Annotated in this window: 49 protein-coding genes, 4 tRNA genes and 1 pseudogene (2 of these 54 cut by a window edge); 26 read left to right on the top strand and 28 right to left on the bottom strand. The window is 75.0% G+C overall.

The features are described from left to right. The 5 genes from MUK52_RS20420 to MUK52_RS20400 all read left to right on the top strand — a co-directional run. Positions 1–543: the 3' portion of a siderophore-interacting protein gene (locus MUK52_RS20420; RefSeq protein ID WP_284578911.1), read on the top strand. It extends 369 nt beyond the left edge of the window; 543 of the gene's 912 nt are visible here — the last part of the coding sequence; the start codon falls outside the window, past its left edge; its stop codon occupies positions 541–543. A 258-nt stretch (positions 544–801) separates the two neighbouring features. Next, entirely contained in the window at positions 802–2,283 is a 1,482-nt protein-coding gene (locus MUK52_RS20415; protein ID WP_284578909.1) for a pyridoxal phosphate-dependent decarboxylase family protein, read from the top strand. Next, entirely contained in the window at positions 2,267–3,586 is a 1,320-nt protein-coding gene (locus MUK52_RS20410) for a lysine N(6)-hydroxylase/L-ornithine N(5)-oxygenase family protein (RefSeq protein WP_114057655.1), read from the top strand. Before MUK52_RS20415 ends, MUK52_RS20410 begins: the two co-directional genes overlap by 17 nt. Continuing rightward, the gene (locus tag MUK52_RS20405; protein ID WP_114057656.1) at positions 3,583–4,173 is read left to right on the top strand and encodes a GNAT family N-acetyltransferase; all 591 of its coding nucleotides are present in this window, start codon (positions 3,583–3,585) and stop codon (positions 4,171–4,173) included. The genes MUK52_RS20410 and MUK52_RS20405 overlap by 4 nt, the downstream gene beginning before the upstream one ends. After that, positions 4,170–5,954 carry an IucA/IucC family protein gene (locus MUK52_RS20400; RefSeq protein WP_284578905.1) on the top strand — a complete coding sequence of 595 codons (1,785 nt, stop codon included), beginning with the start codon at positions 4,170–4,172 and terminating at the stop codon, positions 5,952–5,954. The genes MUK52_RS20405 and MUK52_RS20400 overlap by 4 nt, the downstream gene beginning before the upstream one ends. Before the next feature lie 69 nt (positions 5,955–6,023). Here MUK52_RS20400 and MUK52_RS20395 read toward each other — a convergent pair whose 3' ends face one another. Then, positions 6,024–7,625, bottom strand: coding sequence for a beta-N-acetylhexosaminidase (locus tag MUK52_RS20395; protein ID WP_284578903.1), 1,602 nt, complete (start codon positions 7,623–7,625; stop codon positions 6,024–6,026). Between the two features lie 51 nt (positions 7,626–7,676). On the opposite strand from MUK52_RS20395, the gene MUK52_RS20390 reads away from it, so the two are divergent. The 3 genes from MUK52_RS20390 to glmS all read left to right on the top strand — a co-directional run bounded on the left by MUK52_RS20390 (position 7,677) and on the right by glmS (position 10,831). Then, entirely contained in the window at positions 7,677–8,570 is an 894-nt protein-coding gene (locus tag MUK52_RS20390; RefSeq protein ID WP_114057659.1) for a DUF4429 domain-containing protein, read from the top strand. Between the two features lie 108 nt (positions 8,571–8,678). Next, the gene (locus tag MUK52_RS20385; RefSeq protein WP_114057660.1) at positions 8,679–8,954 is read left to right on the top strand and encodes a hypothetical protein; all 276 of its coding nucleotides are present in this window, start codon (positions 8,679–8,681) and stop codon (positions 8,952–8,954) included. A gap of 59 nt (positions 8,955–9,013) precedes the next feature. Further along, positions 9,014–10,831 carry a glutamine--fructose-6-phosphate transaminase (isomerizing) gene (gene glmS, locus MUK52_RS20380; RefSeq protein WP_114057661.1) on the top strand — a complete coding sequence of 606 codons (1,818 nt, stop codon included), beginning with the start codon at positions 9,014–9,016 and terminating at the stop codon, positions 10,829–10,831. A 137-nt stretch (positions 10,832–10,968) separates the two neighbouring features. On the opposite strand, the gene MUK52_RS20375 is transcribed toward glmS, so the two are convergent. Further along, on the bottom strand, positions 10,969–11,541 hold the full coding sequence (locus tag MUK52_RS20375; RefSeq protein WP_284578899.1) for a GPR1/FUN34/YaaH family transporter: 573 nt from the start codon (positions 11,539–11,541) through the stop codon (positions 10,969–10,971). A gap of 96 nt (positions 11,542–11,637) precedes the next feature. Beyond that, entirely contained in the window at positions 11,638–12,168 is a 531-nt protein-coding gene (locus tag MUK52_RS20370) for a universal stress protein (protein WP_114057663.1), read from the bottom strand. A gap of 340 nt (positions 12,169–12,508) precedes the next feature. Between MUK52_RS20370 and MUK52_RS20365 the strand changes: the two genes are divergently transcribed. The 4 genes from MUK52_RS20365 (at position 12,509) to MUK52_RS20350 (ending at position 15,434) form a co-directional block, all read left to right on the top strand. Beyond that, a complete protein-coding gene (locus MUK52_RS20365) occupies positions 12,509–12,958 on the top strand; it encodes a hypothetical protein (RefSeq protein ID WP_428985459.1) in 450 nt (149 codons plus the stop codon). 373 nt (positions 12,959–13,331) lie between these two features. Then, positions 13,332–14,501: a helix-turn-helix domain-containing protein gene (locus MUK52_RS20360; RefSeq protein WP_114057664.1), complete on the top strand. Its 1,170-nt coding sequence runs from the start codon at positions 13,332–13,334 to the stop codon at positions 14,499–14,501. A 153-nt stretch (positions 14,502–14,654) separates the two neighbouring features. Continuing rightward, the gene (gene orn / locus MUK52_RS20355; protein WP_114057665.1) at positions 14,655–15,257 is read left to right on the top strand and encodes an oligoribonuclease; all 603 of its coding nucleotides are present in this window, start codon (positions 14,655–14,657) and stop codon (positions 15,255–15,257) included. Between the two features lie 104 nt (positions 15,258–15,361). Next, positions 15,362–15,434, top strand: a tRNA-His gene (locus MUK52_RS20350). Positions 15,435–15,550: 116 nt separating this feature from the next. On the opposite strand, the gene MUK52_RS20345 is transcribed toward MUK52_RS20350, so the two are convergent. The 4 genes from MUK52_RS20345 to MUK52_RS20330 all read right to left on the bottom strand — a co-directional run bounded on the left by MUK52_RS20345 (position 15,551) and on the right by MUK52_RS20330 (position 18,543). After that, entirely contained in the window at positions 15,551–16,192 is a 642-nt protein-coding gene (locus MUK52_RS20345) for a disulfide bond formation protein B (protein ID WP_174250462.1), read from the bottom strand. An 11-nt stretch (positions 16,193–16,203) separates the two neighbouring features. After that, positions 16,204–16,368, bottom strand: a complete 165-nt coding sequence (locus tag MUK52_RS20340) for a DUF5993 family protein (protein WP_185902606.1) — start codon at positions 16,366–16,368, stop codon at positions 16,204–16,206. A gap of 62 nt (positions 16,369–16,430) precedes the next feature. After that, positions 16,431–17,831, bottom strand: a complete 1,401-nt coding sequence (locus tag MUK52_RS20335) for a sensor histidine kinase (RefSeq protein WP_284578894.1) — start codon at positions 17,829–17,831, stop codon at positions 16,431–16,433. Positions 17,832–17,853: 22 nt separating this feature from the next. Continuing rightward, complete coding sequence (locus tag MUK52_RS20330) at positions 17,854–18,543, bottom strand: response regulator transcription factor (RefSeq protein ID WP_114057667.1); 690 nt, start codon at positions 18,541–18,543, stop codon at positions 17,854–17,856. A gap of 79 nt (positions 18,544–18,622) precedes the next feature. On the opposite strand from MUK52_RS20330, the gene MUK52_RS20325 reads away from it, so the two are divergent. Next, positions 18,623–19,180 carry a hypothetical protein gene (locus MUK52_RS20325; protein WP_284578891.1) on the top strand — a complete coding sequence of 186 codons (558 nt, stop codon included), beginning with the start codon at positions 18,623–18,625 and terminating at the stop codon, positions 19,178–19,180. Positions 19,181–19,231: 51 nt separating this feature from the next. Here the strand turns inward: MUK52_RS20325 and MUK52_RS20320 are convergent, their stop codons facing one another. Both MUK52_RS20320 and MUK52_RS20315 read right to left on the bottom strand, forming a co-directional pair. Then, positions 19,232–20,176, bottom strand: coding sequence for a spermidine synthase (locus MUK52_RS20320; RefSeq protein ID WP_284578889.1), 945 nt, complete (start codon positions 20,174–20,176; stop codon positions 19,232–19,234). A gap of 43 nt (positions 20,177–20,219) precedes the next feature. After that, complete coding sequence (locus MUK52_RS20315; protein ID WP_284578887.1) at positions 20,220–20,684, bottom strand: hypothetical protein; 465 nt, start codon at positions 20,682–20,684, stop codon at positions 20,220–20,222. A 279-nt stretch (positions 20,685–20,963) separates the two neighbouring features. Here MUK52_RS20315 and MUK52_RS20310 point away from each other — a divergent pair, with 279 nt between their 5' ends. Then, positions 20,964–22,265, top strand: coding sequence for an NsdA family TPR-like regulatory protein (locus MUK52_RS20310; protein ID WP_284578885.1), 1,302 nt, complete (start codon positions 20,964–20,966; stop codon positions 22,263–22,265). Positions 22,266–22,303: 38 nt separating this feature from the next. On the opposite strand, the gene MUK52_RS20305 is transcribed toward MUK52_RS20310, so the two are convergent. Beyond that, positions 22,304–22,900 carry a histidine phosphatase family protein gene (locus tag MUK52_RS20305; protein ID WP_114057670.1) on the bottom strand — a complete coding sequence of 199 codons (597 nt, stop codon included), beginning with the start codon at positions 22,898–22,900 and terminating at the stop codon, positions 22,304–22,306. Positions 22,901–23,018: 118 nt separating this feature from the next. Between MUK52_RS20305 and MUK52_RS20300 the strand changes: the two genes are divergently transcribed. The 7 genes and pseudogenes from MUK52_RS20300 (at position 23,019) to MUK52_RS20270 (ending at position 29,311) form a co-directional block, all read left to right on the top strand. Next, on the top strand, positions 23,019–23,855 hold the full coding sequence (locus MUK52_RS20300; protein ID WP_114057671.1) for a phosphatase PAP2 family protein: 837 nt from the start codon (positions 23,019–23,021) through the stop codon (positions 23,853–23,855). Then, complete coding sequence (locus MUK52_RS20295) at positions 23,794–24,990, top strand: hypothetical protein (protein ID WP_114057672.1); 1,197 nt, start codon at positions 23,794–23,796, stop codon at positions 24,988–24,990. The genes MUK52_RS20300 and MUK52_RS20295 overlap by 62 nt, the downstream gene beginning before the upstream one ends. Continuing rightward, a complete protein-coding gene (locus tag MUK52_RS20290; protein ID WP_284578881.1) occupies positions 24,978–26,552 on the top strand; it encodes a hypothetical protein in 1,575 nt (524 codons plus the stop codon). Before MUK52_RS20295 ends, MUK52_RS20290 begins: the two co-directional genes overlap by 13 nt. Positions 26,553–26,599: 47 nt before the next feature. Continuing rightward, positions 26,600–27,934, top strand: coding sequence for an AAA domain-containing protein (locus MUK52_RS20285; protein WP_114058928.1), 1,335 nt, complete (start codon positions 26,600–26,602; stop codon positions 27,932–27,934). A 233-nt stretch (positions 27,935–28,167) separates the two neighbouring features. After that, positions 28,168–28,515: a DUF8844 domain-containing protein gene (locus MUK52_RS20280; protein WP_114057674.1), complete on the top strand. Its 348-nt coding sequence runs from the start codon at positions 28,168–28,170 to the stop codon at positions 28,513–28,515. A gap of 146 nt (positions 28,516–28,661) precedes the next feature. Further along, positions 28,662–29,247: pseudogene (locus MUK52_RS20275) on the top strand (bifunctional DNA primase/polymerase). After that, a tRNA-Lys gene (locus MUK52_RS20270) sits at positions 29,238–29,311 on the top strand. Before MUK52_RS20275 ends, MUK52_RS20270 begins: the two are co-directional and overlap by 10 nt. A 73-nt stretch (positions 29,312–29,384) precedes the next feature. Here MUK52_RS20270 and MUK52_RS20265 read toward each other — a convergent pair. After that, a complete protein-coding gene (locus MUK52_RS20265; RefSeq protein WP_114057675.1) occupies positions 29,385–30,620 on the bottom strand; it encodes a M6 family metalloprotease domain-containing protein in 1,236 nt (411 codons plus the stop codon). Positions 30,621–30,965: 345 nt separating this feature from the next. On the opposite strand from MUK52_RS20265, the gene MUK52_RS20260 reads away from it, so the two are divergent. Continuing rightward, on the top strand, positions 30,966–32,810 hold the full coding sequence (locus MUK52_RS20260; protein WP_114057676.1) for a putative bifunctional diguanylate cyclase/phosphodiesterase: 1,845 nt from the start codon (positions 30,966–30,968) through the stop codon (positions 32,808–32,810). 49 nt (positions 32,811–32,859) lie between these two features. On the opposite strand, the gene MUK52_RS20255 is transcribed toward MUK52_RS20260, so the two are convergent. The 4 genes from MUK52_RS20255 to MUK52_RS20240 all read right to left on the bottom strand — a co-directional run bounded on the left by MUK52_RS20255 (position 32,860) and on the right by MUK52_RS20240 (position 38,131). Then, positions 32,860–33,696, bottom strand: a complete 837-nt coding sequence (locus MUK52_RS20255; protein ID WP_246042696.1) for a helix-turn-helix domain-containing protein — start codon at positions 33,694–33,696, stop codon at positions 32,860–32,862. Then, on the bottom strand, positions 33,693–34,532 hold the full coding sequence (locus MUK52_RS20250) for a helix-turn-helix domain-containing protein (protein ID WP_114057678.1): 840 nt from the start codon (positions 34,530–34,532) through the stop codon (positions 33,693–33,695). The genes MUK52_RS20255 and MUK52_RS20250 overlap by 4 nt, the downstream gene beginning before the upstream one ends. Before the next feature lie 497 nt (positions 34,533–35,029). Continuing rightward, the gene (locus tag MUK52_RS20245) at positions 35,030–36,718 is read right to left on the bottom strand and encodes a glycosyl hydrolase family 18 protein (RefSeq protein ID WP_114057679.1); all 1,689 of its coding nucleotides are present in this window, start codon (positions 36,716–36,718) and stop codon (positions 35,030–35,032) included. 255 nt (positions 36,719–36,973) lie between these two features. Continuing rightward, on the bottom strand, positions 36,974–38,131 hold the full coding sequence (locus MUK52_RS20240; RefSeq protein WP_114058929.1) for an LLM class flavin-dependent oxidoreductase: 1,158 nt from the start codon (positions 38,129–38,131) through the stop codon (positions 36,974–36,976). A 239-nt stretch (positions 38,132–38,370) separates the two neighbouring features. On the opposite strand from MUK52_RS20240, the gene MUK52_RS20235 reads away from it, so the two are divergent. Continuing rightward, positions 38,371–39,129 (top strand): IclR family transcriptional regulator, encoded by a 759-nt coding sequence (locus MUK52_RS20235; RefSeq protein ID WP_114057680.1) that lies wholly within the window; start codon positions 38,371–38,373, stop codon positions 39,127–39,129. 115 nt (positions 39,130–39,244) lie between these two features. Here the strand turns inward: MUK52_RS20235 and MUK52_RS20230 are convergent. The 4 genes from MUK52_RS20230 to MUK52_RS20215 all read right to left on the bottom strand — a co-directional run bounded on the left by MUK52_RS20230 (position 39,245) and on the right by MUK52_RS20215 (position 44,558). Then, positions 39,245–39,318: transfer RNA gene (locus MUK52_RS20230), tRNA-Lys, on the bottom strand. An 84-nt stretch (positions 39,319–39,402) separates the two neighbouring features. Beyond that, the gene (locus MUK52_RS20225) at positions 39,403–40,038 is read right to left on the bottom strand and encodes a lytic polysaccharide monooxygenase auxiliary activity family 9 protein (protein ID WP_114057681.1); all 636 of its coding nucleotides are present in this window, start codon (positions 40,036–40,038) and stop codon (positions 39,403–39,405) included. Between the two features lie 378 nt (positions 40,039–40,416). After that, positions 40,417–42,276: an SPFH domain-containing protein gene (locus MUK52_RS20220; RefSeq protein WP_284578875.1), complete on the bottom strand. Its 1,860-nt coding sequence runs from the start codon at positions 42,274–42,276 to the stop codon at positions 40,417–40,419. Positions 42,277–43,109: 833 nt separating this feature from the next. After that, on the bottom strand, positions 43,110–44,558 hold the full coding sequence (locus tag MUK52_RS20215) for a peptidoglycan-binding protein (RefSeq protein ID WP_502963629.1): 1,449 nt from the start codon (positions 44,556–44,558) through the stop codon (positions 43,110–43,112). A 651-nt stretch (positions 44,559–45,209) separates the two neighbouring features. On the opposite strand from MUK52_RS20215, the gene MUK52_RS20210 reads away from it, so the two are divergent. Further along, positions 45,210–45,283: transfer RNA gene (locus MUK52_RS20210), tRNA-Lys, on the top strand. A gap of 47 nt (positions 45,284–45,330) precedes the next feature. Here MUK52_RS20210 and MUK52_RS20205 read toward each other — a convergent pair. The 6 genes from MUK52_RS20205 to MUK52_RS20180 all read right to left on the bottom strand — a co-directional run bounded on the left by MUK52_RS20205 (position 45,331) and on the right by MUK52_RS20180 (position 52,055). Continuing rightward, the gene (locus MUK52_RS20205) at positions 45,331–46,137 is read right to left on the bottom strand and encodes a class F sortase (RefSeq protein ID WP_284578871.1); all 807 of its coding nucleotides are present in this window, start codon (positions 46,135–46,137) and stop codon (positions 45,331–45,333) included. A 10-nt stretch (positions 46,138–46,147) separates the two neighbouring features. Continuing rightward, positions 46,148–46,900 (bottom strand): hypothetical protein, encoded by a 753-nt coding sequence (locus tag MUK52_RS20200; RefSeq protein WP_284578869.1) that lies wholly within the window; start codon positions 46,898–46,900, stop codon positions 46,148–46,150. Between the two features lie 78 nt (positions 46,901–46,978). Further along, positions 46,979–47,758: an HAD-IIA family hydrolase gene (locus MUK52_RS20195; RefSeq protein WP_114057683.1), complete on the bottom strand. Its 780-nt coding sequence runs from the start codon at positions 47,756–47,758 to the stop codon at positions 46,979–46,981. A 159-nt stretch (positions 47,759–47,917) separates the two neighbouring features. Then, complete coding sequence (locus MUK52_RS20190; RefSeq protein ID WP_502963587.1) at positions 47,918–49,495, bottom strand: alkaline phosphatase family protein; 1,578 nt, start codon at positions 49,493–49,495, stop codon at positions 47,918–47,920. A 303-nt stretch (positions 49,496–49,798) separates the two neighbouring features. Then, the gene (locus MUK52_RS20185) at positions 49,799–50,566 is read right to left on the bottom strand and encodes a hypothetical protein (protein ID WP_114057684.1); all 768 of its coding nucleotides are present in this window, start codon (positions 50,564–50,566) and stop codon (positions 49,799–49,801) included. 322 nt (positions 50,567–50,888) lie between these two features. Continuing rightward, on the bottom strand, positions 50,889–52,055 hold the full coding sequence (locus MUK52_RS20180; protein ID WP_284578865.1) for an ROK family transcriptional regulator: 1,167 nt from the start codon (positions 52,053–52,055) through the stop codon (positions 50,889–50,891). 56 nt (positions 52,056–52,111) lie between these two features. On the opposite strand from MUK52_RS20180, the gene MUK52_RS20175 reads away from it, so the two are divergent. Both MUK52_RS20175 and MUK52_RS20170 read left to right on the top strand, forming a co-directional pair. Beyond that, on the top strand, positions 52,112–53,257 hold the full coding sequence (locus MUK52_RS20175) for a Gfo/Idh/MocA family protein (protein WP_114058932.1): 1,146 nt from the start codon (positions 52,112–52,114) through the stop codon (positions 53,255–53,257). 34 nt (positions 53,258–53,291) lie between these two features. Beyond that, positions 53,292–54,506, top strand: a complete 1,215-nt coding sequence (locus MUK52_RS20170) for an ALF repeat-containing protein (protein WP_284578862.1) — start codon at positions 53,292–53,294, stop codon at positions 54,504–54,506. Positions 54,507–54,606: 100 nt separating this feature from the next. On the opposite strand, the gene MUK52_RS20165 is transcribed toward MUK52_RS20170, so the two are convergent. From MUK52_RS20165 to MUK52_RS20155, 3 genes are all read right to left on the bottom strand, one after another. Further along, complete coding sequence (locus tag MUK52_RS20165; protein ID WP_114057687.1) at positions 54,607–55,464, bottom strand: fumarylacetoacetate hydrolase family protein; 858 nt, start codon at positions 55,462–55,464, stop codon at positions 54,607–54,609. Between the two features lie 159 nt (positions 55,465–55,623). Continuing rightward, positions 55,624–56,346, bottom strand: coding sequence for a YidC/Oxa1 family membrane protein insertase (locus MUK52_RS20160; protein WP_284578860.1), 723 nt, complete (start codon positions 56,344–56,346; stop codon positions 55,624–55,626). Between the two features lie 128 nt (positions 56,347–56,474). Further along, positions 56,475–56,545: the 3' end of a DUF6412 domain-containing protein gene (locus tag MUK52_RS20155; protein ID WP_428985501.1), read on the bottom strand. The gene runs 277 nt beyond the window's last position; only the last 71 of its 348 coding nucleotides appear in the window; the start codon falls outside the window, past its right edge; the stop codon is at positions 56,475–56,477.

Raw genomic sequence — 56,545 nt, 5'->3', positions numbered from 1 at the left:
TCCCCCGCCTCCGCCTGGGCCGGACGGGCCGCCGCCGGCAGCCGGATCCTGGCGATCGGCCCGGCGGTGGCGGACAACAAGTCCGTGCGCTTCCAGCCTCCGGCCGACACCGACGCGCTGGTGGTGTACGCGGACGAGACGGCGCTCCCCGCCGCCGCCGCGATCCTGGAGCGCCAGGCGCCGGACATGCGGGTGCGGGCGTTCTTCGAGGTCCCGCACGCCGACGACCGGCTCGACCTGGAGACCGCGGCCGACGCGGAGATCACGTGGATCGTGCGCGGGGCCGGGCCCGGCCGCGCCGAGCGCGTCGTGGAGGCGGTGCGCGCCGCCGAACTCCCGCAGGCGCAGCGCCCGTACGGCTGGCTGGCGGGTGAGGCGGGCACGATCCGCGCCGTCCGCCGGCACCTGGTGCAGGAGCGCTCCCTCGACCGGCGCGCGGTGCGCTTCACCGGCTACTGGCGCCTGGGCGCCAGCGAGGAGCAGCTGCTCGCCGAGGCGTACGCGGGCAAGGCCGCCAGCGAGGACCCGGCCTCCGAGCTGTAGGGCCGCGCAGGGGCACCGGGGTTTCCACGCCGGGGCTCCGGCCGGCGTGCTCCGGCTCCAGTGCCCTGCAAGCCGTCCGATACCCCGTCACCAGCGTTTCCGTTGCCGTCCCACCAGCAGCCTCCACGATTCTTCATGTCAAGGGACCTGGCCGGCTCCGACCGGACCCCACCCCCATTTGGCCGAATAATTAGGTTAGGCTAACCTAAGGCTTGCACCTGATCTTCCCCCCTCTTCCCCTGCCCCGGAGGAAAGTTGATGCGCTCGCATCTCCTGAATGAGACGACCGCGGAGCTGTACCGGCGTTCCGTCACCGAGGGCGTCGAGCGCGTCGCCGCGAAACTCGCGTCCACCCAGCGGCCCCACACCGGAATCTCCGTCGACGAACTCGCCCCCGTGGTCAACGGAATCGACCTGGACCGCCCGCTGGAGGACCCGGCCGCCGTCCTGGACGAGCTGGAAGAGGTCTACCTGCGCGACGCGGTGTACTTCCACCACCCGCGCTACCTGGGCCACCTCAACTGCCCGGTCGTCATCCCCGCCGTCCTCGGCGAGGCGGTCCTCTCCGCCGTCAACTCCTCCCTGGACACCTGGGACCAGTCCATCGGCGGCACGCTCATCGAGCGCCGCCTCATCGACTGGACCGCGGCCCGCATCGGCCTCGGCCCGGACGCGGACGGCATCTTCACCTCCGGCGGCAGCCAGTCGAACTTCCACTCCCTGCTGCTCGCCCGCGACGAGGCCTGCCGCAAGGCCATGCAGGCCGCCGACCGCCCCCTCGCCAAGTCCGAGGTCCTGCCCCGCCTGCGCATCTTCACCTCCGAGGCCAGCCACTTCAGCGTCAAGAAGTCGGCCGCCATGCTCGGCATGGGCTACGAGGCCGTCATCGCCGTCCCCGTCGACCGCAACCGCCGCATGGACACCTCCGTCCTCGCGCTGGAGCTGGAGGAGTGCGCCTCCGAGGGCCTCATCCCGATGGCCGTCGTCGCCACCGCCGGCACCACCGACTTCGGGTCCATCGACCCGCTCCCCGAGATCGCCCGCCTGGCCGCCGAGCACGGCACGTGGATGCACGTGGACGCCGCCTACGGCTGCGGACTGCTGGTCTCCCCCACCCGCCGGCACCTCCTCGACGGCATCGAGCACGCCGACTCGGTCACGGTCGACTACCACAAGTCCTTCTTCCAGCCCGTGAGCTCCAGCGCGATGCTGGTACGCAACCGCGACACCCTGAAGCACGCCACGTACCACGCGGACTACCTCAACCCGCGCCGCATGGCCGAGGAGCGGATCCCGAACCAGGTCGACAAGTCCATCCAGACCACGCGCCGCTTCGACGCCCTCAAGCTCTGGATGACGCTGCGCACCATGGGCGCCGACGGCATCGGCTCCCTCTTCGACGAGGTCGTCGACCTGGCCGCCGCCGGCTGGGACATCATCGACGCCGACCCGCGCTACGAGGTCGTCGTCCGGCCGCAGATCTCCACCCTGGTCTTCCGCTACGTCCCCGCGGACGAGGTGCGCCCCGACCTCGTCGACGAGGCCAACCTGCACGCCCGCAAGGCCCTGTTCGCCTCCGGCGAGGCCGTCGTCGCGGGCACGAAGGTCGACGGCAGGCAGTACCTGAAGTTCACCCTCCTCAACCCGCAGACCACCACGGCCGACATCGCGGCCGTGCTCGACCTCCTCGCGTCCCACGCCGAGCAGTACCTGGGAGAATCCCTTGCAGTCGTCTCGTGAGCCCCGTGGCCCCCGCCGGCCCCTCGACTTCATCGGTATCGGCCTCGGTCCCTTCAACCTGGGACTCGCCTGCCTGACCGCCCCGATCGACGAGCTCGACGGCCTCTTCATCGAGACGAAGCCGCACTTCGAGTGGCACGCGGGGATGTTCCTGGACGGCGCGCACCTGCAGACGCCGTTCATGTCGGACCTGGTCACCCTGGCCGACCCGACCTCGCCGTTCTCGTTCCTGAACTACCTCAAGGACCAGGACCGGCTGTACTCCTTCTACATCCGGGAGAACTTCTACCCGCTGCGGACCGAGTACAACGACTACTGCCGCTGGGCCGCCGACCGCCTGGAGAACGTGCAGTTCTCCACCTCCGCCACCGAGGTCTCCTACGACGAGCGGGCCGGCCTGTACGAGGTGCGCACCGACCGCGGCGAGACCCACCTGGCCCGCCGCCTGGTCCTCGGCACCGGCACCCCGCCGTACGTCCCGCCGGCCTGCGCCGGCCTGGGCGGCGACTTCTTCCACAACTCCGCCTACATGGCGAACAAGGCAGAGCTCCAGAAGAAGAAGTCGATCACCCTGGTGGGCTCGGGCCAGAGCGCCGCGGAGATCTACCACGACCTGCTCTCCGAGATCGACGTCCACGGCTACCAGCTCAACTGGGTGACCCGCTCCCCGCGGTTCTTCCCGCTGGAGTACACCAAGCTCACGCTGGAGATGACCTCCCCGGAGTACGTGGACTACTTCCACGCCCTGCCGGAGGAGACCCGCTACCGGCTGGAGACGCAGCAGAAGAACCTCTTCAAGGGCATCGACGGCGAGCTCATCAACGCCATCTTCGACCTGCTCTACCAGAAGAAGGTCACCATGCCGGGCCCCGTCCCGACCACGCTGATGACCAACACCGCGCTGAACTCGGCGGCCTACGACACCACCACGGGCACCTACACGCTGGGCCTGCGCCAGGAGGAGCAGGAGCGCGACTTCTCCCTCGCCACGGACGGCCTCGTCCTCGCCACGGGCTACAGGTTCGTCCTGCCCGAGTTCCTCGCCCCGATCCGCGACCGCATCAACTTCGACGGCCACGGCCGCCCCGACGCGGCCCGCAACTACACGATCGACACGGCCGGCCGCGAGATCTTCCTGCAGAACGGCACCGTCCACAACCACTCGATCACCTCGCCGGACCTGGGCATGGCCGCGTACCGCAACGCGTACATCGTCAAGGAACTACTCGGCCGCGAGTACTACAAGGTCGAGAAGTCCATCGCGTTCCAGCAGTTCGCCGCCCCGGAAGGCGTGCACGCATGAGCACCACCACCGAGATCCTGTACGCCCGCACGGACGCCGCCCTCGGCTCCTTCGCGATCCGCGCCCTGGACCCGCTGACCGACGCAGAGCTGCTCCACGGGTGGGTCACCCACCCGAAGGCGGCGTTCTGGATGATGCAGGACGCCTCCCTGCCCGACGTCGAGCGCGAGTACATGAAGATCGCGGCCGCCGAGCACCACGACGCGTTCATCGGCCTGCACGAGGGCCGGCCCGCGTTCCTGATGGAGCGCTACGACCCGAGCCGGCTGGAGCTGGTCGGCCTGTACGATGCCGAGCCCGGCGACACCGGCATGCACTTCCTCGTCGCGCCCAGCGACACCCCGCTGCACGGCTTCACCCGCGCCGTGATCACCACGGTCATGGCGGCTCTGTTCGCCGACCCGGCCGTCCGGCGCGTCGTCGTCGAGCCCGACGTCGACAACAAGGCCGTGCACGCCCTGAACGAGGCCGTCGGCTTCGTCCCGGAGCGCCCCGTCCAGAAGCCGGAGAAGACCGCCCTGCTCAGCTTCTGCACCCGCGAACAGTTCGAAGCGGCCACCGGCCTGACCACGGGAGCGTCGATATGAGCCTCGCCGACGCGATCTCCCACCTCTCGCCCGAACTGTGGGCCCGCGCCAACCGCGCGCTGGTCCGCAAGGCCCTGGCGGAGTTCTCCCACGAGCGCCTGCTGGACCCGCAGCCCCTGGAGGACGGCTCCGGCTACCGGGTCCGCAGCGACGACGGCACGGTGGAGTACCGCTTCCGCGCCGTCCGCCACGCCCTGGACCACTGGGCCGTGGACGAGGCCTCGATCGTCCGCCTGAAGGACGGCGCCGAGGCCGAGCCCGACGCCCTCGACTTCCACATCGAGATGCGCGGGGCGCTCGGCCTGAGCGACGAGGTCCTGCCGGTCTACCTGGAGGAGATCTCCTCCACCCTGGCGGGCACCGGCTTCAAGTACACCAAGCCGCAGGTGCCGGCCGCGGTCCTCGCGAAGTCCTCGTTCCAGGACATCGAGACCGGCATGACGGAGGGCCACCCCTGCTTCGTCGCCAACAACGGCCGCCTCGGCTTCGGGGTGCACGAGTTCCGCAGTTACGCGCCGGAGGCGGCGAGCCCGGTCCACCTGGTGTGGGTGGCCGCCCGCAAGGACGTCTCCACCTTCACCGCCGGCGCCGGCCTGGACCACGACTCGTTCATGCGCGCCGAGCTGGGCGAGGAGGCCATCGCCGGGTTCGAGGCGAAGATGGCCGCGCTCGGCCTGGACCTGGCGGACTACCACCTGCTGCCGATCCACCCCTGGCAGTGGTGGAACAAGACGACCGTCACCTTCGCCGCCGAGATCGCGAGCCGCCGCCTGGTGCTGCTCGGCGAGGGCGCGGACGCCTACCTGGCGCAGCAGTCCATCCGCACCTTCTTCAACACCAGCGCCCCCGAGAAGCACTACGTCAAGACGGCGATCTCGGTGCTGAACATGGGCTTCATGCGCGGCCTGTCCGCGGCGTACATGGAGGCCACCCCGGCCATCAACGACTGGCTGCACCGCCTCATCGAGAACGACGAGGTCCTGCAGTCCGTCGACTTCTCGATCATCCGCGAGCGGGCGGCGATCGGCTACCACCACCGCCAGTACGAGCGGGCCACGGACCGGTACTCGCCGTACCGGAAGATGCTGGCCGCGCTGTGGCGCGAGTCGCCGGTGGGCTCCCTGAAGGAGGGCGAGCGGCTGGCCACGATGGCCTCGCTGCTGCACGTGGACGCCGAGGGCCGGTCGTTGGCCGCCGCGCTCATCGAGGAGTCGGGGCTGAGCCCGGCCGAGTGGCTGCGCCACTACCTGCGCGCCTACCTCGTGCCGCTGCTGCACTGCTTCTACCAGTACGACCTCGCGTACATGCCGCACGGCGAGAACACCATCCTCGTCATCGAGGACGGCGTGGTGAAGCGGGCGGTCTTCAAGGACATCGCCGAGGAGATCGTCGTCATGGACCCGGACGCGGTCCTGCCGCCGGCGGTCGAGCGGATCCGGGCGGACATCCCGGAGGACATGAAGCTGCTGTCGATCTTCACGGACGTCTTCGACTGCTTCTTCCGCTTCCTGGGCTCGATCCTCGCGACCGAGGGCGTCTGCGACGAGGACACCTTCTGGAAGGCCGTCGCGGACTGCGGCCACGCCTACCAGGAGTCGATGCCGCAGCTCGCCGAGCGCTTCGAGCGGTACGACCTGTTCGCCCCGGAGTTCCAGCTGTCCTGCCTGAACCGGCTCCAGCTGCGCAACAACAAGCAGATGGTCGACCTGACCGACCCGTCGGCCGCCCTCCAGCTGGTCGGCACCCTGCAGAACCCCGTCGCGCCCTTCGCGCGGCGGTAGGCACGGGCGGGCCGGTGTGCGGCCACGGTCCCCCGCACACCGGCCCGCCCTCCGCCGCCCCCTCCTCCGCTACCGCCGCGCCGCGGCCCCCGCCTGCCAGGGCACGTCCGCCGCGCGGTGGTAGCCGATGCCCTGCGCCTCCATCCGCGGGGCCTGCGCGGCCAGGCGCGGCCCGTACTCCGCCCAGTCGGGCGGCTCCTGGCTCCAGCCGAGCTCGGCCAGGCACAGCACCCGCGGGAACGCCATGTACTCCAGCTCCTCGCGGGTCGCGACGGTCTCCGTCCACAGCGGCGCCTCGACCCCCAGCACCGCCTCGGCCGGCAGTCCGGCCAGGTACGCCCCCGGGTCCCACTCACAGGCCCGGCGCACCGGCACGTAGCCCGCCCAGGACAGGCCCGGCTTCGTCGCGGCGTCGTACTTCATGTCGAGGTAGAGCCGGTCGGCCGGTGACAGGATCACCGGGTGGCCCGCCTTCGCGGCGGCCGCGACCCGGGCCTTCTCCGCCGCGCCGGTCCGGTCGTGGCCCCAGTACTGGAGCACCGCCCCCGGCGCCGGCCGCGCCTCGGCCAGCTGGTGCCAGGCCACCACCGTCTTGCCGTGCCGGGCGACCGCCTGCTGCGCCCGGTCCATGAACGCCGCGTAGTCCGCGGGCGCCGTGGCGGAGGCCTCGTCGCCGCCGATGTGCAGGTAGCGGCCGGGGGTGAGCGCGGCCACCTCGGCGAGGACGTCCTCGACGAAGTCGTAGGTCCGCTCGCTGCCGGTGCACAGCGAGCTGAAGCCGACCTTGGTGCCCGTGTAGCGCGGGGGTGCCTTGCCGTCGCAGTTCAGCTCCGCGTAGGAGGCGAGCGCGGCGTTCACGTGCCCCGGCATGTCGATCTCCGGGACGACCTCCACGTACCGGTCGGCCGCGTACCGCACCAGGTCGCGGTACTCGTCCTTCGTCCAGTGGCCGCCGGGCCCGCCGCCGACCTCGCTGCCGCCGCCGTACTCGGCCAGCCGCGGCCAGGAGTCGATGGCGATCCGCCAGCCCTGGTCGTCGGTGAGGTGCAGGTGGAGGGTGTTCACCTTGTACTGGGCGAGCTGGTCGACGTACCTCTTGACCTGCTCCGCGGTGAAGAAGTGCCGGGCGATGTCGAGCATCGCCCCGCGGTGGGCGAACCGGGGCGCGTCGGTGACCGTGCCGCCCGGGACGGTGCCGGCGCCGCCGGCGGCGGGCAGGAGCTGGCGCAGCGTCTGCCCGGCGTGGAAGAGGCCGGCCGGGGTGCGGGCGGTGAGGGTGACGGCGCGCGGGCCGGACTCCAGCCGGTAGCCCTCGTCGCCGAGGTCCGGGGCCGAGGGGTCGAGCCGCAGCTCGATCCCGCCGCCCGCGGGAGCGTCGACGACGGGCAGCGGCAGCCCCGTGGGGCCGCGGAGCTGCTCGGCGAGGAGTTCGCCGACCCTGCGGACCTCCGCGTTGCCGGTGCGGCCGGTGCGGATGACGGTGCCCGGCCCGAGGGCGTGGCCGGATCCGGACGCCCGGACGGTGGCCGGGGCCGGCAGGAGCTGCCCGAAGCCGGCGGGGGCGGCGGGCCGGGGGGCGCGGGGTTTCGCGTCGTCGCCGCGGGCGGTGGCACAGGAGGCGACCGAGGCCAGGAGGAGGAGGGTGCCGAGCGTGCGTCGCAGGACTCTCATGGCCCAGGTATAGGCCAACTCGCGTGCGGGGGGCGGTGCGAGAATCGCAGGATGGCGGAAATCATCCAGAAGGACGGTACGTGGGGCTTCGACGGGGACGCGGTGCGGATCGTGCCCGGGCGGGACAAGGGGGTGGGCCTGCTGCGCCAGAGCCTCGGCGAGGTGGTCGTGCCGCTGCGCGCCATCGCCGGGATCAGCTTCGAGCCGGGCCGCAAGGCGGGCCGGCTCAGGCTCCGCCTGCGTGACGGGGCGTGCCCGCTGCTCCAGGTGACCGGGGGGCGGCTGCCCGAGTCCTCGGACCCGTACCGGCTGGCGGTGGAGTCGGACCGGTCGGGCGTGGCCGAGTACTTCGTGGACGAGGTGCGCAACGCGCTGCTGCTGGAGCAGGTGGAGTCGGGCCCCGTGGAGGCGTACCTGCTGCCGGGGCCGGCGGTGCCCATCACGGTGGCGGCGGGCGACGGGACGGTGGCCTTCGACGGCGACCGGGTGGGCCTGGACTGGAACTGGACGACGGAGGAGGCGAAGAGCTCCGGGGGCCCGCGGGAGTTCCGGGTGGTGGACCTGCGCGGGGTGGAGTGGTCGCCGTCCAAGGGCCTGGACAACGGGTGGATCCGGTTCACGCTGGCCGGGGCCCCGCCGGCGCCCGCGCCCAAGTACGACCCGTACACGGTGGAGCTGTTCGGCTTCCGGAAGGACCCGCTGATGGCGCTGGTCGCGGCGGCGGTGGCGGCGCGGATGCCGCACCCGGCGGCCGTGCCCGGGCAGGTCCCGGCGGCGGCCGCGGCGGCGCCGGAGCTTGCGGCGGGGGCGCCGGAGCCGTCGGGCCCGGAGGACCACGACGCGCTGCTGCGCCGGCTGCGGGAGCTGGGCGACCTGCACCAGTCGGGGATCCTGACGGCGGACGAGTTCACCGCGGCCAAGCAGGCCGTTTTGCGGCGTTTCTGACCTCTTCCATAGCGGATCAGCGCATTCCGCTGGTCCAGACCAGCATGATCCTGCCCGGTTTCGGGCAGGATCTTTGCGTTCCTGCCCTTCTCCCGTCAATATCTACGAGTGCTCGACCGCCGCCCGTCATACGACGACCTCGTCGACCACCTGGTACGCAGCACCTCGCTCCAGCGCGGGGAGGCCGCACGGGTGGTGCTCGACGTGCTCGCGTACTTCGACGAGACGACCGAGGAGTTCGTCCGCCGCAGGCACCGCGAACTCCAGGCAGGCGGGGCGGTCAACGCCGAGATCTTCGAACGGATCGCGGCCGAGCTGCCGCACCGCGCCGTGGCGCCGCCGGAGCTGTCGCTGCGGCAGCTGCGGCGCATCGTCTACGGCTGAGCGCCGCGGCAGCACGGCACGGCACGGGCAATCCGAAACCTCAGGAGGGGCAGTACTTCATGTGCGGAATCGTGGGATACATCGGCAAGCGCGACGTCGCGCCGCTGCTGCTGGAGGGCCTCCAGCGTCTGGAGTACCGCGGGTACGACTCGGCGGGCATCGTCGTCAACAGCCCGAAGTCCACGGCGCTCAAGGTCGTCAAGGCCAAGGGCCGCGTCCGTGACCTGGAGACCCGGGTCCCCAAGCGCTTCGCCGGCACCACCGGCATCGCGCACACCCGCTGGGCCACCCACGGCGCCCCGAGCGACATCAACTCCCACCCGCACCTGGACGCGGAGAACAAGGTCGCCGTCGTCCACAACGGCATCGTCGACAACGCCGCCGAGCTCCGCGCCAGGCTGGAGTCCGAGGGCGTGGTCTTCGTCTCGGAGACCGACACCGAGGTCATCGTCCACCTGATCGCCCGCTCCCAGGCCGAGAGCCTGGAGGAGAAGGTCCGCGAGGCCGTCAAGGCGATCGAGGGCACCTACGGCATCGCCGTGATGCACGCCGACTTCGCCGACCGCATCGTCGTCGCCCGCAACGGCTCGCCGGTCGTCCTCGGCATCGGCGAGAAGGAGATGTTCGTCGCCTCCGACGTCGCCGCGCTCGTCGCCCACACCCGCCAGGTCGTCACCCTCGACGACGGCGAGATGGCCACCCTGAAGGCCGACGACTTCCGCACCTACACGACCTCCGGCGCAACCACCACCGCCACCCCGGAGACCGTCGAGTGGGAGGCCGCCTCCTACGACATGGGCGGCCACGACACCTACATGCACAAGGAGATCAGCGAGCAGCCCGACGCGGTCGACCGCGTCCTGCGCGGCCGCATCGACGACCGCTTCTCCACCGTGCACCTCGGCGGCCTGAACCTCGACCCGCGCGAGGCCCGCGGCATCCGCCGCGTCAAGATCCTGGGCTGCGGCACCTCGTACCACGCCGGCCTGATCGGCGCGAGCCTCATCGAGGGCATGGCCCGCATCCCCGCCGACGCCGAGCCTGCCTCCGAGTTCCGCTACCGCAACCCGGTCGTGGACCCCGACACCCTCTACATCGCCGTCTCCCAGTCCGGCGAGACGTACGACGTGCTGGCCGCCGTCCAGGAGCTCAAGCGCAAGGGCGCCCGCGTCCTCGGCGTCGTCAACGTGGTCGGCTCCGCCATCGCCCGCGAGGCCGACGGCGGCGTGTACGTGCACGCCGGCCCCGAGGTCTGCGTCGTCTCCACCAAGTGCTTCACCAACACGGTCGTGGCGTTCGCGCTGCTCGCCGTGCACCTCGGCCGCATCCGCGACCTGTCCGTCACCGACGGGAAGCGGATCATCGAGGGCCTGCGCCGCCTGCCCGCCCAGATCGAGGAGATCCTCAAGGGCGAGGAGGACATCAAGGAGCTGGCCGCCCAGTACGCCGACGCCAAGTCGATGATGTTCATCGGCCGCGTCCGCGGCTACCCGGTCGCGCTGGAGGCCTCCCTGAAGCTCAAGGAGATCTCCTACATCCACGCCGAGGCCTACCCGGCCTCCGAGCTCAAGCACGGCCCGCTCGCCCTGATCGAGCCGGCGATGCCGACGGTCGCGATCGTCCCCGACGACGACCTGCTGGAGAAGAACCGCGCCGCCCTGGAGGAGATCAAGGCCCGCAGCGGCCGCATCCTCGCCGTCGCGCACCGCGAGCAGGAGAAGGCCGACCACACCATCATCGTCCCGAAGAACGAGGACGAGCTGGACCCGATCCTGATGGGCATCCCGCTCCAGCTGCTGGCCTACCACACCGCCCTGGCCCTGGGCCGGGACATCGACAAGCCGCGCAACCTGGCGAAGTCCGTGACCGTCGAGTAGCAGCGGCGGGCGGCCTCGCCGCCCCGCCGAGGCGCGCCGAGACGGCCGAACGGCCCCCGGTCCGAGGACCGGGGGCCGTTCGTGCACCCGCGCCGCCTTCCCGTGCGGCGCCGCCTGGCGGGACGGCGCCGAGCGGGTCAGCCCGCGGCGGCCGCGCTCCTGCCGCCGGAGGCCCGGCCGAGCGCGGTCGGCCAGTTGGCGAGCGCCGCCGTGGCGCCGTACCAGGCCATCAGCCCGGAGACGGCGGCCACCCAGCCGGCGGCCTTGCCCAGGCCGCCGCTGTCGGCGAGGGTCCCCACGGCGAGGAGGACGAGGGAGAGCGTGAGCAGGGCGTACGCCCCCTGGCCGAACAGCCCGCCCGGCGCACTCAGGGTGAGCGTCAGCGCGAGCAGGGCGAAGAGGAGCAGGAACAGGCCGGCGGCGTTGGCCGAGACCTTGGCGTCGGCCCCGTGGGCCCAGGTGAACCAGAAGGCGCCGAGGCCCGCGAACGCCGTGCCGTTGAAGCCGTTTCCGCCGCGGTACTCCAGGAGTCCGAGGACGAACAGGGCGAGGCCGCCGACGTAGGTCGCGAGCGAGACGGAGTCGGCCGCGGACACCCCGCCGACGATGCCGGTCTGTCCGATTCCGAAGGCGAGAAGGGTGAGACCCAGGGCCAGGTTCCCGAGGGTCGAGGTGGAGGCCGTGCTTCCCGCAGAGACACCGTTGTCCACGGCGGGCTCCCTTCGATCTGCAGTTGTTGCTGCGTCCCAGCAGCACTTATCTACCCTTTACAGGGGTGCACAACCGCACAATCAGCACCTGCGGGGTTACGGAATGACAACAACCGGTCGCTGTGCGCGCTTGGCCAGGCGGCCCGCGACCGAGCCGAAGATCCGGCCCACGATCCCGTGCGTCGAGCCGACCACGATGGCGTCGGCCGAATACTCCCGGCCGACCTCCTCCAGTTCGTGGCAGATGTCGCCGCCCCGCTCGACGAGGATCCAGGGCACCTCGGCCAGGTAGTCCGCGCAGGCCAGCTCCAGGCCCAGCACCTCGGTGCGGTGGTCCGGCACGTCGACGAAGACCGGCGGCTCGCAGCCCGCCCACACGGTGGTGGGCAGCCGGTTCGCCACGTGCACGATGATCAGGCCGGAGCCGGAGCGCCGCGCCATGCCGATCGCGTACGCCAGGGCGCGCTCGCTGGAGGTGGAGCCGTCGAAGCCGACCACCACGCCGTGGCGGAAGGCCGGGTCGCAGGGGTGGCGCGCCTCGTCCGCCGCGCGCACGTCGCTCGGCACGTGGTCGGCGAGCGGCTTGCGCTTGCGGTCCGCGGGTTCGGGGAATTCGTGACCGGCCATGGGTGTCTCGGCGAAGAGGTCCTCGGGCGAAGGGACAAGACGACGGGGCGGCAGTGGGTGAAATCGACGACGGAGGGTGACGGAGCTCTGTCCGGGAAGCATCTTCCCAAGCCCTTACCCCTCAGGGTACGGCGACACTCCTGTCCTGCCCAGGGCATGCAGCACTTGGAGAGCGTCCCAGGGAGCATGCCGGAGGCAGGCCTGGTTGGCAATGGCCGCTGGCCCCTACAGCCAGTGACCGGCGGGCTGCCGCGCCACCCGTGCGCGCAGTGACCGAGCCCCGCCGGGCACCGTTGGACAGGCGTCCGACCGTCCAGGAAGAGCCCGCAGGGAGCCCGCCGTGCCCGGCCACCCGGTTCCGCCCGCCCAGTCCGCCGAGCCGGCGCACCCCGGCCCGCACGCCGACCCGTACGCCGGCGCCCCCCGGCGTCCCGCGGGCGGCGCGGTTCACCCGTCCGTGCGGTCCGCGCACCGCCGGGACGACGATCCCGCGGGTGACGTGGTGCGCTGGGCGGTCTTCAGCTGCCTGCTCGTCCCGGTCGTCCTCGTCGTCTACGGGACCTCCTTCGGCGGGGCCGCGGTGGCGACCCTGGGGCTGGTGGCGGTCACGGCCGTGTGCCGGGTGATGCTCCGCCGGTCCGAGCAGGCCGGGCGGGCCGCCGCCCTCGTCCCGGCGCGGCAGCGGGCGGCCGCCGGGCGGCGCCGGCGGCAGTCGCGGGGCGCGGGCGCGGCCCGCGGCGGCGGCCGGCACGGCTGTGCGGGTCCGGGCGGGGGCGCCCCGCGGGACTGACTGGTTCGCACAACCACACCCGCTTGGTTTCGGCCAACTTCCCGGAAGGTCCGCCCCCTTGCCGGAATGCCCCGTCCCGCCCCCCACCACCAGCGTCAACGGCTGCGGAGGGCCCGGAAGACCCGATGAGTACCGGCCACGGCCGAATCCAGGACCCCGCAGGCCGGTAGCGGAGCGGAACGGTTCCTGATCGAATGCTTTTCGCCAAGTTGCCAAGTCGACATAGCGCTGCGTGCTGAACTTGTCACGCCGACACCAGCGGACGCAGTAGATTCGATCATGTTTTACGGCGGGGGATCCACGTGCAAGGCCGAGGGGAAACGTGCAGGTGCGACCAGACCAAGGAGTCGCGACACCCAAGGGGGGCTTAGCCATGAGCCAGGATTCCACCGCCGTCGTCGCGGACGCCGGCAGGAAGCTCGCGGGGCGTCGCCGCAGGGAGATCGTCGCGGTGCTGCTGTTCAGCGGCGGACCGATCTTCGAGAGCTCCATCCCGCTCTCCGTGTTCGGCATCGACCGGCAGGACGCGGGAGTTCCACGCTACCGACTGCTCGTGTGCGCCGGTGAGGACGGTCCGCTGCGGACCACCGGCGGGCTCGAACTGACCGCGCCGTACGGCCTGGAGGCGATCGCCCGCGCGGGCACCGTCGTCGTCCCGGCCTGGCGCTCCATCACTTCGCCGCCGCCTCCGGAGGCGCTGGACGCCCTGCGTCTGGCACACGAGGAGGGGGCCCGGATCGTCGGGCTGTGCACGGGGGCCTTCGTGCTCGCCGCCGCCGGCCTGCTGGACGGGCGGCCTGCGACGACGCACTGGATGTACGCGCCGACGCTGGCCAAGCGGTACCCGTCCGTCCACGTCGACCCGCGCGAGCTGTTCGTCGACGACGGCGACGTCCTCACCTCCGCGGGCACCGCGGCCGGAATCGACCTGTGCCTGCACATCGTGCGCACCGACCACGGCAGCGAGGCCGCCGGGGCGCTGGCCCGCCGGCTCGTCGTCCCGCCGCGGCGCACGGGCGGCCAGGAGCGCTACCTCGACCGGTCCCTGCCGGAGGAGATCGGCGCCGACCCGCTGGCCGAGGTCGTCGCCTGGGCGCTGGAGCACCTCCACGAGCAGTTCGACGTGGAGACGCTCGCCGCCCGCGCGTACATGAGCCGGCGCACCTTCGACCGGCGGTTCCGCTCGCTGACCGGCAGCGCGCCGCTGCAGTGGCTGATCACCCAGCGGGTGCTCCAGGCGCAGCGGCTGCTGGAGACCTCCGACTACTCGGTCGACGAGGTCGCCGGGCGCTGCGGGTTCCGCTCGCCGGTCGCGCTGCGCGGGCACTTCCGCCGCCAGCTGGGGTCCTCCCCGGCGGCCTACCGCTCCGCCTACCGGGCCCGCCGGCCCCAGGGCGAGGCGCAGGCCTCCGACCTGGGCGCGGGGCCGGTGCCGCACCAGCGCACCCCGCAGCCGCAGCGCGCGGCGGCGGCGCTGGCCGCCTCCGGCCCGACGGTGACGGAGCTGTACGCCCCGAACCGGGTGCTGCGCGAGCACGCGTAGCGCCGGGCTCGGGGGCGCACCCCGAACGGCAGGGCCCCGTACCGGTCTCGAACCGGTGCGGGGCCCTGCGCCGTCCCCGGGGGCGCCGCCCGGGTGCGGGCCCGGCCGGATCGGCGCGGGGAGCGCACCCCGGGGAGCGCATAAGGTGGACGCATGAACGATCGCATGGTGTGGATCGACTGCGAGATGACCGGTCTCTCGCTGACGGACGACGCACTTATCGAGGTGGCCGCGCTGGTCACCGACTCGGAGCTGAACGTGCTCGGCGAGGGCGTGGACATCGTGATCCGCCCGCCGGACGCGGCCCTGGAGACCATGCCCGACGTGGTGCGCGAGATGCACACCGCCTCCGGCCTGCTCGCCGAGCTGGCCGGGGGGACGACGCTGGCCGACGCGGAGGAGCAGGTCCTCGCGTACGTGCGCGAGCATGTCAAGGAGCCCCGGAAGGCGCCGCTGTGCGGGAACTCGGTCGGCACCGACCGCGGGTTCCTGCTGCGGGACATGCCGGCGCTGGAGAGCCACCTGCACTACCGGATCGTTGACGTGTCCTCGGTCAAGGAGCTGGCGCGCCGCTGGTACCCGCGGGCGTACTTCAACAGCCCGCCGAAGAACGGCAACCACAGGGCGCTGGCGGACATCCGCGAGTCGATCGCCGAGCTGCGCTACTACCGGGAGGCGGTCTTCGTGCCGCAGCCGGGGCCCGACTCGGACACCGCCCGGTCCATCGCCGCGAAGTACGTGCTGCCCGCCGGATAGCACGCGGAGCGGCCCCGATGGAGGGGGTCCCGGAAAACGGGGGCGCGAGCACCCTCCGGGACCCTGTACCCTTTTCTTCGGCCGGTCGGTTTCGACCGGGCGTGGTGGGTGTAGCTCAGTTGGTAGAGCACCTGGTTGTGGTCCAGGTGGCCGCGGGTTCGAGTCCCGTCACTCACCCTGGCAGGAGGGCCCCGGTCCGCGGAAGCGGCCGGGGCCCTTCCGCGTCCCCGGGGCCTCTTCCGGCCGCCGGGACCGCTCGGACCGGGTGCGCGGCGCAGAGGGCTCCGCCGGCGCTACCACAGCCCGCCGGGGCGTACGTCGTGGAAGAACTCGTAGCGGCGCGGTGCCTCGGGCAGGAACCAGTGGAAGCCCTCCTGGAGGAAGACCGCGGCCAGGCTCACGGCGGTGACCAGCAGCAGGAGCCACAGCACGGCCGCCCCCGCGGTCCGGTACCGCCCGGGCCCGGCCGCCGGGACGGCCCGGTCCGCGGTCGCGTGGGCGAGGGCGAGGACGATCCCGACGGCCGCGGCGGAGGCTTGGAAGAGGAGCGCCGCCCACATGGGCGGGTGTAGGCCGAGGACCGCGGCGCCGTCCGCCCGGCCGCCCGGCAGGACGGCCTGCCGCCAGGACGCGAAGGAGCCCGCCGCGAGGGCGGTCAGCGCGAGCCCCCACCCGGTCATGTAGTCGCGGCCGGAGACCGCCCCGTCCATCAGGGCCGTCCGCACGATGTACGCCGCGCCCGCCGCCGCGAGCAGCATGCACATCCGCTGGACGACGCAGAGCGGGCACGGCGGCGCCCCGGCCGTGAACTGGTGGACGAGGCCGCCGGCGGCGACGAGCGCCCAGCCGGCGGTGAAGAGGCAGGCGAACCAGAACTGGACCCGCCCGAGGAGGCCGCCCTCGATCGGCGTCTCCGGAACCATGCTGCTGTGCATCGTGACCACGGTCAGAGGCCCGCCCCGAGCGAGGGGCCGCCCGCGGCGTGGTGGGCCGTCAGCAGGACCACCGCGGCGAGCACGGCCCACCAGGCGCCGAGCACGGCCGTCCGCGACGACTCCCGGCACATGGCGAAGAGGGTGGCGAGGAGACCGCCGAAGATGAGGGTGTCCATGCCGCGGACGGTACCCACGGAGCCGCGCGCGCCCCGCGAGGCGCGCCCCCGGCGCCCGCCGGTTACGTCGGTTGACCGGCAGCGGCGCGTCCGCGCCGCCTGCGCCGTCCGCGGCGCTCGCGGCCGCCGTCCGGGCCGGTGCCGCGGGTCCGGCCGTCGAGGGCGATCCACAGCCGGACCTCGGTGCCGCCGAGGACGGAGCGGCCGATGCGCACGTCGCCGCCGGTGGACTCGGCGACCCGGCGGACGATGTCCAGGCCGAGGCCCGTCGAGCCGTCGCGGCCGCCGTCGTTCCCGCGGCGCAGGGCGGCGTCGGGGTCGTCGATGCCGGGGCCGGCGTCGGAGACGAGGACGATGACGGCGTCGCCCGCGTCGTGGACGTCGACGGCGAAGGGGGTGCCCTCGGGGGTGTGCCGGAAGACGTTGCCGAGGAGCGCGTCGAGGGCGGCGGCCAGTTCGGGCCGGGCCACCGGGATCCGCACCGTGCGGTCCACCCCGGCGAGCCGGACGGTGCGGCCCTCGTCCTCGGCGAGCGCCGACCAGAAGCCCATCCGGTCGCGGATCACCTCGGAGGCGTCGCAGCCGGCGCCCGCCCCGGCGGCGGGGGCGCGCTGCTCGCGGGCGGTGCGGATGATCGTGTCGACCTCCCGCTCCAGCTGCTCGACAGCCGCGCGGGTCTGCTCGGCGGCCGGGCCCTCGCCGAGCGAGGCCGCGTTGAGCCGGAGCACCGTGAGGGGGGTGCGCAGCCGGTGGGAGAGGTCGGCGGCGAGCTCCCGCTCGTTGGCGAGGAGCTCGACGACCTGGTCGGCCATGGAGTTGAACGCGACGGCGGCGGAGCGCAGCTCCTTCGGCCCGGCCTCCGGTACGCGTGCCCCCAGCCGGCCCTCGCCCAGCTGGTGGGCGGCGTCGGCGAGCCGCTCGGCGGGCCGTACGAGCCGGGCCCCGAGCCGGTCGGCGACGGCGACCGAGCCGACGACGAGCGCGAGGCCGACGCCGGCCAGGACGAGCCAGGCGGTGCCGACGCCGTTGCTGACCTCGGATTCGGGGACGTAGATCTCGACGACGGCGATGTCGCCGGAGCCGAGGGCCGTGGGCTGGAGGAGGGCGGAGCCGCCGCGGGCCAGCGGGACCGTCATGGCCCGGCCCTGCTTGCGGGTCTCCTCCACGGCGTGCACGGCTGCCCGGCCGGTGCCGACCTCGACGGCCTGGCTGCCGCCGACGGCGGGCACGTGCACGGCCATCCGCCCGGCGGCGCCCGTCTGCGTGGACTCCACCGCCTTGCGCAGCTGTACGGGGTCGGTGGTGATGGACAGGGTCGGGCCGATCGTGGCGGCCTGCCGCTCGGCGTTGGAGAAGGCCCGGTCGCTGGCCATCTCCTGGACGACGAGCCCGAGCGGCACCGCGAAGGCCACGACGACCATCACCGTGACCGCCAGGCACACCTTGACCAGGGCCCACCTCACGGGCGCGCCCCCCTGCCGCCGCTCACGCGGGCGGTTCCAGCTTCACCCCGACGCCGCGCAGCGTGTGCAGGTAGCGGGGGTTGGCGGCGGTCTCGCCGAGTTTGCGGCGCAGCCAGGACAGGTGCACGTCGATGGTCTGGTCGTCCCCGTACGACTGCTGCCACACCTCGGCGAGCAGCTCGCGCCGGGAGACGACCACGCCGGGCCGGCCGGCGAGGAAGGCCAGCAGGTCGAACTCGCGGCGCGTCAGGTCCAGTACGGCGCCGTCCAGTTCGGCCTGGCGGCGCAGCGGGTCGATGGCCAGCCCGCCCACGCGCAGGACGCGGGAGGGCGCCTCGGCCCCGGCGGCGGCGCGGGCGCGGCGCAGGACGGCGGCGATGCGGGCGGAGAGGTGCTCGACGGAGAACGGTTTCGTCAGGTAGTCGTCGGCGCCGTCGTTGAGCAGCCGGACGATCTCGGCCTCGTCGTCGCGCGCGGTGGCGATGATCACGGGGACGTCGGTGATGCCGCGCAGCATCTTCAGCGCCTCGGCCCCGTCCAGGTCGGGCAGTCCGAGGTCGAGGATGACGACGTCGAAGCGGTGGTGGGCGACCTCCCGCAGGGCCTCCAGGGCCGTGCCGACGCTGCGCACGGTGTGGGCGGCGTCGGTCAGGTGCCGGATGAGGGCGGAACGTACGAACTGGTCGTCCTCGACCACGAGCACACTTGCCATGGGCCGCACCGTAGTCCATTCGGGGGACACTGCGGGGTGTCGGGCGGCGTTCGGGGCGGGTGGTGCAGTATGTGGCCTGATGCGCCGAGGACTTGTACATGCTTTCGCCTGGATGCTGGCGACCGGGGCGGCGGTGACGCTGTCGTGGTGGGGCGTGCACTCCGTCATGTCCGGAACGGCCTACGATCCGCCGCTCGCGGTGCCGTTGGCGCCGGACGCGCTGTCCTCGTCGACGCAGCGCCCGCCCACCGCCGCGCCGGCGCCCTCCCCGACCGGGTCGCCGTCCGCCGCGGCCTCCCCGCCGGACCCGGGCGCGCCGCCCGCCGGGCAGCCGTCCGGCAGGCCGTCGCCGAAGGCGTCCGGGGCGGGCGCCCGCCCGGCGGGGCAGGAGGCCGCGGACGGCTCCGGGGATGCCGGGCGGGTGAAGGCGTACACGGCGGCGGGCGGGCGGGTCGTCTTCGACCTCGGCGCGTACTCGGCGGACCTGGTCTCGGCGACGCCGGAGGCGGGCTGGCAGATGCAGGTGTGGAAGCAGCCGTACTGGATCCGGGTCACCTTCACCAAGGGCGACCGGGAGGTATCCGTCTTCTGCACGTGGCACAGCCATCCGCCGCTGGTGGAGACGTACGAGAACTGAGCGGGCGGCGGGGCGGGGGGCGGGGCCGCGCGGGGCGCGGGCCGCGCCGCGTCAGCGGAAGACCGACGGCGGCGGCTGCGGCGACGGGACCGCCGAGGCGTCCGCGACGGGGGCTGCGCCGCCCGCGAAGTCGGTCAGGGCCCGGCCGTGCTCGACGCGCCCGGGGTGCGGGTCGCTCGCGACCCGGCGGGTGAACTCGGCGACGGGCAGTTCGCGGTCGGAGGCGGCGAGCACCGCATTGCCGAAACGCTTCCCCCGCCACACCACCGGGTCCGCGGCCAGCGCCAGGTGCGCGAAGCGGGCGGCCGCGGTCGCGATCTGGCCCTTCAGGTGCGCGAGCGGCGGCCCGTCCGCGAGGTTCGCCGCATACCAGCCGCCGGGCGCGAGGGTGCGGCGCACCTCGTCCAGGAACTCGGTGCTCGTCAGGTGCGCGGGGGTCCGGGCGCCGCTGAACACGTCCGCGATGACCAGGTCCGCCCAGCCGTCGGGGACCTTCGCGAGGCCGGCGCGCGCGTCCAGCGCCCGGACGCGGATCCCGGCCTGCGGGTCCGGCGGCAGGTGCTCCCGCACGAAGGCCACCAGCGCGGCGTCGACCTCGACGACCTGCTGCCGGGAGCGGGGGCGGGAGGCCGCCGTGTAGCGGGCCAGGGTGAAGGCGCCGCCGCCGAGGTGGACCACGTTCAGCGGCCGCCGGGCGGGGGCGGCGAGGTCGATGAGGTGGCCGATGCGGCGCTGGTAGGCGAACGCGAGCCGGCCCGGGTCGGCGAGGTCGACGTGCGACTGCGGCGCCCCGTCGATCAGCAGGGTCCAGCCGCCCGGGTGCTCCCGGTCGGGCGCCAGCTCCGCGAGCCCGCCGTCCACCGGAGCGGAGACCGGCCCGGAGCCGCCGCCGGGGCCCGCCGCCGGCGCGCCCGCGCGCCCGCGCCGCCCGCTGCCGGCGTCCGTGCCGCGCGCCTCGCCCCGGCCCTTGTCCCTGCCTCTGCCCTTGCCTGCCACCAGGCCATTGTCCCCGCCCCGCGGGTCCGTCGGCCCGCCCCCCTCAGCTGCAGCTGTCCGCCGCCTCGATCAGCCGGGCCGCCTCGCCGAGCGCCGCCCGCAGCACCTCCGGGTCGGTGACGCCGCCCGCCGGGTCGGGCGGGAGCAGCCAGCCCCCGTCCCGCGCGGCCGGGGGCAGCTCGCCGAAGCGCATGCCGCGGCCGTTCGTCTGCGTGCAGGCGCTGCCCGGCAGGTCCCAGCCGTCGGCGGTGCCGGGCGGTACGAGGAAGCCGAGGGTGTCGCCGGAGCCGTCGTGGAGGACCGGCCCGACCCCGCCGTCCCGGTCCGCGGCGCGGCGGATGATATCGACGGCCTCCAGGCCCTGCCGGGCGGGCACGGTCACGAGGTCCGGCGCGCCGGCCCCGGCCGCCCGGACCGCGAGGGCCGCGGGGGCCGCGGGGGCCGCCCGGAACCCGGGTGCGCAGGGCCCGCCCTGCGCGGGCGCGGTGTCCATTCCAGTGCTTTCCATACCGGCCTCCACCACCAGAACGCCTCCTCCGTCGCCTGCGCGCGGGGGACGGGAGCCGCAGCGCGCTCCTCAAGGGGTTCAACGCCCCCGTCCGTCAACAGATGCGGCGGCAAGACGCCGCAAAGGATGGCAGTTCATGGCGGATCGCGGGTGAGATATCCGATTTGTAGCCAAACACCACGTCACGGGGCCCCCGCCGGCGGTACGTTGCGTGCGCGCCGGGCCGGCACCCCCGCCGACAGCACCGGCGGTGCGTCCCCTGCCAGAGAGGCCAGTTCCATGGCGGCGTTCCCGCACTCACCCAACCAGGCGTTCCGGCGGCTGCGCGGAACCCGCTCCCCCGCGGAGTTCGCGGCCCTGGTGCGGCGGGCCGCCCGCGACATCGGAGAAACGGTTTCCTGCGACGCCCGCTACATCGGCCGGGTCGAGGCCGGGGAGATCCGCTGCCCCAACTACGCCTACGAACGGGTCTTCCTGCACATGTTCCCCGGCCGGACCCTGACCGACCTGGGCTTCTCCCCGCGCGAGGCGGTCCGGGGCCGCGCCGCCCAGCGCACCGCGCACGCGCGTGCGCAGGCCGGGGAGAGCAACGTGCAGCGCCGCGCCTTCATGGCGGGCGGCTCCGCCACCGTGGCGGCCGCCACCCTCGGCCTGACCCTCTTCGGCGACACCCGCCGGCTGCCCGCCCGCGCCGGCGAGCCCGAGGCCGCGGCCGTCGAGGACGCCGTGCGCCGGATCCGGCTGCTGGACGACCGGCACGGCGCCGACGCCCTGTACCGCCGCGCCGCCGAACCGCTGCGCGCCGCGTACGCACTGCTGGACGCGGGCGCGACCCGGCAGTCGACCGAGGACCGGCTGCACGCGGGCGCCGGCGAGCTGGCCCTGTCGGTGGGCTGGCTGGCACACGACTCCGGCCGCTTCGACGACGCCCGCTCGCACTACGCGGAGGCCCTGGCCACGGCCCGCGTCTCCGGGAACGCCGCCCTGGAGGCGCATGCCTTCAGCAACATGGCCTTCCTGGCCCGGGACACCGGCCGCCCGCGGGAGTCGGTGCGGGCCGCTCAGGCGGGCCGCCGCGCCGCCCGCTCCCTCGGCTCCCACCGGCTGCTGTCGCTGCTCGCGCTGCGCGAGGCGGGCGGCTGGGCCGGCCTCGCCGACCGGCGGGCCTGCGAGGACGCCCTCAGCCGGGCGCACGCCGAGTTCGCCCGCGGGGAGGCCGGCGCCGACCCCGAGTGGATGTCCTTCTTCGGCGAGGCCGAGCTGGAGTCGCTGGAGTCGCGCTGCTGGGCGGCGCTCGGGGAGCACGCCCGCGCCGCCCGGCACGCGCGCCGCGCGGCGGACCTCCAGGACCCGCACTTCGCCCGCAACGTGGCCCTCTACACCGCGGAGCTCGCCGACGACCTGGCCCGCGCGGGCGCCCCCGACGAGGCCGCCTGGGCGGGCGGCCGCGTCATGGACCTGCTCGCTGACGTGCAGTCCACCCGGGTCGAGAGCATGCTGTCGGCGACGGCCCGCACCCTGGTGCCGCACCAGCGCAGCCCCCGGGTGGCGGCCTTCCTGGCCCGCCGCGCCATGGCCTGAGGCCGCTCCCTGCACCCCGGGGCACGTCGATACGGGCCCTACGCCTCCAGGTGCCCGGTGTCGTTCCAGCGCTCCAGCGCGGGGGCCCCGTACGCCCAGCCGAGCACCGAGAGCGAGGTGGGCTCCAGGCGGATGCGCGCCCCGAAGGAGGCCTCGAAGCCGAGCCAGCGGGCGGCGAGGGTGCGCAGGATGTGCCCGTGGGCGAAGACGAGGACGTCCCGCTCGGCGGAGCGGGCCCAGGCGACGACCTCGTCCGCGCGGGCCGCGATGTCGGCGACGGACTCGCCGCCGGGGACGCCGTCGCGCCAGATCAGCCAGCCGGGCCGGACCGCCTGGATCTCGGCCGGGGTCATGCCCTCGTAGTCGCCGTAGTCCCACTCCATCAGCAGGTCCCACGGCTCGGCCCGGCCGCCGAACCCGGCCAGGTCGCAGCTCTCGCTCGCCCGGGACAGGGGGCTGGTGCGGACCTCCACACCGGGCAGGGCGTTCCACGGCTCCCCGGCGAGCCGCTCGCCGAGCAGCTTCGCGCCGCGCCGGCCCTCTTCCAGCAGGGGCACGTCGGTGCGGCCGGTGTGCTTGCCGAGCCTGGACCACGCGGTCTGGCCGTGCCGGGCGAGGAGGATGCGGGGCGCCATGGTCGTTTTTCTCCCGGTACTGGTGGTTCGCAGTGGTTCGCGTGCTCGTATCGTCCGACCATCATCCATCACACCGGCACCAGGCAACCCGCGTACCCGAACACACGTCTTAGGCCGCATGACTGAAAGGCGGACGCCCGCACGCTGGTGGGCCGAACTGCTGCTCCTGGGGCTCCTCTACGGCGCGTACTCCGGCGGCAGACTCCTCGCCCGCGGCGACGTCGGACTCGCCGTCGGCCACGGGCTCGCCATCCTCCGCGCCGAGGACGCGCTGGGCATCGCCTTCGAGCGGCCCCTGAACCGGCTGCTCACCGGCCACGCCGCCCTCGGTGTCCCCGCCGACTTCGTCTACGCCTCCCTGCACTACCTCGTCACCCCGGCCGTGCTGGTCTGGCTCTACCGCCGCCGCCCGCACGCCTACACCGCCGCCCGCACCTGGCTCGCGGCCTCCACCCTCCTCGGCCTCGTCGGCTTCACCCTCCTGCCGACCTGCCCGCCCCGCCTGCTCGACCCCGCCTACGGCTTCACCGACACCATGGCGCAGTACAGCGCGTACGGCTGGTGGGGCGCCGAGGCCAGCGCCCCCCGCGGGATGGGCGGCCTGACCAACCAGTACGCGGCCATGCCCAGCCTGCACGTCGGATGGGCCCTGTGGTGCGGCGTCCTGCTGTGGCGGCACGGCCGGCGGCCGCTGCTGCGGGCACTCGGCGCCGCCTACCCCGCCCTCACCGTGCTGGTCGTCATGGGCACGGCCAACCACTACTTCCTCGACGCCGCCGCCGGGGCCGCCGTGATGGCAGCCGGGTACGCGATCGCCCGCCGACTGCCCTCCCGAACAGCGCATTTCGGCAGTACGCCCCCGATTGTCAGTGGCGGATGGGACACTTCCGCCCGTGAGCTCCTACCCGCACAGCGGCCCGCCCCAGACGACGACACTGCGGCAGCGGCTCGCTGACCTGCGCGGCCCGGCCGTGCCTCCCCGCCCGCTCGACGCCCGCGCGCTGGCGGCCCTCGCCGCCAACCCGGGCTGCGGCAGACGCGCCCTGCTGGACGGGGCCGGAGTCGACAAGACGGCACTGGCCGCGGCGCTCGGCTCACCCGCACCGTTCGGCCAGTCGCAGTTCGCGATCATCCGCGGGAACTCCTTCGAGGCCAAGGTCAAGGCCGACGGCGGGGCGGAGCTGCTCCGCCTGGTCCACCTCCACCTCGGGGCAGGCGCCGAACCGCCCCGCGCCGGCACCCCCGTCCCCGACCTCACCGCCGCCGGCCCCGAGGGCCGCGCCGCCCGCACCGCGCTCGCCCTGCGCGAGGCCACCGCCGCCGGCGCGTGGACCCTGCTGGACCACCCGATGCTGGCCCTGGAGGTCGCCGGGACCCCCGCCTACCTGGAGCCCGACGCCGTCGTCGTGCACCCCGACGGCCGCTGGACCGTCGTGGAGGTCAAGTCGTTCCCGCTGCTCGACGGCTCGGCCGACCCCGCCAAGGTCGGCGCCGCCGCCCGGCAGGCCGCCGTGTACGTCCTCGCCCTGGAGGGGACCGCCGCGAAGGTGGAGGCCGCCGAGGTCGGGCACACCGTGCTGCTCGTCTGCCCGAAGGACTTCTCCAACCAGCCCGCCGCCGCCCCCGTCGACGTACGCCGCGAGCGCGCGGTCACCCGCCGCCAGCTCGCCCGCCTCACCCGCGTCGAGGAGCTCGCCGCCACCCTCCCCGCCGGGCTCACCTTCGACCCGGCCCGGCCCGCCGCCGAACTCACCGAGGCCGTCTCCGCCGTCTCCGCCTCCTACGCCCCCGAATGCCTCTCCGCCTGCGAGCTCGCCTTCCACTGCCGGGAGCGGGCCCGCGCCGCCGGCGAGGCCACCGCCCTCGGCCGCTCCGTCCGCGGTGAACTCGGCGGCTGCGCCACCGTCGCCCAGGCCCTCGACGCCGCCGCCGGCCGCGGCCCGGCCGACGACCCGACCGCCGCCGCCCTGCTCCAGGCGGCCCGGCTGCGCGCCGAGGCCCTCGCCGAGGCCGCGGACCGCGCCGCCGCCGGGGCCCTCGCCGCCGCGGAGACCGCCGAGGCCCCGGAGGAGGGCGCATGCCGCTGCTGAACACCCTCGCCCGCCTGGAGGCGGTCCGCGCGGGCCGGGCCCGCCCGCTGGCGACCGTCCGCCACCGGCACCTGTCCGAGCGCCCGCTCGTCCTCGTCCCGCTGACCACCGCGGGCGAGGCCGGCGCGCCCCTCGGCGCGCTCGTCGGCACCGACCGGGCCGCGCCCCGGCTGCTGGTCGTGCCCCAGCCCCGCGACCGCGACCTGCGCTGGTCCTTCCTCGCCGACCTCGCCGACGAGGTCCTGCCGTACGTCGAGTCGTACGCGGACGCCGTCGAGGAGGTGGAGCGCACCGAGACCGACCCGGAGACCGGCGTGCGCGGCAAGGTCTCCGCCGAGCTGTGCCTGGACGCGCCGCAGCTGGTCGTCCCCAGCCGGGCCGGCGTCGAGTACGTCCGCCTGCTGGGCCGGTCCATGCGGTTCCGCCGCACCGCCGAGGAGGACCCCGACAACCCGTACCCGGCGCCCGCCCGGGTCCCGCTGCTGGGCCGCTGGCTCACCCACCTCGGCGAGCGCGCCCGCGTCCCCGGCTCCTGCATGCTGCTCGCCGCGACGGAGGTGCTCGCCCGGCACTGGGCCACCGGCCAGAGCAACCTGGAGGACCAGCACCTGGGCGCCCTGCTCGCCTGGATCGACCCCCCGGAGGGCGAGTCCGGCGCCGCGGCCGCGCTCCGCGCCGAGTCCGGCCGCGACCGGCAGGGCCGCCTCCTGGTCCCGCCCGCCGGGCCCGCCACCGACCCGGCCTTCGACAACAGGCTGCTCGCCCCCGCCATGGCCCGGTACGACGCCGCCCGCGCCTCCGGCCGCCCGGCGCAGGCCGCCAGCGCCGCGGAGGAGGTCCGCGAGCTGGTCGCCGGGCAGATGCGCCCCACCTGGGACGCGGTGTGGCGGGCCCTGGACCTGCTGCACGGCCTGCCGCCCGCCGAGCGCGCCGAGGAGCGGTGGGTCCGCGACCGCTGGTCCTACACCGGCCACCGGGACCGGGTCCGGGCGGGCGAACCGCCGCAGCCGCGCCGCGACGACGCCGTCACCGCGGCGCAGAAGCTCGCCACACGGGAGACGGAGCAGGTGCGCCTCGACGCCCAGGAGGCCCTGGACGACCCGCTGGTCATGGCCGGCCGGCGGCTCGCCGGCGAGGCCTTCGCGGGCGAGGTCACCGAGGTCGTCATGGAGTGGACCGACTCCAGGCGGCCGAGCCCCCGCCCCCTGGTGACGGTGCTCACCGAGGACCGGCCGCAGCTCGCGGAGGAGGGCGGCCAGAAGGTGTACCGCTCGCTGGACGGGCGACCGCAGAGCGCGCAGTTCGTCCGCCGCGAGGAGGACGGCCGCCTGGTGCTGCGGCTGCTGGACAAGATGGGCCGCGGCCGCGAGCCGGAGCCCGGCTCGGTCCCGGAGAAGGGCGACCGGGTCTGCTGGACGCTGTTCGAGCACGACGCTCGGGGCGGCCCGAAGCTGCCCGACCCGGAGCAGACCCCGTGGACGCACGGCGGACCGCCCGGATCCGCGGCGGCCGAGGCCGCCGCCTGGCTGCCCGACGCCGTGACCGACGAGGACCTCCTGTGACCGCGAGCCCGATCCCCCGCCCCGGCCCCGACCCCGCGCCCGACGCCGTGCCCGCCGCCTCCGACCCGGGCGCGGCCGCCGCCGCGGCGACCGCCGCGATCCTGCACGACACGCTGCACGGACCGGAGCGCGGCGTCGTCGTGGACTCCCCGCCCGGGGCCGGCAAGTCCACCCTCGTGGTCCGCGCCGCGCGCGAGCTCGCCGCGGCCGGCCGCCGACTGATGATCGTCGCGCAGACGAACGCGCAGGTCGACGACCTGGTGCTGCGGCTCGCCGACAAGGACCCGGAGCTGCGGGTGGGCCGCCTGCACAGCAGCGACGCCGACGCCTACGACCCGGCGCTGCGCGACCTGCCGTCGGTCACCCTGTCGGCGAAGCCGGGCGACCTGGCAGAGCTGCCGGTCACCATCTCGACGGCGGCGAAGTGGGCGTACGTGAAGAACACCGAGCCCTGGGAGCACGCCATCGTCGACGAGGCCTACCAGATGCGCTCGGACGCACTGCTGGCCGTGGCCGGGCTGTTCGAGCGGGCCCTGTTCGTCGGCGACCCCGGACAGCTGGACCCGTTCAGCGTGGTCGGCGCCGAGCAGTGGGCGGGCCTGTCGTACGACCCCTCGGCCTCGGCGGTCAGCACGCTGCTGGCGCACAACCCGCAGCTGCCGCAGCACCGGCTGCCCGTGTCCTGGCGGCTCCCGGCAAGCGCCGCACCGCTGGTCTCGCGCGCCTTCTACCCGTACTCGCAGTTCCGCAGCGGCACCGGCCCGGGCGAGCGGAGGCTCTCGTACGGGGTCCCCTCCGACGGCTCCGGCCCGGACCGGGTGCTGGACGAGGCCGCCGAGGCCGGCTGGGGCCTGCTGGAGCTGCCCGCCCGGCACACCCCGCGCACGGACCCGGAGGCGGTCCGGGCGGTGGCCCTGGTGGTCCGCCGCGCCCTGGACCGCGGAGCGGTCGCCCACGACGAGCACTCCCCCGACCCGGCCCCGCTCACCGCCGACCGGATCGCGGTGGGCACGGCGCACCGGGACCAGGCGGCCGCGGTGCGCGCCGCGCTGGCGGGGCTCGGCGTGGCGGGGGTGACGGTGGACACCGCGAACCGGCTCCAGGGCCGCGAGTACGACCTGACGGTCGTGCTGCACCCGCTGTCGGGGCGCCCCGACGCGACGGCCTTCCACCTGGAGACGGGCCGCCTGTGCGTGCTGGCCTCCCGGCACCGGCACGCCTGCGTGGTGGTGGCGCGGGCGGGCATCGCGGAACTGCTGGACGAGCACCCGTCGGCGGAACCGGTCCAGCTGGGCGTGACGGTGAAGTTCCCGGACGGCTGGGAGGCCAACCATGCGGTGCTGGCACACCTGGCCGAGCACCGGGTGGCCTGGCGGCCCTGACCGCCACCCCGCCGCCCCTGCGCCGGACGGAGTCCGGCACGCCGCCGGAGGCGGCCGCCGAAAGCAGTCCGGACGGCTGGGAGGCCAACCATGCGGTTCTGGCACACCTGGCCGAGCACCGCGCGGCCTGGCGACCCCGACCGGGCAGGGGGCGGCCCTCTTGCGCGGGCGTTGGACAATGGAGGGTGGCCCGGCGCCCGGCCCGGTCCCGTACGCGCAGCAGGAGGAGACGCATGGCAGAGCCCGAGCGGACCGAGCGGAAGCTGCGGCCCGCGCCGCTGCTCTTCGAGCCGTCCGAGGCCGTCGCGGACCCGGAGCACTTCTTCGACCTGGAGTCGATCGAGGACCCGCGGGAGCTGCTGGCCCGGGCCACCGAGCTGACGCTGGCGTTCCGGGCGGCGGCGGAGCGGGCCATGGAGTTCCAGGCGGTCGCGGCGGCCCAGCTGGCCGATCCGCGGCGGTTCGACCGGCTGGACCCGGCGCTGATCGCGTCCGAGGCGGAGTGGACCGAGGACTACGCCCTGAAGATGATCGAGTTCGGGGAGACCCTCCAGCGGGGCGGCGGCCCCGGCCGCGGATAGCCGGACGGGCGGGCGCGGCGGCCGGCCGCGCAGGGGGGACGGTCCGGTGGCATATGCGGGGCGCAAGATAGCGCAGCCGATGCCGCCGTGTCCCGGTTTTCCGTAACTCCTGGAAACCGCTCCGCCACCGACGGTAGATCATTGCCATGACGACGCTGACGACGGCCTCCGCTTCCGCCTGTCCCGACCGGGACTCCCGTACGGCCACCCAGGTCACGGCGCAGGGCGCCGCCTGGCTCGCCTCGGCATCGGCCCGGCCGGAGGACACCCTGGAGGCGTGGCGGGCCCGGCCCTGGGCGCCCGCGGTGCTGCCCTGCGGCACCTCCTTCGACGTCGTCAACGTCCCGTCGGTCCTCGGCCGCCGCATGCTGGACCTGCTGTGGTCGGAGGGGCCGGGCAGCGGGCCCGTCGCCGTGCACCGGGGGCGGGTGCTGCTGTTCGCCGCCACGGGGACCGCGCACCGGCTGCCGGCGCTGCTGGCCTGGGAGGAGTGGGGGAACCCGGTACCGGCGCCGCTGTGCCACGGCCTCGGCGACGCGGTGGGCGTGCCCCCGCTGGACGCGGCGCCCGGCCCGTCGCGCTGGCTCGTCGCCCCCGACACCCGCCGCCCGTGGCTGCCGGGGCCGGAGGCGCTGCTGTGGGCGTACGTGCGCGCGGCCCGAGCTGCGGATATCGATTTTTCCTTCCGGGCCTCCTCCTGCTAATGTCTTCCTCGTCAGCAAGCGCCGCTAGCTCAGTTGGTTAGAGCAGCTGACTCTTAATCAGCGGGTCCGGGGTTCGAGTCCCTGGCGGCGCACAGACGGAGGAAGGCCCCCCACGCGAGTGGGGGGCCTTCTTCGTTGTCCGGCCCCGGTCGGGCCCCGCCGGCCTCAGGTGGTGATCTTGACGGTGTAGGCGCCCGAGGCGGTCCGGTCGGCGACCTCGATCCTGATCCGCTCGCCGGGCACGGTGAACGACTCGCCGACCTCCAGCGGCGCGTCCGCCAGCGGCGGGTACACCGAGCGGTCCCAGCAGGCCTCGGTGTCCGGGTGCCCGTCCAGGACCTCGATCGGCCCGCCGCCCGAGGGCGCCTCGTTGCGCACCCGGTAGACCAGGACGCCCTCCGTGCAGGTGTCCCCGTCGTTGCCGGCGGAGCCCCGCGCCTCGACGGCGACGGCGCTGCCGGGGCCCGTGCGGATCACGGCGAGCCGGGTGCCGCCGGAGGACCCGGGGGCCGGGGCGACCCCGACCGGCTGGAGGGTGTGCAGGGAGGAGCCGGACTGCACGCAGTCCACCTGCGAGGCGTCCAGCCAGCCGAGCTTCCACTTGTGCCAGGCGAACAGGTCGGGGGACATCCCGAACTGGCTGCCCATGACGTCCCAGTCCCCGACGTGGGTGTCCCAGTCGCCCTTGCCGTCGCTCGGCCGGTGGTAGAGGTCGGGCAGGTCGAAGACGTGCCCCGTCTCGTGGGCGAGGACGTTGCGGTCCGGGGGGTGCCGCTCGAAGACGGTGACGATCCGCCGCAGGTCGGTGCCGTCGGCGCGGATCGGCCGGTCGAAGTTGACGACCTTGGTGGCGTCCGAGTCGACGCCCGGCGCGTCCGGGTCGGCGACGAAGTAGACGACGTCGTACCGCGAGAAGTCGATCTCCCGGTCGGCGGCCGTCACCGCGTCCCGCAGGTACGCGGCCCGGTCGGCGGGCGCCCAGTCGCGCTGTATCCCGTACGCCGTGGACGGCCTCGGCATGGGGATCCACCGCTCCTGCGGGTGCGCGACCAGGCGGAAGCGGCCGTAGGAGGCCCGGTCGAAGAAGTCGCTGGTGGCGGGGAAGTGGTCGGCGGCGAGCTCCTCCGGGGCCAGCCCGGGCCGGTGGTCGGGGAAGGACAGGAAGACCATGACCGCGTCCAGGCTGCGGACCGGACGCGGGTAGGCGCCGTTCCAGGTGTCGAGGCCGAGGGAGTGGTGGGCCGCCGTGCGGGCGAGGGCGCACGGTCCGGCGCCGGAGACGGCGGCGGCCGGCCCGGCGACGAGGGACATGGCGGCGAGCGCGGACAGGGAGGTGAGCGCCGCCGCCGCGCTGCGCAGGCGGGAGCGGTCCACTCCCCCGGGTGTCTGCTGTCGCCGCACATCGACCTCCGGTGGTGAGTTTCGTACGCTCTCGTCCCACACTGAGTCGATTGTCTTACTAACGCCCTGTTCCGGTGCCCCACACGAGTGAGAGGCGTGGCAAGCCGGTGACCTACGCGTTCACTCTCTTGCCTACGGAACGTCACGTTCGATCACGCGGGGCCGGAACCTGTAGCCAGTCGCTCACACCTGCACAGAAACGATCTCCCAGGGGCCGCCGACGGGCCGTCAGCACGCGGAAGCGGAGCCCCCCACACGGCGACGCCGCTGGATAGGGCCGTACGGCTGCCTCTATGATCGGCACACTTTCCTGCGCGGACACACACGAGCACTGCGGGAGCCACGGTGAGCGGCACCTCTGACGAAACCGGTTCGGCAGCCGACAGCATCCGATCGGCCATTACGGAGCGTCACCCTTCAGTGCCTGTCATGTCCTCGGCGCCGGGGCGGGCCGAGTCCGAACAGCGCGACTACCGGGCAGCGTTCAACGCCGCGCACCTCGCGATGGCCGTCGTCGACCGCGGCGGGCAGGTCGTCGCCGCGAACCCGGCGCTGGCCTCCCTGCTGGGCGCGGAGCCGCACGCCCTGGTCCGCCGGCGCGCCGCCGACCTCGTCGACCTCGGCGCGGAGGCCCGTACCTGGCAGGCGTACCAGGAGGTGCTGCGCGGCCGGCAGGCCCGGCTGCGCTGCACGCGCCGCCTCAAGCACCCGGACGGGCACTCGCTGTGGACGGAGGTCACCCTCGGCCCGGTGCCCGGCACCCGCGACGTCCTGCTGTCCGTCGCCGACATCAGCGACCGCCGCGACCTCCAGGCCCGGCTGCGGCACCTGCAGATGCACGACCCGGTGACGCGGCTGCCCAACCGGGCCCTGTTCTTCGAACGGCTCTCCGCTGCCCTGGAGTCCTCCTCGTACGAGCACGGCGGCACCGGCCGGATCGGCCTGTGCTACCTGGACCTGGACGGCTTCAAGGCCGTCAACGACACCCTCGGGCACCGGGTCGGCGACCGGCTGCTGACGGCGGTCGCGGCCCGGCTCACGCAGTGCGCCGACCAGTCCGGGTACGGGCGGACCGGCGGGCACCTGGTGGCCCGGCTCGGCGGCGACGAGTTCGCACTGCTGGTGGAGGACTCGACCGGCACCGAGCAGCTCGCGGACCTGGCCCGCAGCGTCCTCGCCGCGATCCAGGAGCCGTTCGACCTGGCGGGGCAGCGGCTGTCGGTGTCGGCGTCGATCGGCGTCGTGGAGCGGGCCGCGGAGGGGACCTCGGCGACCGGGCTGATGCAGGCCGCGGACACGACGCTGTACTGGGCGAAGGCCGACGGCAAGGCCCGCTGGACCCTCTTCGACCCCGAGCGCAACGCCCACCGCATGACCCGGCAGGCCCTCAGCTCCACGCTCCGGCCCGCGGTGGAGCGCGGCGAGTTCGAGGTGGAGTACCAGCCGCTGGTGGACCTGGAGAGCGGCACGGTGCGCGGGGTGGAGGCGCTGGTGCGCTGGAACCACCCGCAGTTCGGCAACCTGACGCCGAATCGGTTCATCGGCATCGCCGAAGAGGACGGCTCGATCGTCCAGTTGGGCCGCTGGGTGCTGCGGACCGCCTGCCGGCAGGCGCGGCGCTGGCAGATCGAGCACCCCAGTGACAGCCCGGTCTTCGTGTCCGTGAACGTCGCCGTCCGGCAGGTCTGGGACTCGGACCTGGTGGGCGACGTCGCCGGGATCCTCGCCGAGACCGGGCTGGCGCCACAGCTGCTCCAGCTGGAGCTCACCGAGTCCGCGGTGATGGGCTCGGCCGGGCGGCCGCTGCAGGCGCTCCAGGCGCTCAGCGACATGGGCGTGCGGATCGCCATCGACGACTTCGGGACCGGGTACTCGAACCTGGCCTACCTGAGCCGGCTGCCGGTGTCGGTGCTGAAACTGGACGGGTCCTTCGTACGCGGCTTCCGCTACGAGGACGGGACACACCCGAACCCGGCGGACGAGACCATCGTCGAGGCCCTCGTCCAGCTCGCGCACCGGCTGGGCCTCACGGTCACCGCGGAGTGCGTGGAGACCGCCGGGCAGGCGGCCCGGCTGCGGCGCGTCGGCTGCGACACCGGGCAGGGGTGGCTGTACTCGCGGGCCGTCGCGCCCGAGCGGATCGCGGAGATGATCGGTACCCGCCCGGGCGCGGGCCGCGACCGCAACTGACGCGGGGGTGCGGGGGCGCAGGGCGGGCCCGGTTCCCCGGCCCGCCCGGTCAGGGGAAGCAGACGCGGGCGTCCTCGGGGGCGCCGGCCGGCAGGACGCACATGCGGGCCCCGGCCGGGCCCTCGGCCGCCGGGGCCATCGGTGTGGACACGTAGTTCCCCACGTCCCGCTCCGCCATGACCAGCACCTGCGGCTGCGCGAAGTCCGGCAGGGACAGCTCGACGCGGTCGCCCGCCGCCAGGCCGGACGCCCGCACCCACACCGCCTGGCACATCCCGCCGTGCCGCAGCTCCAGGTGCCGCCCGCCCGCCGCGTCGGCGGCGTGGACGGTGTCGACCATCCCCGCGCCCCCGCAGCCCATCCGCGTCGGGTCCTGGCCCACGCAGGACTGCGCCGCGCAGCCCGGGTTCCGGATCGGCTTCTCCTCCGGTCCTGCGGAGGCCCGCTCCGGTTCCGGGCCGCGCAGGGCGAGCAGGGCCGCGCCCGCCGCGAGGGCCGCCGCGCACACCGCCCCGGCCGCGGCGGCCGCCGGACGCCACCGCCGGGCGGGCGGGGCAGACGGCCCGGCCGCCGGGGCAGGCGCGGCTTCGGCGGGGGCGGTGTCGCCCGGCGCGGCGGGAGCGGGCCCCGCGGGCCGGGACCGGCCGCTCCAGGCGCTGTCGGCGAGCTCCCACAGCGCCAGCAGCCGGGCGGGCGGCTCGTGCGCGACGGCGCACAGCGCCTCCACTGCCTTGCGGGGCGGCGGCTGCTTGCCGTTGAGGTACCGCTCCCACGACGACTTGCTGTACGGGGTGCGCCGGGCCAGCGCCGCGAGGCTCAGCCCCGTCCGCTCGCGCAGCCGCCGCAGCTCGGCGGCGAGCTGCCCGCACTCCGTGTCCGTGATCACTTCCGCAGCTCCCCCCAGGTCTTGGGGCCGACGATGCCGTCCGCGACGAGCCCGCGCGCCTTCTGGAACCGCGTCGCCGCGTCCTTCGTCGCCTGGTCGTACAGCCCCTCGGTGCTGCCCGGGTCGAAGCCGTGCTCGCGCAGCAGGCACTGGACCTCGACGACGTCGAAGCCGGTGCTGTTGGTGTCCAGCAGGATGGTGCGGCTCGTGCCGTGCCCGGCCCGCAGCTCCGCGCCCTCCCGCTTCACCTCGCACGGGTACGCCACGCCGCGCCGGTAGCCGGACTTGCCGCCCGCCGCCGCGTCGGCCGTCTGCACGGCCCCCGCCGCCTCCCCTCCGCCCGTCCAGGCTCCGCCGGCCAGCAGGCCCGCCGTGAAGGCCACTGCCGCGGTGGCGGCGATCCCGGCCAGGAACCACCCCGCGGACACCGTCCGCCCGCGCCGGTCCCCCGGCTGCCCGCCGTCGCCGTCGCCCTGCGGGGGTGCGGCGTCCGGAGATGCGGGCGCGGCCTCCTGCGCCGGGGCGGCCTCCTGCTCCTCCGGGGCCTTCGGGGCGGCCGCGCCCGCCGCGGGCTGCCGCGCCCTCACCGCCACGTCGTGCAGCACCGTCAGCCGGGTCGGCTCCGTCCCGCACACCCGTGCCAGCTGCTCGACCGCCTCCCGCGGCACGGGCTGCTTGCCGTTGAGGTACCGCTCCCACGAGGAGCGGCTGTAGGCGGTCTTGGCCGCCAGCGCGGCCAGGCTCAGACCGCTGTGGTCCTTCAGCCGCCGCAACTCCGCGACGAGCCGGCGCTCCCGGCTGTCGAGTGCGGCGGGCAGTTCTTTCCAACGCGCCACTGGTCGTTCCCCCCTGTTCCCCCCCAGCATCGGGCCGCCCCGACCCGGCTTCCAGGTCCGGACCACGGGTTGGCGGGAACCGTTCGGGTCCCCGCCGTCCCGCCTGCGCATCCCGCGGAGGGGCATCCCAGCAGGTCAGCGCGTGGGACGTCCCACGCTGACCCAGTGCGGCATGCGTCCCTGGACGCGGTGCAGGTTGGCGGAGGACAGTCGTTCCGTCAGCCGGGCCGGCGCCGCAGCGCGCAGCCCGGCCGCACGACGGGACGGCCTGTCGCGCATTCGGGGGAAGCGCGGTCTGGCCGGCCCGTGGCACGGGGGAACGCGTCGGCCCGGCCTCCCGCCAGGAGGCCGGGCCTCGCCGCGCCTTCGCGGGCCCGCCGGACGGCTCCGGCAGCACCGGCCGGTGTCCGCGGTCCGGCGGCCCTTCGGCGCACCGCCGCCCCGCACCCGGGCTGGTGGGTGCGGGGCGGCGGGCCGCTCGGCGCGGGGTGGGGGGATCAGCAGGCGCCGAGGTCCTTCCAGACACCCCATTCACCGGTGGTGCCGGGCTCCTCGTTCTGCGTCCACCACTGGGCCTTCCACTTGCGGCCGTTGTGGGAGACCTCCGTGCCGCCGGTGTAGACCGTGCCGGCCGTGTACGCCGGGAGGGAGCCGCAGCCCGTGGCGGGCGGCGTCGTCGGCGGGGTCGTCGGAGGCGTGGTGGGCGGGGTGGTCGGCGGCGTGGTCGGGGGCTGGGTGGCGCCGCCGAGGGCGTCCGAGATCTGGTTCAGCAGGGTGGTGTTGGCGTCCAGGCCGAGCAGGGAGTACATCATCGCCCCGCCGAGGCCGCGGCTCTTGCCGTAGTCGACGCGGGCCTGGATGGACTTCTGGTTCAGGCCGGTGAAGAACTCGCCGTCCTTGTAGAAGTACGAGGACTTCGACTGGTCGTCCCAGAAGGTGGCCGCCGGGTTGTCGACGATGCCGCCGAGCTCCTTGTAGTGGGCGATGCCGGCCTGCTGGCTGTACTGGCGGGGGCTGGAGCCGCCGGTCGCGGGCTGGGCGAGGCCGCCTGCGGTGCCCGCCGGGACGCCCTTCCAGCCGCGGTAGTAGAACTCGTAGCCCAGCGTCAGCTTGGCGGCGGGGAAGCCGCCGGCGATGCCGTAGGCGGGGTCGCCGTCGATCCAGGCGTCGATGGCGTTCTCGATGCTGTACTTCTCGGTGCCCGGCGCGATCGGGTCGGTCGGGTCGGCCGGCGAGTTCCGCAGCGGCGACTGGTGGTACGTGGGCCCGTCGCCGTCCCAGGCGCCGTGCATGTCGTACGTCATGATGTTGGCGTAGTCCAAGTACTGGCCGATCTTGTCGGTCTCGATGTACTTGATCTTGTCCTGGCCGGCCGGGAGCGCCGCCGTCAGCATCAGCTTCCGGCCGCCGTCGGCGGCGCCGTACTCGTCGAGCTGCTTGCGGAACTCGGCGAGCAGGAGCGTGAAGTTCTGCTTGTCCTCGGGGCCGTAGTGGTTGCCGAGGTGGCCGCCGGAGGAGCCCGGGTACTCCCAGTCGATGTCGATGCCGTCGAAGATGCCGGCCGCGGTGCCGGGGCCGCCGAAGCCGCCCTCGACGGGCAGGTTGCCCTTGATGTACTGGTCGATGCAGGAGGAGACCAGCTTCTTGCGGCTCGCGTCGGTCTTCGCGGCATCGTGGAAGTACTTGGAGTAGGTCCAGCCGCCCAGCGAGATGTTGATCTTCAGGTGGGGGTACTTGGCCTTCAGTTCCTTGAACTGGTTGAAGACGCCCACGATCGGCTGGTCCCACTTGTCGGCGACGCCGTCGACGGAGTCGGCCGCGCTGAAGGACTTCTGGTAGTCGGCGTAGGAGTCGCCCGCACCGTCGCCCGCGTTCGGGTTGTTGTCGTCGCCCGCGGCCTTGTTGGCCATGAAGCAGGTGAGGTCGGTGGGGTGGATGTTGCCGAACGAGTAGTTGATGACGTCCAGCTTGCTCGCGATGCCGCGGGTGTCGAGGTGCTTCGGGTAGAAGGCGTTCCCGTACACGCTCCACTGGTCGTAGTACGCGATGCGGATGTTGCCGCTGCTGCCGGCTGCCGCGGTGGCGTCCGCGGCCTGGGCGGTGCCGAGCCCCGCGAGGCCGGCCACGGCCCCGGCCGCCAGCGCGGCCGTGGCGGCGGCCGCGATGAGGGGTTTACGGATGTGCATGTACTGCCTCCGGGGAAGTGGGGAGGGAGGGCAAGAGGTCCGGGTGGGAGAAGTGATAGCGATCACCGACATCCGCCGTCAATGGTTTGGACCAAAGAAGGACTAGACCATTCGCCAGGCAAATTCCCTCGTCAGAGGCGTGCGGGGGCACGGAAGACCGCTCGCCACCCCGGGTGACGAGCGGTTTAAGGGTGCCTTAGGAAAGGCTGCCGCAAGGTTTCGGCAACAAACCAGCCAAACCCCGTTCGCATGCCGTCAACCGGCCCCCTGCTCCCCCGCCGGCATCCCGTACGCGTCCGCGACGAGCTCGTAGGAGCGCAGCCGGGCCGCGCCGCCGTGCGCGTTCGCGGTCAGCATCAGCTCGTCCGCGCCGGTGCGGGCGGCCAGCGCGTCGAGGCCGGCGCGGACCTCGTCCGGGGTGCCGTGCACGATGTTCGCCAGCCAGCCCTCGGTGAACTCCCGCTCCAGCGGGGAGAAGGCGTACGCCGCCGCCTCCTCCGGGGTGGGGATCAGGCCGGGCCGGCCCGCGCGCAGCCGGAGCATCGACAGCGCGCCCGTGAGCACCTGGGCGCGGGCCGCGGCGGCGGTGTCGGCGGCGAGCGCCGACACGCCGATCACGGCGTACGGGGCGTCCAGGGCTGCCGAGGGGCGGAACGTCTGCCGGTAGAGGTCGAGGGCGGGCAGCGTGCCGGCGGCGGAGAAGTGGTGGGCGTACGCGAAGGGCAGGCCCAGCTCGCCGGCGAGGCGGGCGCTGAAGCCGGAGGAGCCGAGCAGCCACAGCGGCGGCCGGCCGGCCGGCCCCTGCACCGGGCCGGGCACGGCGTGGACCCGGGCGTAGGGGTGGCCGTCGGGGAAGTCGTCGTCGAGGAAGCGGGTGAGCTCCGCGAGGCGGCGGGGGAAGTCGTCGTGGCCCTCCTCGGCCCGGCCGGGGCCGCGCAGGGCGGCGGCGGTCCGGCCGTCGGTGCCGGGGGCGCGGCCGAGGCCGAGGTCGATCCGGCCGGGGGCGAGCGCCTCCAGGGTGCCGAACTGCTCGGCGACGGCGAGGGGGGCGTGGTTGGGCAGCATGACGCCGCCCGAGCCGAGGCGGATGCGGGTGGTGTGCGCGGCCAGGTGCGCCAGGATCACCGCGGGCGAGGAGCTGGCGACACCCGGCATGGAGTGGTGCTCGGCGACCCAGTGGCGCTGGTAGCCGCGGGTTTCGGCGAGCCGGGCGAGGGCGACACTGGTGCGCAGGGACGCGCTCGCGGTGCTGCCGCTGCCGACGGTGACGAGGTCCAGCACCGACAGCGGGACGGGGGCGGTGCCGTACGCGGTGCCCCGGACGGGGTGCGGCGCCGGGACGGCCGCGGGTTCCGGTCCCTGCGCGCCGCCGACCGGGCGGTCCTCCCGTGCGGCTTCCCCGCGGTCACTCATGGCCACTCCCGTCTCCCTCGTACGTCCGTACGGGGAGTCGAACCGGAGAGCGGGAGCGGGCATTCCCGGGGCGGTTGTACTGCCGTGGGGCCCGACTCATGACCTTGGCATATGCCAACGGCGTAGGCCCTGGCGGGAGGGCGTTATCCGGCCACCAATCTCCCCAACAGGCGCTCCCGATGCGCCTCTTGCTGGCTATCGTGGTACGGCAAGCGGTAACGACCTGCTAGGGGGAGACCGTGGCGCTGAAGCCCGAGCCGACCGCGCCGTTCCACTCGGTGCAGTACGCCCTGCGCGTGCTCGAAGCGATCGCCCGCCACACCGGCGGTGTGTCCGACGAGCAGATCGCGCGCGAGACAGGACTGCCTGCGGTCCATCTCGCTCCGATGCTTCTGATGCTGCGCCGCGAGGGGTACGTCCTGGAGGTGTCGGACGGGGCGTATGCGATAGGCGACTCGCTGGTCCTGCTCGGCTCGGGCACGGACCGGCAGCAGGCCCTCCAGGACAAGCTGCAGGAGACCCTCGACCGGCTGCGGGACTCGGTGGGCGCGGCGGTCTACATCAGCCGGTACGTGGACGGCGAGGTGAAGATCACGCAGGTCGCGGACAGTCCGCGCACCCCGAAGGTGCACGAGTGGGTGGACTTCCGCTCCGCGGCGCACGCGAGCGCGGTCGGCAAGTGCCTGCTGACGCAGCTCGACCAGAACGGGCGGCGCGACCACCTGTCCCGGCACAAGATCGCCCGACTGACGTCGAAGACGATCGTGAGCGAGCGGGTCCTCTTCTCGAAGCTCGACAGCCAGCCGGCCACGGTGCCGGTGCTCGACCTCCAGGAGTACGCGCTCGGCACGGTCTGCGCGGCGGTGCCGATCACCGCGGGCGCGTCGGTGGGCTGCCTGGCCCTGTCGATGCCCGTCGAGCACGCGCACCGGCTGCGGGCGGCGGCGGAGACCCTGAACCGGAAGGCCGCGCCGCTGCTGCTGTCGCTCGCCCTGTAGCCCTGGTGACGCGGCTCACGGGAGAGGCCGCGACGCAAGGAGAGTCCGGAGCGTCAGGAGCGGGAAAACACTTCGGGCGGCTCCCGGTGGAACCGGAAGCCGCCCGAAGGACAGGTGCGCCGCCAGGGACTCGAACCCCGGACCCGCTGATTAAGAGTCAGCTGCTCTAACCAACTGAGCTAGCGGCGCCTGCTGACAGAGAAAATACTACCTGGTCCGCGGGGGTGCTCCAAACCACCCCCGCGGCCGGCCCCTCAGGCGGGCGGTTCCGGTTCAGAACCGGACGTCGGAGCAGGAGTAGAAGGCCATCGGGGTGTCGTGGACGGTCCAGACGGCCAGGATCAGGTGCCGGCCGGTCTTGCCGGCGGGCATGACGCCGTTGTGGACGGTCGTCATCGCGGGCCGGGCCCCGTTGTAGGCGACGGTGAGGAACGGCTGCGACTCCAGGGCGGCGCGGGTGAGCGGCTTGGTGGAGTCCCAGCCGTTCCTGGTGACGTAGTACTTGATGTCGGTGGTGGCGTGGTTGGCGGTGAACTGCCACCGGAAGGCGTAGCCCTGCCCGGAGGTGACCTGGGTGGCGGGCCAGGCACCGCCGCGCGGGTCGTCGAGCTGCGCGAACTCGGGGTGGCCGCCGGCGCATATCGTGCCGTCGGCCGGGCCGGCCGCGGGGAAGCCCTTGAAGCCCTCGACGCTCTGCGGCTCCCACTGGATGGGGCCGCAGTCCGAGACGGTCCGGTTGGCGCAGAGCTTCTGGCGGCTGATCGGGCTGTCGGTGTAGCCGTGGCTGCTGGCGGAGGGCGCGGAGGCGAGGGCGAGCCCGACCACGCCGGCGAGGCCGAGCGCGGCGGCGGAGCCGGCCCGGCCGGAGGGGCGCGCGGGCAGGCGTGAGGGCATGCGGAAGAGACGCATGAGGCGGTGCTCCTTGAACGTGGGGGGGGGAGGTCCGGGGAGAGAGCGTGCGCACGCGCGGGGAGCGGCCGCGGGTGGGTCCGCGGCCGCACGGGCGGAGTTTTCAGGTCTAGACCAAGTCCCAGACTATTGACGCCACTTGGCCATGTCCAGACCATTGCGCGAACGGATGGTCCGGACCACCGCACCCCGCCCGCGCCCGGTCCGACCTCCGCGCACGGGGAGTCGTACGAGGAGCCGTACGGGCCGGGACGCGGATGCGGGGGCGGCAGGGGCTGTCCGAAAACAGGACACCCGGAGGTACGGCGACGGCCCCGGCGCCGCCTGCGGGGCGGGGCCGGGGCCGGGGCCTTCAGACCGGGTGGCAGCGGGGGCCGGCTACTCGGGGCGGCCGGTGTAGAAGGCGACGGTGAGGTCCTTCACCAGGGCCTTCCGCTCGTAGTCGTCCAGCTCGACCAGGCCCCGCGAGGTCAGCCGGTGGACGGTGTCGTCGACGGCGTCCACGACCGAGGTCAGGACCGTGTCCCGGTGCTTCGCGTCGATCGCCGCCACCCGGCGGCGGCGCATCGCCTCGGCGACCTCGGGGGCGTACTCGATGCGCGTCGGCTGCGCCGAGTACACCTCGATGCCGACCGCCTCGGTCTCGGCGGCGAGCATCCTGGTCAGCGCCTCGCCGACCGCCTCCGTGTCGCGGAGGGTCGGGGCGTCCTCGTGGAAGGCGTCGGCCGGGAGCTGCGACAGCACCCGCGCCATCGCCGCCTCGACCTGCTCGGCGAGGTACTCGGTGTGGTCCTCGACGGCGAGCGCGGCCCGCGCCGTGTCCTTGACCTGCCAGACGACCTGCACGACCACCTGGAGGGCGAGGCCGCCGCAGTCGACGGCGGGCATCGGGTCGCTGCGCCAGTGGCGCAGGCGGACGTCGATCCGGCGGCGCAGGAGGAGGGGGCTCACCCAGGTGAGGCCGGTCCGGCGGACCGTGCCGCGGTAGCGGCCGAACAGGGTGAGCACCCAGGCGTGCCCGACCTTGCCGCGGCCGAGGCCGCCGAGGGAGAGCAGCGCGACGATGCCGAGGAAGGCGAGCGGCGGCCAGTGGGTGGCGCGCAGCCCCTGGTAGGCGCGGGGCGCCGCTCCGAACGCGGCCCCGAACGCGTCCGGCACCGCTCCGGCCCGCCACAGCACGGCCAGGCACCCGCTGAGGGCGAGCCCGCCCACCGCGACGCCGACCCAGCCGGGCAGGACGGGCCCCCGGTGCTCCCGCAGCCGGTCGTCGCCTTGCGGCACCCGCCGCCCCGGAGCCGGCCGCGGCACGGCGCGCCGGGCGGGCCGGCCCGGCGCGGCGGCCGGGGTGCCGGCGGTGAGGGTGCGCGGCTCGGCGGGGAACGGCAGGTGCACCGGCACCGCGGTGACGTCCACCCCGCGGGCCGCGGCGGAGGCGCTGCCCTGCGCCGGTTCGCCGCCGCCGTCCTCGATGCCGCGGGCCACGGCCCGCGAGACGATCTCGACGACGGAGCCCCGGACCGCGGCCACGCCGTCTCCTTCCGCTTCCGCACCACCGGTGGCTGCCTCGCCGCCGCCGGCCGACGGGCCTGGCACGCCGACCGGCCTGTCCGCGATGCCGGCCACACCGTCGGCGCCCTCCGCCGTGTACGGGTCCGGCTCGTCGGTCGGGTCCGCCTCGTGCGCGCCGGGCCTCCCGCCCGAGGTGCCGGGCTCCGCCGCGGGGCCGGGCGTACCGTCCCGCGATGCGCCGTGCGGTCCGGAGGGAGCGTCCTTGTCCGCGGCCTCGGTCGCGGCGGCGGGCGGTGCCGCCTGCGGGTCGGGGGCGGCTGCGGGGTGCGGGATGTCCAGGGTCGCGGTGGCCGGTGCGTCGGGCGCCCCTCCCTCCTCGCCGCCGGAGGCCGTTCCGCTGCCGTCCGCGGCCGCGGCCGGCGCGTGGCCGGGCTCGGTCCGGGCGGCGGGGACGTCCCCCAGGGCGGTGTTGCCGGCGGTCCGGCCGTTCGGCAGGAGGATCTCCCGAGCCGTCAGGACCATGGCAGCCGGCACCCCGGCGACCCACCGGGAGCGCACCGGTGCCGACGCGACGGCGACCCGGGCGGCGGGGCCGATGTACAGCCGGGTTTGCGCCACAGCCGCGGCCGCGGCGACCGCCGAACCGGCGGTCGGGCTCGGCGCGTGCCGGCCCGCCGGCGAAGAGGGCCCGGCCGGGTCCGCGTACGGGGAGACTCCCGCTGCCGGCAAGGCCTCCGGGCGGGCCGGGGCCGGTCGGGCCGGGGCCTCCGCCGGGCGGTGGCCGGACCGCGCAGGTCCCGCACTTGGGCCCGCATACAGGGAGGCCGCCCCTGCCGGCACGGCCTCCGGGCGGGCCGTGGGCCGGGCGGACGGGTCGGACGGGCCGGCCCCGGCCGGGCGGAGGCCGGACGACGCGGGCGCGGGCGTGCCCGGCTCGGCGTACAGAGCAGTGGGGGGCGCCGCCGGCACGGGGGCCGGCCGGGCTGGCGGGTCCGTCGGGCGGGGGCCGGGCGGACGGGTGCCGAGTGCAGGCGCCGGCACGGCTTCCGGGCGGGTGGCGGGTGGCTGCGGGCGGAGGTGCGCTCCGGGCGGAGCCGCGGCGGGGATCGGCCCGTCGCCCCGTCCGGGGGCCTGTGCGCGGGCCGGGGCCGCTGCCGGAGGCCGGGCGGACGGGAGTTCCGGGCCGGGCGGGGCCTCTGGCGGGGGACCGGCCGGAAGCGGTCCTGCTGCCGCGGTGTCCGGGGTCGGCGGGTCGGCGGTCGGGGCGGACACCGCCGCGGCCGGGGCCTGGACCCCTGGTGCTCCGGAGGCCCGGGCCCCGCGGTCCGGGGCCGGCACGGCGGTCAGGGCCGTCGCCGCGGCGCCGGCCGAAGCCGGGGGCGGCGGGTCCGTCGGGAGCAGGGCCGCCAGGCCGCGGCGGGCGGGCCGGGGGGCCAGGCGCATCGTGCCCGTGCCGTGGACGACGGGGGCCGACGGGGGCCGCGGGCCCCCGGTGGAGACGGGCGGCACGCGGAAGGTGCCGGTGGTGGAGGTGGTGAGCGTCGGGTACATCGTTGCCTCCGTCATGCGAACAACCGCCGCCAGGTCTCCGGGCCCGGGTATCCGTTGGCCGCGGCGCCGCGCCAGCCCTGGGCGCGCTGGAACGCCTCGACGCTGCGGCGGTCGGCCTCGCTCCAGCGGGGGCCGGGACCGGTGGTGTAGTGCTTGCCGAAGCCCTTCTCCACCAGCCGGCGGCCGAGGGCGGCGATGGACGGGTGGGTGGATCCGGGGCGGAACACCGACGCCCCCGGGTAGGCCGGGATCGCGGCTGTGCCGGGGCGGGCGGCACCGCTGCCCGGCCGCGCCGGAGCGCCGGGAGCGCCGGGGGCGCCGGCGCCGGGGGCGGGCGGGGCCGCCGGGGCGGCGGGGCGGGCCGGGGCTCCCGGCCTGCCGGCCTGCGACCCGGCCGGGCCCGGCACCGGGTCGATGGTCGGGCGGATGTCCTTGCCCCCGCCCTCGACCAGCAGCTGCCAGGTGTGCGGGCCGGGGATGCCGTCGGCATCGGCGCCCGTCCAGCCCTGCGCGCTCTGGAACGCCTGTGTCGCCAGCCGGTCGGCGTCGCTCCACTTCGTGCTCGGGCCCTTGGGGTAGAAGCGGCGGCCGCCGCGCTCGATGAGCATCCGCCCGAGCTCGGCGACGTGCGGGTTGTCCGCGCCCGGCCCGAACATCGCCGCGCCGGGGTACTCCTTCGACGGCGCCGCCGGCTTCGGGTCCGCACCCGGGTCGGGGGCGGCCGGCTCCGGGGCCGGTGGGGTGAGCCCGCCCGTCACCCCGGTGAACCGGTACGGGACGTACTTGGCGGCGTTGTTCCAGTACCCGTACGGGGTCGCCGCCCTCCGCGTGGCCGGGCGGGTCTGCTCGTACGCCGTGTAGTGCGTGCGCGTCTCGTCGACCCAGCCGCCGAAGAGGACGACGTGCGAGCCGTTGGTGGGGTCGGCCGGGTTGTGGAAGAGCAGCATGTCGCCCGGCAGCAGCTCGTCCTTGGTGATCCGGGTCGCGAACTTGTCGAGGCTGCCGGTCCACTCGTTCGAGCCGAGGTTCCAGGCCATGGAGACGTAGCCGGAGCAGTCCTGCCGGTATCCGTCCGTCCAGTACGAGGACATGCTGTACGGGACCTTGGCGTCCAGCCACAGCTTCGCCCGGTTGATGATCGTGGCCCGGTCGATCCTCCGGATCGAGGAGGGCGCACCCGGCGCGCCGCCCGGCTTCGCCGGCCCGGGGCGGCCGTGCAGCGGGGAGCGGTCGCCCTGCGGGGTACTCGCCGGGTCGTCGCGGACGTCCCGGTCCGGGCGTGCGCCCGGGTTGTCACGGGTGTCCCGACCGGGGCGTGCACCGGGGTCGTCGCGGGCGTCCCGACCGGGGCGGGCGGCTGGGACGTCACCGGGGCGGCCGGGCGCCGTGTCGGGGCGGCGGGCGTCCTTGCCGTCGGGACGGCGGGCGTCCCTGCCGTCGGCAGGCTGCCGGGGCTGCACGGCGTCCGCAGGCCGCGGGTCCGCGGCGGGCCGGGTGCGGGCGGCCTCGGCGGTTCCGGGCCGGACGGCCTCGGCGGTTCCGGGCCGGGTGTCCGCCGTGTCCCCGGTACGGGCATCCGCCGCGGCCCCCGAGCGGATGTCCTCGGCGTCCGCACCGGCCGCCGCGCGGGCCTCGCGGCTCGGGGCCGCCGTGCCCGTCGGGGTGTCGGCGGCCGGGCTGGGGGCTGCCAGCGCGGTCGAGGCCGTGCCGCCGCCGAGTACGACCCCCGCGGCCGTGGCCAGGACGAGCGCCCGGCGTGCGCCCCGGGCGGCCGGGTGGCCGCCGTCCCGGAGCGGTATGGCCCTGGCGCGGGCGAGGGAGCGCCGGCGCTCCGCGCAGCCCGGGCAGCCGCAGTCGCCTGCGGGCTCGTACTCCTCGAAAACGGGCGTCGGCATCGGCACATGCACCGGGGGCTGCATCGTCATGCGGTTCCGTCCACTCCCCTGCTCGTGGCTGATCGGGGCCGCCGCATATCTGTCGGGGCGTCAGATTCGGCTCGACCCAGACATATCGTGCACGATAAACCACTCAAACATGGGCTAATCGGACAAGGTGGGCGCGGCTGGTCATGACCACCCCTGGAGGTGGGGTAAAGTTTTCCCTGTCAGCAGGCGCCGCTAGCTCAGTTGGTTAGAGCAGCTGACTCTTAATCAGCGGGTCCGGGGTTCGAGTCCCTGGCGGCGCACGACAAGGGGAAGCCCCTCGCAGTGAGAACTGCGAGGGGCTTCTTCGTCATACGCCCCGGCCTCCCGGCGGCCCCACCGGGACCACCGGCACCGCCCGATGCCCGGGCGCACCCGCCGCGCCCGCGGCCCCCGCCGCTCCCGGGCCCGGATTCGCACCCGTACGGCCGCGCGGCCCTGCTCCGCCCGGGGGCGTGGCGGCGGCGCGGCCGGTCAGGTACGCCGAGACCACCACGTTCGCCGTGTACGTGCCGGCCTTCTGGTCGTACGTGCCCCCGCAGGTCACCAGCCTCAGCTCGGACCGCCCCGGCACGAGCGCGCCGTACGCGCGGTCGGCGTCGAAGCGGGAGCGCTCGTGGACCCGTACGTCCTCGACCGTGAACTCGGCGACCGCCCCGTCGGCCCGCGCCACCCGGACCTTGGCGCCCGGCCGGAGCGTGCTCAGGCCGTAGAAGACCGCCGGCTTCGAGCGGGTGTCGACGTGCCCCACCAGCAGTGCGGCCCCCGCCTCACCCGGCTTCGGGCCCGCGCCCCACCAGCCGACCGTGCCGGGCCGGTCGTACGGCGGCGGGTCGATCGCGCCCTGCGCGTCGAGGCCGCGGGCGACCACGGGGGCCTGTACGCCGAGCGACGGCACGTCGACCCGTACGGGGGCGGACGCCGCCAGCGGGGCGTGCGCCGCGGGCAGGCCCGGCACCGGGTACGCGGCCCCGCCGGACGGCCCCGCGCCCGGCCGCTCCGGCATCCCGGTGATCTCGCGTCCCCACAGCCACAGCCCGAGCACCAGCACCGTCCAGGCGGCGAAGCCGAGCAGGCGCCCGCCGGCGGACCGCCTCGGTTCGGCCGCACCCGTCACCGCCCGGACCTCACTCGCCGCTTCGGCGGCGGCGCAGCACCAGGGCCCGGCCCGCGACGGCCAGGGTTGCCGCGGCAGCCAGGACCGCGCCGACCACGGTGTGCGGCAGCCCCGGGCCGCCGTCCTCGCCTTCGCCTTCGCCCTTGCGTGCGGCCGCCGCCTGCCCGGCGATGCGGGACGCGTCGGCGACTTCGGCGGCCATGCCGCCGCCGCCCGCGTGGACCGGGTGGACCGGCGACTTGTGCGCCTCGGGGCGCGTGTCGTGGCCCTGCCCGTGCTCCACGACCTCGACGGAACCGCGCAGCTCGTCCGCCTCGCAGCGGACGGTGACCTCGTGCCGGCCGGGCCGGGCACGCGAGCTGATCATGGCGTCGCCCCACAGGGGCTTGGCGGCGGACCCGGCGGCCTTCGCGGCCTCGTCGGCCTCGTCGGCCTTCTGGGTGCCGCTGGGCTTCTCGGCCTTGTCCGTCTTCTCGGCCTTGTCGGCCTTGTCGCTGCCGTGGCCGGCGGACAGGTGGACGTCGGAGACGAAGACGGGGGACTTCGCCACCGCCCAGCGGCCCTTGCAGCCGGTCACGTGCACCTTGACCTGCGCACCGGGCGCAGCCCGGTGCGGATCGACCGAGACGGTCCCGTGGGTCTGCCCGACGGCGGCGGCGGGCGCACCGGGTGCGGCCGTCGCGGCAGCCGCCGCCAGGACCGCGGCCACCCCGCCCGCACGGACCCCACGGCGGACACGTACGGCGATCAGAGCACTGCGCATGGTGAACCTCCTCCCAAGGAGGTTCACGCGCGGCGGCGGGCTCCGCATCCGGAGGGGCCCGCCGCACACCCGAACGGATCAGACGAGATCGACCAGGTCGGCGATGGAGTCGACCGTCTTCGTCGGCCGGTAGGGGAACTTCTCGGTGTCCTCGACCGTGGTCAGGCCCGTCAGCACGAGGAAGGTCTGCATGCCCGCCTCCAGGCCGGCCAGCACGTCGGTGTCCATCCGGTCGCCGATCATCGCGCTGGTCTCGGAGTGGGCGCCGATCGCGTTCAGGCCCGTACGCATCATCAGCGGGTTCGGCTTGCCCGCGAAGTACGGGCGCTTGCCGGTCGCCTTCGTGATCAGCGCGGCGACGGCGCCGGTCGCGGGCAGCGGGCCCTCGGTGGAGGGGCCGGTCTCGTCCGGGTTGGTGCAGATGAAGCGGGCGCCCGCGTTGATCAGGCGGACCGCCTTCGTCATCGCCTCGAAGCTGTACGTGCGGGTCTCGCCGAGGACGACGTAGTCCGGGTCGTGGTCGGTGAGGATGTAGCCGATGTCGTGCAGGGCCGTCGTCAGGCCCGCCTCGCCGATGACGTACGCGGTGCCGCCCGGGCGCTGGTCGTCGAGGAACTTGGCGGTGGCGAGCGCGGACGTCCAGATGTTCTCGACGGGGACGTCGAGGCCCATGCGGCTCAGGCGGGCCTGGAGGTCGCGGGGCGTGTAGATGGAGTTGTTCGTCAGGACCAGGAAGGGCTTGCCGGACTCGCGCAGCCGCTTGATGAAGGCGTCGGCCCCGGGGATCGGGGTGCCCTCGTGGATGAGGACCCCGTCCATGTCGGTGAGCCAGGATTCGATCGGCTTCCGCTCTGCCACTGGACTGTTCTCCGCTCTCGGGTGGCCGTTGCCCCTGACCCGGTCCCGGCCGTGCACTGTGGTCTGTACCGCCACCCTAGCGGGGCGGGCGGCGGACGTCCCGGGGCGTCCACGGCGCGGGACGGACGGGGGGCCGACGGGAGGCGGACGGAGGGCGGCTCAGCCGAGGGTGACGTCGTCGACGGCCCAGTACCAGTTGTTGTCGCCGGCGTACCGGAAGCGGACCTGCACGTCGGTGGCGCCCTGCGGGATCCGCAGGGTGACCGCCTCGTTCCGGGCGACGGCGTCGGCCGTGTGGCTCTTCACCAGCACGGGGGCGGCGCCGTTGTAGGAGACGAGCACCTGGGCGGTCTGGCCGGCTTCGTGCCGGTAGTGCGACCGGTAGCGGAGGGTTGCCGTACTGCCGCCGGTGACGGGCCACTTGGGGGTGGCGAGCGTGGAGTCGAAGGTACCGGTGTGGGCCTTGTCGTCCCACTCGTCGGAGTCGGCGACGGCGAAGACGTCGCGGGAGCGTACGTTCAGCTCGCGCCACTGGTCGCGCTGGGACTGCGACCAGAACTCGTCGGTGGCAAAGGCCCATCCGGCCCACTCGGTCGTACCGCCGCTGCCCATGCGGGAGTTGTCTACGGACCAGCCGGGCGGCGGGGTGTGCGTGAAGCCCCTCGTGGCGGCCGGGATGCCCGTCTCGTCGACACGGGTGCGGAGTTGGGGGCGCAGCGCGTCGAAGGGGTCGCCGTCGGGGGTGCCGAGCGGTACGCCGTCGAGGCCCGCGGCGGAGACGCCGAGGTGGGCGAGGGCGGTGGCGGCGACGTCGACGGCGCGGACGTCGTGGCGGACGGAACCGGCCGGAATCCCGTCGCCCTTGGCGAGGACGAAGGTGCCGCGCTCGGCGGGTCCGGACCCGCCGTGGCCGCCGGACGGGGTGTGCCCGTGGTCGGTGGTGACCAGGATCGTCCAGTTCTCCTGCGCGAGCGTCGGGCGCTGTCCGACGGCGGCCAGGAGCTGTCCCACGAGGGCGTCGACCCGGGCGACCGCGTCCAGGTAGGCCTGGCTCGCGGCGCCGCTGGAGTGGCCGGCGGCGTCGATCTCGCCGAGGTAGACGAACGCGGCGTCGGGGTTCCCGCCGCGCAGCTCGGCGGCCGCCGCGGCGGCGACCTTGGGGTCCTCGCTGCGATAGCCGTCGCGGTCGCCCTTGAGGGAGAGCCGCTTGTCGACCTTCGCGGAGAAGATCGGACCGTTCTGGTCGGTGGAGGTGACCGGCTCCCAGTCGGCGGCCGCATACGTGTTGAGGTGCGGCGCGGAGTTCTCGACGCGGGTGAGGAAGTCCGGGTGGGCGGTGTAGTTCTTGCCGGTGAAGGAGTTGTCGCGGACGCCGTGCTTGTCCGGCCACACACCCGTCGCGACGGTCGACCAGCCCGGCCCGGAGGAGGTCGCGGCCATCGGGTTGGCGTAGAGGAGGCTCTCGGCGGTGAGGCCCTGCGCCATCAGGCCCTTCAGATGCGGGGCGGCGGCAGCCTTGACGCGGTCGAGGACGGCGCCGTCGAGGCCGATGACGAGCACCTTGGGCACGGGCGCCGCGGCGGTCCGCGCCGCCGCTTCCCTTGCGGCGGCCTCCGCGGCGGCCTTGGCGGCACCGGGCTCGGCGGCACCGGCGGGGTGGGCGGCGAAGGCGGCGGCGACCAGGGCGGCGGCCGCGGCCGTCGCCGCGGTGGCACGGCGTCCGGACAGCACAGACAACACGTACTCCTCCAGAAAGGCGGGGACGGGGGCGTTTCGAGGGAGCGGGACGGGCCGGTCACCCGACGGCCACCACGGCGTACCGTCCTCCACGCGTCCCCGGGCCCATGGGAGCCGGAGACGCGTGAAGGCATGCGGGCACACACCTCCCCCGCAGGACGCCCCCGCACGCCCCGGCACGCACGCCACGGCGGCGGCACCGGAACACGGCAGCGCGGCGCGGCTGGTGGAGCCGGGCAGAGCGGGTGGCGAGGGCCGGGCGGGTGGCGAGGGCCGGGCGGGTGGCGGGTCAGCGGGAGGCGGTCAGCGAGGCGCGGTGTGCAGGGGCTTGCGGCGCCGGAGGCGGCGGGATGCCAGGAGCAGGGCGGTGCCCGCGGTGAGTGCGGCAGCCGCCGTGGCCGCACCGTGGCGCTCCTGCGGGCCCGTGTGGGCGAGGGAGCCGGCCTGGACGCGGTCCCGCGGGGATTCGACCGTGAAGCGGTAGCCGCCGGCCTCGCCGACCCAGTCGCCGTCGTCGCCGCGCCGCTGGACGACGGCGGCGTCCGCGACGACCTCGCCCGTGGGCGCGTCGGGCGCGAAGGCCAGGTGGACCGTGACGGTCAGGGAGCCGCCGGCCGCAAGGGTGTAGCCGGAGAAGGCGTCGCCGCCGTCGAAGACGGCGATGATCTCGTCGCGGTCGCTCTCCTCCAGGCTGACGGGCAGAGTGCCCTCGGGGGTGTCGAAGTCCATCCGGAGGTGGTCGGCGCGCAGGACGCGCGCCTCGTCCGACAGCACCACGACGGGGTGGATGGCCGTGCACCGGCTCGCGGTGGTGTTGGTCAGGTCCAGGAACCAGCTCTGCGCGCCGCCGCCGGTGCGGTAGACGGACGGGCCGCCGCGGATCCGCGCGCCGATGGGGAAGGCGGTGCTCTTGCCGTCGCCGCAGGTGGCGCGGGCCCGGGAGGGGAGCGCGGGGGCGGGGCGGGCGCCGCTGCCGTTTCCGACGTCCGCCGCGGCGGGCGCTGCGGCGGCGGCCGGGGCGACCACGGCCGCCAGGAGGGCGGAGAGGGCAAGGGCTTTGCGCAGTCGCATGGCTGACCTTCGCTTCGCTGCTCGCCGGACGGGCTGACGGTCGGACGAGGCGACAATCACCACGGCCTGCACCGCACGTTCCCACGCGCGCGATGCAGTGCCGCCAGTGCCGCGCCCGGGCCGACCCCTTTCCGCCTGTTCGGCCCACAGGCGGCCGTCAGGTCCCGGCCGGGAGACGGTTCCTGACTTGGCGCCGGATCCTGACCCGGGCGCCGGATCCCGACCGGGCGCCGGCTCGTTCCCGGCCGCCAGGCGCGCCCGGCTGCCAGGGCGTGCCCGGCTGCCAGGTCCTCGGCGGCGCCGGTCTCCTCACCCCCCGCCGTCATGCCGTACGGCCGAACAGCGGCGCCAGGGCCAGTTCCGCCGCGCCCTCCGCCACGCCCGCGCGGGCGGTTGCGACCTCGGGGGCGGGGCCGCCGAAGGCACGGGCGGCCAGGGCTCGCCGGACTCCCGCCGTGAACACCTCCGGCGCCTGCTCCACCACCCGTCCGCCCAGCCACACCCGGTCGGCGTCGAGCAGGGCGACGGCGTTCGCGGCGCCCTCGCCGAGGATCCGGGCCGCCTCGGGCAGGTCCCCGCGGGCCACGGCCGCCAGGCACAGCACCTCGGCACAGCCGCGGCCGCCGCAGCGGCAGGGCGGCCCGTCGAGCAGCAGCACCTGGTGCCCGAACTCCCCCGCGGCGGACCGGGGCCCGCGGTGGACCTCGCCGCCGAGCCGGATGCCCGCGCCGAGGCCGGTGCCGAGGTGCAGGTAGAGGGAGGTTCCGGAGTCGGGGCCGGAGGCGGCGGCGCCCGCGTTGGTGTCCTTGTCCAGCACCACGGGCGGGCCCCAGCGCCGGCTTCCGTCCCCGTCTCCGTCTCCGTCTCCGTCTCCGTCTCCGTTCCCGGGCCGCAGCCGGTCCGCGACGGCCTGCCGCAGCGGGTGCCCCTCCCACTGCGGGTGGCCCGTGACCCGCCCCATCACGCCGGTGCGCCAGTCGAGCGGCCCCGGCGCGGCGAGCCCGACGCCGGCGAGGGCCTGCGCCCCGGCGGGTCCGGCCAGCCGGTGGACGGCGCGGGCGACGGCGGCGGCGACCGCGTCCGGGCCGGCCGCGAAGTCCAGGGGGGTGCGGAGCCGGTCGACGACGGTGCCCGCCAGGTCGACCCGTACGGCATGGAGTTCGTCCCGGTCGGCGTGCACGCCGACCGCGTGCCGGGCGTCCGCGGCGAGCCGCAGCAGGGTGCGCGGCTTGCCGCCGGTGGAGGCGCCGCGGCCGGCGTCCGCGACGAAGCCCTCGGCGCGCAGCCGGGCCGTGATCTTGCTGACGGCCTGCGGGGTGAGGCCCGTACGGGAGGCCAGGTCGGCGCGGCCGAGGCCGGCGGGGCCGGCGGCGCGGAGGAGGCCGAGGACGAGGGCGTCGTTGTGGCCGCGGAGGGCGCCCAGGTTCGCGCCGGGCAGGTTCCGGCTGGTCCTGCTGGTGTCGGTCGGGGTGACGCTGCCTCGTTCCACCAGGCCATTGTCCCCCTTCCTTGCACTTAGGCAACACTGTTGCCAAAGTGGACGGCATGAACGCCACCGCCCCGGACTCCGCCCCCTCCCCCGCCCCCTCGTCCCCCGCGTCCCGCCACGCCGGCCGGGGGCCGCTCCGCGTCGGCCTCGTCGGCTACGGCCTCGCCGGGTCCGTCTTCCACGCCCCGCTGGTCGCCGCGGCCGAGGGGCTCGTCCTCGACACCGTCGTCACCTCCGATCCGGCGCGCCGGGCGCAGGCCGAGGAGGAGTACCCCGGTGTGCGGGTGACGGCGTCCGCCGAGGAGCTGTGGAGCGGCGGCAGCGCCGTCGACCTGGTCGTCGTCGCCTCCCCGAACAAGACGCACGTCCCGCTCGCGACGGCGGCGCTGTCCGCCGGCGTCCCCGTCGTCGTCGACAAGCCGCTCGCCGGGACGGCCGCGGAGGCCCGCGAGCTCGCCGGGCTCGCCGACCGGACGGGCACGTTCCTGTCGGTGTTCCAGAACCGCCGCTGGGACAACGACTTCCTGACGGTGCGCCGCATCGTCGCAGACGGCGAACTGGGCGAGGTCCAGCGCTTCGAGTCCCGCTTCGAGCGGTGGCGCCCGCAGCTCAAGGGCGGCTGGCGCGAGTCCGGCGCGCCTGAGGAGATCGGCGGCCTGCTGTACGACCTGGGCAGCCACGTCGTGGACCAGGCTCTGGTCCTGTTCGGGCCGGCCGCCTCCGTGTACGCGGAGACGGACGTGCGCCGGCCGGGCGCCGAGGCGGACGACGACACGTTCATCGCGATCACGCACGAGAGCGGCGTCCGCTCGCACCTCTACGTCAGTGCGACCGCCGCGCAGCTCGGTCCGCGCTTCCGCGTCCTCGGCTCCCGCGCCGGGTACGTCAAGTACGGCCTGGACCCGCAGGAGGCCGCCCTGCGCGACGGCCACCGGCCCGGGAACACCGGCGCCCCGTGGGGTGTGGAGCCGGAGCACCTGTGGGGCCGGCTGGGGTCCGGGGAGTCCCCGGCTACCGGCGGCGGGACGCCGGTGCCGACACTGCCCGGCGACTACCCGGCGTACTACGCGGCCGTGGCGGCGGCGCTGCGCGACGGGGGGCCGGCGCCGGTGAGCGCGCACGAGGCGGCGCAGTGCCTGGCGGTGCTGGAGGCCGCGCGGGTCTCCTCCCGGGACGGGGTGACCGTATCCTTCGAAAACTGAAGATGATCACACGTGTGAAGAACGGACTGTTTCTGTGAAGCTGCCCCGGATCGCCTCGATCGTGGCGACGGCCGCGACGGCCGCGATGGCCCCGGCCGTCCTGATCGCCTCGCCGGCCTTCGCCGTCGGCGCCACGACCACGGCGCCGGGCCTGCCGGCGTCCCCGACCGCCCCCGACACCTCCCCGGGCACCGACGGCCCGACGGCGCCGAAGCCCGACGAGGACCCGCAGGCCGCGAAGGACCGGGCCGCGATCCAGGCCATCCTCGCGGATCCGGCGAGCGGGCGGGGCGTCCGCGAGGCCGCCGAGAAGGCGCTGAAGGGGACGGCCGCGGACATGCGGCACTTCCTGGAAGTGGAGTGGGCCCGGGAGCAGTTGGAGGACGACCGGGTGCGCGTCGCGCAGATCGGGGAGGCCGGCGGCAAGGCGGTGCGCGCGGCGGCCGACAAGGCGCTGGACGCCAACACGCGCGAGGCCATCGCGGAGTTCCTGCAGAACGGGCAGCACACCGCCCGTTTCGAGGACGACAAGGTCGAGCTGGTGAAGATGCTGAAGGGCGCCGGCCCGGGCATCACCAAGGCGGTCAACAAGCTGCTGGACGGCGGGACGCGGGAGGAGGTCCGCGCGTTCGTCGCGACCGGGCAGCACACGGTCCGCGCCGAGGACGACCGGGGCGTGCTGCTGGGCGCGCTGAAGGACGCCGGGCCGAGCCTGAAGGCGGCCATCATCGCGCTGCTGGAGAAGAACCCCACCCCGGCGGAGCTGCGCACCTTCGTCACGAGCACCCAGCACGAGCTGCGCGACGCCGACAACACCGCCCTGATCCGGGCCATGCTCGCCGATGCCGGGCCGGAGCTGAAGAAGGCCGCGAACGCCGCCCTGAAGGGAACGCCCGCGGACCGCGCCGAGTTCCTCGCGACCGGGCAGCACACGGCCCGCGACAAGGACAAGGCCGCGGGCGGCGGCAGCGGCGGCGGGGGCAAGGACGGCGGTGGCAAGGGCGGCTCCGACACCGGGAACGGCGCCGGCGCCGACGGCTCGGGCGCCGGCTCGGGTTCCGGCGGCGCGAACGGCACGACGAGCAGCAGCAACAACGCCACTCCGGCCGGCGGCACGGGCCCGCTCGCGAGCACCGGCGCGAACGCCCAGCTCGCGGTCGCGGCAGGAGCCGGAGCCGCCGCCCTGGGCGCGGGCGCCGGCCTGCTGGTCGCCGCAAGCCGCCGCCGCGCCGCGGAAGCCGCGCGCTGACACGGGCGCCCCGGCCCCCGGGCCCGGCCCGGGGGCCGGGGCCGGGGGCCGGGGGCCGGGGCCGGGGCCGGGGGCCGGGGCGCCCGTGCGGCCTCGGGGGTCAGGCGTCCTTGAACTCCTGCCGCTGCCGCCCCAGCCCGTCGATCTCCAGCTCGACGACGTCGCCGGCCCGCAGGTACGGCTTCGGCTCCGGCCGGCCCATCGCCACGCCCCCCGGCGTGCCCGTGATGACCACGTCGCCGGGGTGCAGCGTCATGAACCGGCTCAGGTAGTGCACGACCTCGCCGACGGGGAAGATCTGGTCGGCGGTGGTGCCGTCCTGCCGGAGCTCCCCGTTCACCCACAGCCGGACGCCGAGGGCCTGCGGGTCCGGGATCTCGTCGGCGGTGGCGAGCCACGGGCCGACCGGGGTGAACGTCTCGCAGTTCTTGCCCTTGTCCCAGGTGCCGCCGCGCTCGATCTGGAACTCGCGCTCCGAGACGTCGTTGACGAGGACGTACCCGGCGACGTGCGCCAGGCCCTCCTCCGCGGACTCCAGGTACCGGGCGGTGCTGCCGATGACGACTCCGAGCTCGGCCTCCCAGTCCGTCTTCACGCTGCCGCGCGGAATCAGCACGGTGTCGTCGGGGCCGACGACCGTGTCGGCGGCCTTCAGGAACAGGATCGGCTCGGCCGGCGGCTCCGCCCCGATCTCGGCGGCGTGCCCGAAGTAGTTCAGCCCGATACCCACGATCTTGCCGATGCGGCCCAGCGGGGCGCCGGTCCGCAGCCCCTCCGGGTCGAGCACCGGAAGGGACCCGGCCTCCACCGCGGCGCGCACCCGGGACAGGGCGCAGTCGTCGGCGAGGAGGGCGCCGTCCACGTCGGCGACCAGGCCGGACAGGTCGCGCAGGATCCCGTCCTGGTCGAGGACTGCGGGGCGCTCCGCCCCGACCGGTCCGACACGCAGCAGCTTCATGGGCATTCTCCCGTGGTCGTGGGTGGTCGGCCCATGGGCGTGCCCCGGGCCGGACGATGGGGTGCGGCCATCGGAGGATTGGTCGATCCTCCAAGAACCCCGTTCCGCCCGCAAGCCCCTGTTCACGGACTGGAACGCCGCCCCGCCGCCCGGGCGCCTTCAGGTGCGCCGGTCCGCCGCAGGCCCGCCGGCCGCCGCCGTCCCGACGGCGGCAAGGCGGTCCCGGCGGTGCTCCAGCCATGCGCGCTCGGCGACCGACCATGCTGTGGTGGCGGCCAGGTACAGCCCGGCGGCCAGCGGCACGACGGCGGCCGTCACCAGCGTCCCGAAGGACAGCAGCGGCAGCACGCCGCCCAGCCGGCGCATCGCCTCCTGCTGCTCGGCGGTCAGCTCCGGCACCGCCGCCGCGGAACGGCCCGCGGCAGCCCTGGCCCGCACCGGCACAGCCTTGCCCCGCACCGGCGCCGCGGCGGCAGCCGCGGCAGCCGCGGCTCGCCGCCCGCGCACCGTGCTCCACGCGGCGACGGCGGCGATCACCGCGAACAGCACGAGGTACACCAGCCCCTGCGCGCCGAACAGGCCGCCCTCCCCCAGGGCACCGGCCCACGTCCCGCCGAGCGGCGCCGCGAACAGGCGGTGCCCCAACAGCTCCCCCGACGTGGTGAACGCCTGGTACATGAGGAAGAACACCGGCAGCTGGAGCAGCACCGGCAGGCAGCCGGCCACCGGGGTGGCGCCCTTGAAGGCGGCCCTGTTCAGGGGATGCAGGGCGAGCCGTACGAGGACGGTGAACAGCACGATCGCGGCAGCGGTCGCGGATTCGGCCAGCACCGGCTCCAGGAGCCGGCCCAACTCGACAACAACACGGGTGAAAACGGACACGCGGGCCCTCCGAGGGGTCTCGTCGAACGTCGAAGTGGTGCATTTCGGCGTGACGAGCCACGCGGGGCGCGACAGCGGAAGCGGGTGGTGCGAAGGCGATCCGGGGTGGTGGTGCGCTGTGCGCGCCCCTACGCGGCCGTCGGGACGAGACGGCCGGGTGCCCTCGGCCGCGACCGGCCGGAGGCGTCGGGATCGCGCT

Source organism: Streptomyces sp. 2P-4 (genome assembly GCF_030167965.1).
Taxonomy (GTDB): Bacteria; Actinomycetota; Actinomycetes; order Streptomycetales; family Streptomycetaceae; genus Streptomyces; species Streptomyces globosus_A.
This window is presented reverse-complemented; position numbering and strand designations above follow the sequence as displayed.

Coding starts and splice junctions, on each gene's coding strand:
- MUK52_RS20225 (WP_114057681.1), bottom strand. CDS start 40,038: ATGCGTCTCTTCCGCATGCCCTCACGCCTGCCCGCGCGCCCCTCCGGC.
- MUK52_RS20185 (WP_114057684.1), bottom strand. CDS start 50,566: ATGCGACTGCGCAAAGCCCTTGCCCTCTCCGCCCTCCTGGCGGCCGTG.
- MUK52_RS20290 (WP_284578881.1), top strand. CDS start 24,978: ATGCCGCTGCTGAACACCCTCGCCCGCCTGGAGGCGGTCCGCGCGGGC.
- MUK52_RS20240 (WP_114058929.1), bottom strand. CDS start 38,131: ATGAGTGACCGCGGGGAAGCCGCACGGGAGGACCGCCCGGTCGGCGGC.
- MUK52_RS20310 (WP_284578885.1), top strand. CDS start 20,964: ATGGCGGCGTTCCCGCACTCACCCAACCAGGCGTTCCGGCGGCTGCGC.
- MUK52_RS20325 (WP_284578891.1), top strand. CDS start 18,623: ATGCGCCGAGGACTTGTACATGCTTTCGCCTGGATGCTGGCGACCGGG.
- orn (WP_114057665.1), top strand. CDS start 14,655: ATGAACGATCGCATGGTGTGGATCGACTGCGAGATGACCGGTCTCTCG.
- MUK52_RS20405 (WP_114057656.1), top strand. CDS start 3,583: ATGAGCACCACCACCGAGATCCTGTACGCCCGCACGGACGCCGCCCTC.
- MUK52_RS20400 (WP_284578905.1), top strand. CDS start 4,170: ATGAGCCTCGCCGACGCGATCTCCCACCTCTCGCCCGAACTGTGGGCC.
- glmS (WP_114057661.1), top strand. CDS start 9,014: ATGTGCGGAATCGTGGGATACATCGGCAAGCGCGACGTCGCGCCGCTG.
- MUK52_RS20340 (WP_185902606.1), bottom strand. CDS start 16,368: ATGGACACCCTCATCTTCGGCGGTCTCCTCGCCACCCTCTTCGCCATG.
- MUK52_RS20305 (WP_114057670.1), bottom strand. CDS start 22,900: ATGGCGCCCCGCATCCTCCTCGCCCGGCACGGCCAGACCGCGTGGTCC.
- MUK52_RS20395 (WP_284578903.1), bottom strand. CDS start 7,625: ATGAGAGTCCTGCGACGCACGCTCGGCACCCTCCTCCTCCTGGCCTCG.
- MUK52_RS20165 (WP_114057687.1), bottom strand. CDS start 55,464: ATGAAGCTGCTGCGTGTCGGACCGGTCGGGGCGGAGCGCCCCGCAGTC.
- MUK52_RS20280 (WP_114057674.1), top strand. CDS start 28,168: ATGGCAGAGCCCGAGCGGACCGAGCGGAAGCTGCGGCCCGCGCCGCTG.
- MUK52_RS20360 (WP_114057664.1), top strand. CDS start 13,332: ATGAGCCAGGATTCCACCGCCGTCGTCGCGGACGCCGGCAGGAAGCTC.
- MUK52_RS20370 (WP_114057663.1), bottom strand. CDS start 12,168: ATGGCCGGTCACGAATTCCCCGAACCCGCGGACCGCAAGCGCAAGCCG.
- MUK52_RS20300 (WP_114057671.1), top strand. CDS start 23,019: ATGACTGAAAGGCGGACGCCCGCACGCTGGTGGGCCGAACTGCTGCTC.
- MUK52_RS20345 (WP_174250462.1), bottom strand. CDS start 16,192: ATGCACAGCAGCATGGTTCCGGAGACGCCGATCGAGGGCGGCCTCCTC.
- MUK52_RS20175 (WP_114058932.1), top strand. CDS start 52,112: ATGAACGCCACCGCCCCGGACTCCGCCCCCTCCCCCGCCCCCTCGTCC.
- MUK52_RS20415 (WP_284578909.1), top strand. CDS start 802: ATGCGCTCGCATCTCCTGAATGAGACGACCGCGGAGCTGTACCGGCGT.
- MUK52_RS20315 (WP_284578887.1), bottom strand. CDS start 20,684: ATGGAAAGCACTGGAATGGACACCGCGCCCGCGCAGGGCGGGCCCTGC.
- MUK52_RS20200 (WP_284578869.1), bottom strand. CDS start 46,900: ATGCGCAGTGCTCTGATCGCCGTACGTGTCCGCCGTGGGGTCCGTGCG.
- MUK52_RS20245 (WP_114057679.1), bottom strand. CDS start 36,718: ATGCACATCCGTAAACCCCTCATCGCGGCCGCCGCCACGGCCGCGCTG.
- MUK52_RS20390 (WP_114057659.1), top strand. CDS start 7,677: ATGGCGGAAATCATCCAGAAGGACGGTACGTGGGGCTTCGACGGGGAC.
- MUK52_RS20330 (WP_114057667.1), bottom strand. CDS start 18,543: ATGGCAAGTGTGCTCGTGGTCGAGGACGACCAGTTCGTACGTTCCGCC.